The organism is Streptomyces rimosus subsp. rimosus (assembly GCF_000720725.1).
Classification (GTDB): domain Bacteria; phylum Actinomycetota; class Actinomycetes; order Streptomycetales; family Streptomycetaceae; genus Streptomyces; species Streptomyces rimosus_A.
Genome location: NZ_JOCQ01000074.1, coordinates 1 through 42008 on the forward strand (window position 1 = coordinate 1; position 42008 = coordinate 42008).

Consider the following 42008-nt stretch of genomic DNA (forward strand, 5'->3'; position numbering starts at 1 on the left):
CCGCGACGACGACCGCGGCGGCTACCGCCGCGACGACCGCGGCCCGCGCCGGGACGACGACCGTGGCGGTTTCCGCCGCGATGACCGCCGTGACGACCGTGGCGGTTTCCGTCGCGACGACCGCGGCCCCCGCCAGGGCGACGACCGCGGCGGCCGACGCCCGTACGGTGCCGGGCGCGGCCGTGACGACCGCGGTGAGCGCGGCGGGTTCCGGCAGGACGACCGCCGTGACGACCGCCGTGACCGGGAGCCGATCAAGCGGCTGCCGATCCCGGAGGACGTCACGGGCGACGAGATCGACAAGGATGTGCGGCAGGAGCTGCTGAGCCTGCCCAAGACGCTCGCCGACGACGTCGCCAGGAACCTGGTCATGGTGGCCAAGCTGCTGGACGAGGACCCGGAGCAGGCGTACGGCTACTCGCGGGTGGCGCTGCGGCTGGCGTCGCGCGTCCCCTCCGTGCGCGAGGCGGCCGGCTTCGCCGCGTACGCCGTCGGGAAGTACGGCGAGGCGCTGGCCGAGTTCCGTGCGGCGCGGCGGATGACCGGCAGCGTGGAGCTGTGGCCCGTGATGGCCGACTGCGAGCGCGGCCTCGGCCGGCCCGAGAAGGCCCTGGCCATGGCCGGTGAGCCCGAGGTGCAGAAGCTGGACCGCGCGGGCCAGGTCGAGATGCGGCTGGTCGCGGCCGGCGCCCGCCGGGACATGGGCCAGACGGACGCGGCCGTGGTGACGCTGCAGAGCCCCGAGCTGGCGTCGAACTCCGTACAGCCGTGGACCGCCCGGCTGCGCTACGCGTACGCCGACGCGCTGCTGGAGGCCGGCCGCGAGGACGAGGCGCGCGAGTGGTTCGCCAAGGCGCTGGAGGCCGACCAGGGCGGCACCACGAACGCCTCGGACCGGCTCGCCGAGCTGGACGGCGTGGAGTTCACGGACGCACTGGACGACGCGGACGAGGATGAGGACGCGGGCCCGGACGCCGAGGCGGACGAGGCCGAGCGTAAGGACGAGACCGAGCGCAAGGACGAGGCCGCAACCGCCGCCCCGGCCGAGACCGCCGCCCCGGCCGCCCCGGCCGAAGCGGACGCCGCCCCCTCCGAGGCGCCGCGCGCGGACACGCCGCGCGACGACCGCCCCGAGCAGGGCTGACGCCACCCCACGGCTGACGCCACAGCAGGGCTGACCGGCACATAGCAGAAGGGCGGGACCCCACCGGGGTCCCGCCCTTCACTCATACGGACGCGAGAATCACGCCTCTTCGCCCGGCGCGTACCGGGCGATCGGGTTCTCCAGCGTGCCGATCAGCTGGAGGGCGCCCGCCGGGTCCTGGAGGTCCACCATCTCCTTGTTGTTCCGCAGCTGGAGACGGTTCAGGCAGGAGAGCGCGAACTCGTCGGCGAACATGTCGTACTGCCGGAACTTGTCCGCGAGCTGCGGATTCGCCTCCTGGTAGGCGGTCACGCAGTCGGCGACCGTACGCCAGAAGGTCTCCTCGTCCAGCACCCCGTCCGTGACCAGGATGCCGTTCAGGAAGCGGAAGAAGCAGTCGAAGACGTCCGTGAAGAGGGAGAGGAGCTTCTTGTCCTCGGGGACGTCGGCGCGGATGCGCTCGACCGCCGGCGGCAGCACCGCGTCCGGGTCCATCACCGCGATCTCCTCGGCGATGTCCTTGAAGATCGCGCGCTGTACGGTGCCGTCCTCGATGACGAGGATGACGTTCTCGCCGTGCGGCATGAAGACCAGGTCGTAGGCGTAGAACGCGTGCAGGACGGGCGTGAGGTAGGCGTCCGCGTAGCGGCGCAGCCAGTCCGCGGGTTCGAGGCCGGACTCCTCGATGAGGGCCGCGGCCAGCGAACCGCCCTCGGGATCGGTGTGCAGCAGTGAGGCCATGGTGGCGACCCGCTGGCCCGGTTCGAGGGTGGGCACCGGGCTCTCGCGCCACAGGGCGGCGAGCATCTTCAGGTACGGGGAGCCCTTGGCGGTGGCGGCCTCGTACTGACGGTGGTGGTAGCCGATGGCGGCGCGCTCGCGGATGATCGAGAAACGGGCCGCCCGGAAGGTCTCGTCGCTCGCGATCAGGCCCGCCAGCCAGTCGTTGATGGCGGGGGTGGCCTCCATGTAGGCGGCGGACAGGCCGCGCATGAAGCCCATGTTGAGGACCGACAGCGCGGTCTTGACGTAGTGCTTGGCCGGGTCGCTGGTGTTGAAGAACGTACGGATGGACTGCTGCGCCAGATAGGCGTCGTCACCGGGCCCCAGGCAGACCAGGTGCTGCTGGGCGACTTCGGCCGCGAAGGTGACGGAGAGCTTGTTCCACCACTGCCACGGGTGGACGGGGATCAGGTAGTAGTCGGCCGGGTCCAGGTCCAGGTCGCGCAGGGCGGTGCGGAACCGGTCCAGGGTCGGGCCGCCCAGCTCACCCTCGATCAGCCGGTCGTAGTCCAGGCCCTCGCCCGCGGTGAACGTGGCGCGGTCGCGGCGCGCGGCCAGCCAGATCAGCCGGACGGGGTTCGCGGCTTCGGGGGCATAGGAGTGGTATTCGTGTACGCCGAAGCCCAGGCGGCCGTTGTTGGCAACGAAGCAGGGGTGGCCCTCGGACATGCCGGTTTCGATGGTCTGGAAGTCGGCCTTCGCCAGCTCGGCGGCGGCCGCGGGCCCGGCGGCCAGCTTGTACGCCGTACCGGAGAGGGTGGAGCTGATCTCCTCCAGGTACACCGGGAGGATGTCGTCGCCGAGGGCGAGCGTGCGGCGCAGCTCGATGAAGAAGTCCAGCGCGTCGAGGGGCACCTCGGCGCCGTCGCGGTGGCGGGTGATGGCGTCGGCGTCGATGTGCCAGTGGTCCAGGCTCAGCCGGCGGGCGGTGAAGCGGTACTCCACGCGGTCGTCGTCGCTGCGTACGACGTAGCGGCCGTCGTCGGCCTCCGCCCCGGGCAGCCGCTGCGGCGTCAGCAGGCGCTCGTGCGCGAACTCGGCGAGGGCCTTGCGCACCAGGAGGCGGTTGGCGCGCGCCCACAGCTCGGGGGTGAGGTGGCGGACGGCGTCGCGCGCCGCGGCGCCGGAGGTGTCCGCGGTGGGGTTCAGCATGGGTTTTCTCCTCGGGCGGCCAGGAACTGGCCGCGGGTGCAGGTGCTCAGGTACGCCTCGCCCTTGGGCAGCGTGACGGTGCGGACGATCTCGAAGCCGACGGCCTTGTTCAGTGCGTGTACCGCGGTGTTGCCGGTGGCCGGTTCGACGACGACGCGCTGGTTGCCCGGCTCGGCGAACAGCATGTCCATGACGGTGGTGATCACGGCGAGGGTGAAGCCGTGTACCGGGGTGTCGGTGGGGGCGGTCAGGAAGTGCATCCCGACGTCGCCCGGCGCGGCCTCGTGGACCTCGGTGACCTCGCGGTGCGCCGGGTCGTAGCGCTCCATGAGGAACGCCGGGACGCCGTTGTGCAGGCCGAGGAAGGCGTCGTGGTACGGGTCGGCGTCGATGCGCGCGAACTCCGCCTCCACGGCTGCCAGGTCGGCGTCCTGCATCATCCAGTAGACGGCTTTGGGATGGGTGACCCAGCCGTGCAGCAGCTCCGCGTCGCCGGCCGGGTCGACCGGGCGCAGCGCGAATTCGCCCAGCGAGGCGTGGGTGCGGGTGAAGACGGGCGCGGTCATACGGGGGAGACCTCCACGGGGTGGTGCGGTCCGGCCGGGGCGGCGAACTCCTGGAAGGCGATGGACTTCTCGACCGGGTAGTACTCGCGGCCGAGCAGCTCGCGGATGATGCAGGAGTTGCGGTACGCGGCCATGCCCAGGTCGGGGGTGACGAAGCCGTGGGTGTGCAGCTCGGCGTTCTGCACGAAGATGTCGCGGCCCGCGGTGTCGATGCTGTAGTTGCGGGCGACCGCGTAGCGGCCGGCGTCGTCCCAGGCGATGCGGTCGGTGAGCGGCGCGAGGAACTCCGGTGTGGCGTAGCGGTATCCGGTGGCCAGCACCAGGCCCTGGGTGGCGAGGGTGAAGTCCTGGCCCTGCTCCTCCTGGCGCAGCTGAAGGGTGTACGTGCCGGAGGCCGCGTCGTAACCGGCCCCGTCGAGCGCGGTGTTGGTCAGCAGCCGGGTGGGGCAGGGGCCGTGCAGGTTCTTCTGGTAGAGCAGGTCGAAGATCTCGTTGATCAGCTCGGAGTCGATGCCCTTGTAGAGGTTCTTGTGCGAGGCGTTGAGCCGGTCGCGGGTGGCGGCGGGCAGCGCGTGGAAGTAGTCCACGTATTCCGGAGAGGTCATCTCCAGCGTGAGCTTGGTGTATTCGAGGGGGAAGAACCGGGGGGAGCGGGTGGCCCAGGTCAGGTGGTAGCCGTGGCTGTCGATGTCCTGGAGGAGGTCGTGGTAGATCTCCGCCGCGCTCTGGCCGCTGCCGACGATGGTGATGGAGTCCTTGGCCTGGAGGGCGGCCTTGTTGTCCAGGTAGTCGGCGTTGTGCAGGAAGTCGCCGCCCAGGCCCTGGCAGGCCTCGGGGATGTGCGGCGGGGTGCCGGTGCCGAGGACCAGCTTGCGGGCGCGGTAGGTTTTCCGCTCCCCGGTGGGCAGGTGGTCGGCGTGTACGACGTAGACCTGCTCGGCCTCGTCGTACTCGACGGTGGTGACCCGGTGGCCGAAGCGTACGGTCTCCAGCTTGGCGGCGGCCCAGCGGCAGTAGTCGTTGTACTCGGCGCGCAGCGGGTAGAAGCTCTCGCGGATGTAGAAGGAGTACATCCGTCCCGATTCCTTGAGGTAGTTCAGGAACGAGAACGGTGAGGTCGGGTCGGCGAGGGTGACCAGGTCGGCCATGAACGGCACCTGGAGGGTGCTGGTCTCCAGCATCATGCCGGGGTGCCAGTCGAAGGACGGCTTGTCGTCCAGGAACAGGCCGTCGAGTTCGTCGATGGGTTCGGTCAGGCAGGCGAGGCCGAGGTTGAAGGGCCCGAGGCCGATGGCGAGGAAATCGTGAGGGGCGGACACGTGGGGTCTCCGTATACGGGGTGTCAGTCGGCCGTGTCGGCCGTGTCGGCCGTGCCGGTTGTGGGGGCCGGTCGGCGGGGCGGTCAGCTCGCGGCGCTGAGGGCCGGTTCGGGGCGCGCGGCGAGGTACGCGCCGGCGTGCTCGGCGATCAGGTCGAGGACCGTGGCGATGTCGTCCAGTGTCGTCTCGGGGTTGAGCAGGGTGAACTTCAGGTAGTGGCGGCCGTCCACGACGGTGCCCGCGACGATGGCGTCGCCGGAGGCGAACAGCGCTTCCCGGGCGTGCAGGTTGACCTCGTCGCTCAGCACCGGGTCCCGGTCGTCGGCGTACGGCAGGTAGCGGAAGACCAGGGTGCTCAGCTGCGGCTCGACGACGACCTCGAAGCGCGGGTCGTCGTCGAGGAGTTTCCAGGCGTCGGCGGTGCGGTCGATCACCTCGTCGAAGAGCTCGCCGATGGCGTCGGCGCCCATGGTGCGCAGCGTGAGCCACAGTTTGAGCGCGTCGAAACGCCGGGTGGTCTGGATCGATTTGTCGACCTGGTTGGGGATGCGCCGCTCGGCCATCCGCGCCGGGTTGAGGTAGTCCGCGTGGTACGTGACGTGCCGCAGGGTGGCGCGGTCGCGGACGAGCACGGCGCTGGAGCTGACCGGCTGGAAGAAGGACTTGTGGTAGTCCACCGTCACCGAGTCGGCGCGCTCGATGCCGTCCAGGAGGGCGCGGCGGCGGGAGACCAGCAGCCCGCAGCCGTACGCCGCGTCCACGTGCATCCAGGCCCCGTACTGCGTGCACAGGTCGGCGATCTCGGGCAGCGGGTCGATGCTGCCGAAGTCGGTGGTGCCCGCGGTGGCCACGACCGCCATCGGGATCAGGCCCTCGGCCGCGCAGCGCGCCAGCTCGTCGGCGAGCGCGTCGGCCCGCATCCGCTTGTCCGGGCCGCACGGCACCGCGATCACGGCCTCCGCGCCGAGGCCGAGCAGGGTGGCTGCCTTCTCGATGCTGAAGTGGCCGACCTGGGAGGCGAGGATGCGCAGGCGGGGCAGGATGTCGGTGCGGCGTACCGGAGTTGTGACGTCCTGGTGGTTTTCGTCCGGGTTGTTCTCGCGGGCGAGGGCCGTGCGGCAGGCCTCGTCGCGGGCCAGCAGCATGGCCTGGAGGTTGGACTGCGTGCCGCCGCTGGTGAAGATGCCGTCAGCGCGTTCGCCGAGGCCGATGCGGCGGGCGGTCCAGTCGATCAGACGCCGCTCGATGAGGGTGCCGCCGGCGCTCTGGTCCCAGGTGTCCAGCGAGGAGTTGACCGCGGAGAGCACCGCCTCGCCGACCAGGGCGGGGATGACCACCGGGCAGTTGAGGTGCGCGAGGTAGCGCGGGTGGTGGAAGTAGACGGCGTCGCGGAGGTAGACCTCTTCGAGTTCGTCCAGCGCGGCGGCGGGGTCGTGCAGTGGCTGTTCGAGGTCGATACCGGCCACGGTGGGGGTCAGGCCGTCGACCGTGACGCCGGTGAAAGGGCGTTCGGTACGGGATATTTTGTCGGCTATGCGGGCAACGCCTTCGGCGACGGAGCGGCGGTAGTGCTCGGCGGTGCTGTTGTTGAGCAGCTGGGACCGGCTGTCCGGCGTCCCGGTGCCGGTGGCGGGTGACGGGTCCTCGGCGGGGCGCGCGAGGGGGCTCATGAACGTGTCCTCCCTGATGCGGACTTGCTCACGTGGGGGGATGCGCATGGAACGCCCTCGCCTGGGCAGGAGACCCGTCGGCGCAGGGGGGGACGGCTCCATCCGCTTACGTGATGAGGTAAGCCTAACCTAACTTGTGTGGCGCCAGGGAAAGGGGTGCCGAGGCGCCGGCGCGGGACACGCGCGCCGGGCAGTCATCGGGCATGCATGGTCGTACGGCCGGAAATCGGACTCCGGCGTGGCGTGAAGTGCGGCCGGAAATCAGCCCCCGGCGTGGCGTGAAGTCAGGCGGAAATCAATCTCCGGCGTGGCGTGAACCGGGCTTCGATACAGCCCGGTTCACCCCTCTTCGTCCAGGACGCGCAGCACCAGACCGGTGGCCGGCTTGGGGCCGAACGACGTCGACTTGCGCGGCATCGTCACCCCGTCCAGCGCGAGCTGACGCACCGTCCGTTCCAGGACCGGGCGCAGCAGGACGGCCGTACCGCCGTGCTTCGCCGCCTGCTCGACGGCGTCCCCGGCACTGTGCAGATAGCTGATCTCGGACGGGTGGTCGCGCACCCGCCACACCGCGTCCAGCAGGACCGAGTGCAGCACGGTGGCGTCCAGCTCGCGCCACGCCGCGGGGCGGTCGTGGCGGACCGTACGGTCGAGCAGGTCCGGATCGGGCCGGTCCAGCAGACAGAACCGCTCCGGACCCGAGGCCAGCAGGAAGGCGCTGCCGGGGGTCGCCTCCAGTTCTGTCAGGGCCGCGTCGAGCGGGCCGTCCACCGGCCGGGCGCGGAACGCGCCGCCCAGCCCGGCCAGCGCGTCGTCCAGCGGCAGGTGCGGCAGGACGCGGTGGATGGCCCGTACCTGGAGCGGGTGGCGGGCAGAGTCCACGAGCAGCACCAGGCCGCTCGCCCAGGGGCCGGCCGCGCCGTTGCCGGAGTGCTCCTCGTGCAGGCGCTGGTAGGTGGCCCAGCGGTGGTGACCGTCGGCGATCAGGGCGTGCCGCAGGGCCAGGTCCTCGTTCACCGCGGCCAGCTCGCCGGGGTCGGTCACCGCCCACAGCCGGTGGGAGAAGCCGTCCTCGGTGGTGGTGGCGAGCAGCGGGGTGGTCAGGACGGTGCGTTCGATGACGCCGGTGGCGCCGTTGCCGGTGCCCTGGCCGACGTAGGACAGCAGCAGCGGCTCGAAGTTGGCGGCGGCCTCGCGCATCAGGGCGGCGCGGTCCTCGACGACCTCGGGGATCACGTCCTCGTGCGGCAGGACCGGTCCGTTCAGTTCGAGGGCGCCGATCAGGCCGCGCTGGAGGAGGCCGCCCTTGCTCTGCTCGTAGACGTAGAGCGCGGGCCGGTCGTCCGTGGCCAGGACGCCCTGCGCGCGCCAGCGGCGCAGCGTCTCGGCGGCCTGGAGGTGCCGGGTGGCGGGGTCGGGTGCCTGCGGGAGGATGAGCCGCACGATGTTGTACGGGTCGGCGGTTTCCAGGTGGCGCACGCCGTCCGGCCGTACGACGACGTCGTACGGCGGCGAGGTGACGGCCGTGAGGCTGCTGACGCGGTCCGTGGCGTAGCGCAGTCCGCGGAAGGGGTGGAGGCGAAGGCCGTCGGTGGTCATTGGGGAATGCTATGCCGCCTTTCCGCGTGCGGGATGATCGGGGGGAAACCCTTGTCCTGCTGGATATATCGGTACGCGGGGTTCCGTTTCGCGTACCGCTGTCACCCACTTTTTGTACCTGCGTGAATAGGGAGCGAAACGGCATGAGCGAGCGGGTGCTGCGCAAGCGGCCCGGACGGTGCGAGCGGGCACTGCGCGAGGCGTACGACACGGCGCTGCTGGACCTGGACGGAGTCGTGTACGCCGGCGGCTCGGCGATCGAGCACGCCGTCGCGTCGCTCAGCACGGCCCGCGACGCCGGTATGCATCTGGCGTATGTGACCAACAACGCGTCCCGGACGCCGGACGCGGTCGCGGACCAGCTCACCGGGTTCGGGCTGCCGACCGCGCCGACGGACGTGATCACCTCGGCGCAGGCGGTCGCCCGGCTGATCGCCGGGCAGGTGCCCGACGGCGCGCGGGTGCTGGCGATCGGCGGCGAGGGGCTGCGGGTGGCGCTGCGCGAGCGCGGGCTGGTGCCGGTGGAGTCCGCGGACGACGATCCCGCAGCGGTGGTGCAGGGATTCGACCCGAAACTGAACTGGGAACGGCTGGCGGAGGCCGCCTACGCCGTCCAGCGCGGCGTCCCCTGGTTCGCCTCCAACACCGACCTGACCATCCCCAAGGAGCGCGGCATCGCGCCGGGCAACGGCGCGCTGGTGGAGGTCGTACGGACCGCCACCGGCGGCGGCAGGCCCCAGGTGGCCGGTAAGCCGGAGACGCCGATGCACCGGGAGACGGTCCTGCGCACCGGCGCGCAGCGGCCGCTGGTGGTGGGCGACCGGCTCGACACGGATATCGAGGGCGCCTACAACGGCGGCGTGGACTCGCTGCTGGTCCTGACCGGCGTGACCACCGCCGCCGAGCTGCTGGCAGCGCCGCCGCAGCACCGCCCGACGTACGTGGACGCGGACCTGCGCGGCGTGCTCGGCCCGCAGCCGGAGGTTGCCGGGGATGCGGACAGTGGTTTCCGGTGCGGCGGCTGGACGGCGTCCGTAAGTGACGACGTGCTGGCGCTGGACGGCGAGGGCTCCGCACTGGACGGCCTGCGGGCGCTGTGCGCGGCGGCCTGGACTGCGGCGGGCGACGGCACGTGCGGCGCGGACGCGGGCAAGGCGCTGGCGCGGCTGGGACTGTGAGGCGAAGCTTCTGAGGAGACGGGAGGGGCCCCGCTCGGTGACGAGCGGGGCCCCTCCTCGGGTGCGCGTACGGACCGTCGTACGCGCACGGTACGGGGGACCGGAGCCGGGGCCCTCAGCCCTCGTCGTTGGCGGCCGTGCCCGCGATGTACTCCGCGAGCAGGTCCTCCTCGCTGGCGCCGCGCCGCCAGTAGCCGGTGAACTTCACGGCCCGGCGGTCGAAGGCGCGCTCCCGTACGAGGTGGCGGCGCAGCATCTTCACGTTGCCCGCCTCGCCCGCGATCCAGGCGTACGGCGTGCCCTCGGGCAGTTCCGCGGCGCGCACCGCTTCGAGGAGGGCGTCCGCCCCGTCCGCGGGCCGCTCGTCGGCGGCGAGCCAGGTGATGTCGGCGTCGGCGAACGTGGGCAGCTCCTGGCGGTCGGCCGCGTGGGCGACGGACAGGAAGACCTTGGCCTGGGTGCCGGGGGAGAGCCAGGCGAGGATGCCGGCCACCGCGGGCAGCGCCGTCTCGTCGCCGGTCAGCAGGATCCAGTCAGTGCCGGGCGGCGGGCGGAAGTCGACACCGCCGTTGTCCTCGACGGCCGGGCCGAGGATCGAGACCCGGTCGCCGGGACCGGCCGCCGCCGCCCAGCGCGAGGCCGGGCCGCCGGCCGCGCCGCCCGGGGCGTCCGCGCCGTGCAGCGCGAAGTCCACGTCGACCTCGGCCGGTTCGTGACGTTGCTCGCGGATCGTGTACGAGCGCATCAGCGGCCGCTCGGCCGGGTCCTGGGCGCGCCAGGCCGGGTACCAGTTCTCGCCCTGGTCGGCGAAGACCGGCGCGGTCTGGTGGGCCTGCGGGAGGAACAGTTTGAACCGCTGGTCACGGCCGCCGGAGGCCAGCTCGCCGAGCCGTTCGCCGCCGAAGGTGATCCGGACCATGGAGGGCCCGAGCCGGCGGGTGCGCACGACGTGCACGTCGAAGAAGCGGAACGGGGTGGTGGCGGGTGCGGCGGTCGTGGTCATGCGGAGGAACCTCCCGGAACCGTGACTCGGTGACTGCGGTGGGGGCGGGGTGCTCGGCCGGGCCGGCCGGTGCGGCGGCCGGCCCGGCGTCGCGTCAGGCGACCTTCTTGGCGTTCTGGATGGCCTTGGTGAGCTCTTCGATCAGCGGCGCGGCGCCCGCGTAGGAGAAGCGCGGCTCGCTCGACCAGCCGGTGACCTGGCCGGCCTTGACGGCGGGCAGCTTGTTCCAGGCGGGCTTGGCGGCCAGGTCCTTGGGCTGGAGCGCGGAGGTGCGGTTGTCCAGCATGAGGATGTCGGCCGGGTACTTGTCGGCGTTCTCCCAGCTCAGGTTCTCGAAGTAGCCGCCCTTGTCCAGGTTGTCCGGCACGATGATGTCCACGCCCAGGGACTTGTAGTACATGATGTCGGAGTTGATGCCCGGGTTGGACGCGTAGAACAGGTCGGCGCTGCCGGAGCAGGCGAGTACCCGCACCGGGTTGGACTTGGCGGCCTTGCGCAGCTCGGCCGCGGCCTTCTCGAAGCGGGCCTTGGCGTCGGTGACCTTCTTGGCCTTCAGGTCGGCGCCGAGGGACTGCGCCAGCTCGGCGTACCGCTCGATGATCTTCACCAGCGGGACCCGGGCCGAGGTGATGGCCACCTGCTCGGCCAGCTTGGTGATCTTGTCCTTGCTCTCGTCCGGCACGAACCACAGGGCGCCCGGCTCGTACATGTTGGTGATCAGCAGGTCGGGGTTGAGGGCCGCGTACTTCTCGACCGCGAACTGGTTGTACGCGTTGCCGATGATGGTGACCCGGTCCACGTCGATGTCCCCGGCCTGCGGGTCCGGCTTGCCGTCCTTGAGCTTGGTGGGGCCGAAGACGCCCACCACCTGCTTGTCGACGCCGAAGTCGTACAGGGCCGCGGCGGTGCCGGTGAAGGCGACGATGCGCTGCGGCGTGTGGTCGAGGGAGACCTTCTTCTTGCGGTCGTCGGTGAAGGACCAGGCGCCGCCCTTGACGCCGCCCTGCGAACCCGAGTCCTTGCCGCCTCCGCAGGCGGCCAGCAGGGCGCCGATGCCGACGGCGCCACCGGCGGCGAGGACGCCGCGTCGGGTCAGGGATACGCTTCGGGAGGTGCTCATGGCTGCTGTGCTTCTCTCTGGGCTGGGCCTCGGCACGGCCGGCAAGGCTTGACGGGACTTCAGCCGGTCGTTCACGGTCTTCAGTACGGTTTCGGTCGGACGTCAGCACGTACGGCAAAGGGCCGGTAAAAGGCCCTGCGGAACGACTTGATGTCTGATCGTGAGGGTAGGCTAACCTAACTCCCGTGTTGGTTGACAGTCCCCCCGAAGCAACAGACGCCCCCGTGGCACCGCAACGGCGGCAGCTCACTCGCTCGGCGGGGCTCGTCGCCGCCGTCGGCGCGCTCGCCGTCGTCACCGTCCTGGGCATCGCCGTCGGCGCGAAACAGGTACCCCTGGACCAGGTGTGGCACGCCCTCTTCCACTACACGGGCAATGACGCCGACGTGGTCGTACGGGACGTCCGCCTGCCGCGCACCCTCCTCGGCCTGCTGGCCGGCGCGGCCCTCGGCCTGGCCGGCACCGTGATGCAGGCGCTCACCCGCAACCCGCTCGCCGACCCCGGCGTGCTCGGCATCAACGCGGGCGCCTCGGCGGCCGTCGTCTCCGCCATCAGCTTCCTGGGAATCACCTCACTGACCGGGTACGTCTGGTTCGCCTTCCTCGGCGCCGCGGTCGTCTCGGTCGCCGTGTACGTGCTCGGCGGCGTCCGCAGCGCCGCACCCGTACGGCTCGCGCTCGCCGGAACCGCCCTGTCCGCCGCGCTGATCGGCTACATCAACGCCGTCAACATCATGGACACCGCGGCGCTGGACAAGATGCGCTTCTGGACGGTCGGCTCGCTGGCCTCCGCCACCACGACCACCGTGCAGGAGGTCGCGCCCTTCCTCGCGGTCGGCGCGGTCATCGCGCTCGCCGTCGGACGGCCCCTGAACGCCATCGCGCTCGGCGACGACCAGGCCCGGGCGCTCGGCGCGCGGCTGACCCGCACCCGGGTGCTGGCCATGATCGCCGTGACCCTGCTGTGCGGCGGCGCGACCGCCGCCTGCGGCCCGATCGTCTACGTCGGCCTGATGGTCCCGCACATCGTCCGCGCCGTCACCGGCCCCGACCTGCGCTGGATCCTGCCGTACTCCGCGGTGCTCTCGCCGGTCCTGCTGCTCGGCGCGGACGTCCTGGGGCGCGTCGTGGCGCGGCCCGGGGAGATCCAGGTCGGCATCGTGACGGCCGTCGTCGGCGGCCCGGTCTTCATCTATCTCGTACGGCGCCGGAGGATGGCCCAGCTGTGAGTTCCACCGTCAAGACCGACACCGGCGCGGCATCCGGCGCGGCAGCCGCGCGGACCGGCGGGCCCGTACGGGCGGTACGCACCGCCGGCGGCCTGTCCCTGCGCCTGGACGCGCGCACCCTCCTCGTCTCCGTGCTGCTGGCCGTGGTGGCGCTGGCCGCGAGTGTGCTGCTGATCGGCACCGGCGACTTTCCGATGGGCCCCGGCGACGTCCTCGCCACCCTCACCGGCTCCGGTACCACCGCCCAGGAGTTCATCGTCAACGACCTGCGGCTGCCACGGGTCCTGGTCGGGCTGCTGGTCGGCGCCGCCTTCGGGGTGGCCGGCGCGATCTTCCAGGCCGTCTCCCGCAACCCGCTGGGAAGCCCCGATGTCCTCGGCTTCTCCCAGGGCTCGACGGTCGGCGCGCTGCTGATCGTCGTCTTCTTCCAGGGTGGCACCTTCGCCGTCGCGGCCGGTTCGGTCGTCGGCGGCGTCGTCACCGGGCTGGCGATCTTCCTGCTGGCCTGGAAGGGCGGTATCCACGGCTACCGCTTCGTGCTCGTCGGCATCGGTGCCGCCGCGATGCTCTACGCGATCGTCCTCTACCTGATGACCAAAGCGAACATCGTCGAGGCGTCCCAGGCCACCACCTGGATGGTCGGCACCCTCAGCGGCCGGGACTGGGACCAGGTCTGGCCGCTGGCGCTCGTGTGCGCCGTGCTGATCCCGCCGGCCCTGGTGTACGGGCGGCCGCTGCGCATGCTGGAGATGGGCGACGACGCCGCGTACGCACTGGGCGTCCCGGTCCAGCGGGTGCGCATGGTGCTGCTGACGGCGGCCGTGGTGCTGGTCGCCGCGGCGACCGCGGCGGCCGGGCCGATCGCCTTCCTCGCGCTGACCGCGCCGCAGCTCGCACGCCGCCTGACCCGCGCGCCCGGCCCCAACCTGCTGCCCGCCGCCCTCATGGGCGCCGCCCTCCTGGTGAGCGCCGACTGGATCTCGCAGCAGGTCTTCGGCGCCGACCAGCTGCCGGTCGGCGTGCTGACCGGCGTACTCGGCGGCTGCTACCTGCTGTGGCTGCTGGCCTCCGAGCGCAAGTCGGGCCGGATATGAACGCGCGGGACACGGACCGTACCGCCACCGGACACCGCGCGCCGCCGAGCGCGCCGCACCGGGCCCCCACGGCACCGGCCCCCACGGCACCGGCCCCCACGGCACCGGCCCCCACGACCCAGACCCGACAAGGAGCAACGCAGTGAGCCGTCTCACGGCCGAGAACGTGACCCTCGCCTACGACCAGCGGGTCATCGCCGAGGACCTCTCGGTGGCCATACCGGACCAGTCCTTCACGGTGATCGTCGGGCCGAACGCCTGCGGCAAGTCCACGCTGCTGCGCGCGCTGTCGCGGATGCTCAAGCCGGCCGCCGGCTCGGTGCTGCTGGACGGCGCCGCCATCTCCTCGCTCCCCGCCAAGAAGGTCGCCCGCACCCTCGGGCTGCTGCCGCAGTCCTCCATCGCGCCCGACGGGATCACCGTCGCCGACCTCGTGGCTCGCGGCCGCTACCCGCACCAGGGGCTGCTGCGCCAGTGGTCGGGCGAGGACGAGCGGATCGTACGGGAGTCGATGGACGCGACCGGCGTCGGCGAGCTGGCCGAGCGCTACGTGGACGAACTCTCCGGCGGCCAGCGGCAGCGCGTGTGGATCGCCATGGCGCTCGCCCAGCAGACACCGCTGCTGCTCCTGGACGAGCCGACCACGTACCTGGACATCCAGCACCAGATAGAGGTGCTGGACCTGTGCGCCGAACTGCACGAGGAGCAGGGCCGCACGCTCGTCGCCGTCCTGCACGACCTCAACCACGCCGCGCGCTACGCCACGCACCTGATCGCCATGCGCAGCGGCGAGATCGTCGCCGAGGGGGCGCCGCAGGAGGTCGTCACCGCCGACCTCGTCGAGCGGGTCTTCGGCCTGAAGTGCCAGGTCATCGACGATCCGGAGACGGGCACTCCGCTGGTGGTCCCGGCGGCGCGCAAGGCGCGTGCGGCAGCGGAGGCCGTGGCGGCCTCCTGAGGCCGGTGGCGGGCCCGGCCGTGGTACGCGGCCGGGCCGCCGTTACAGCAGCGTCCGCAGGCGCAGCAGGTCGCGGAAGCCCGCCTCCAGCTTGACCCGGCCGCTGCCCCACGCCTTGGCGAAGTGCAGCTCGCCGTCGACCAGGGCCACCAGGTCGTCGCCGCGCATGGACAGGCGGATCTGGGCCCGCTCGGGCGGCGGGCCGGAGACGTGGGTGACGTCCGTCAGGGCGCCGTTCGCGAGCCGCCCGACGAAGGTCACGTCCAGATCGGTGATCCAGCAGCTCAGCGACCGGTCGAGCGCGGCGGCACCGCGCACGTCGCCATCGGCGGTGGAGAGGTTCTGTGCGAGCCGGCCGAGGGCGGCGCGGCACTCTTCGAGGGTTGCCATCGCGATCGACGATACGCCGCTGCGGGGCGGGCGTCCGGTGGCCCGGACGGCAGCCGGTTCGAGGTAGCGTCAAGGCATGGAAGAGCCGAGAGAGCCGGTGGCGGACGCGGTGGCGGACGGTACGGGCGCGGTGCCGGACGGTACGGACGCCGGCCGTACGGGGCCGGCGGACCCCGCCGGGCCGCAGCCGCTCGGTGTCGTGGTCACGCCCACCGGGAACGCCGGGGTCGACGCCCAGCTGCGGCGCCTCGCCGATGCCGACCACCTCGCCGCGAGCGGGCACCTGGAGGTGTACGAGGATGTGCACCGGGGACTGCGCGACGCGCTGGCCGCTCTCGACCAGCGCCCCGGGCCCGCCGGCCCGTCCGGCGCGCCCCGGTCCCCGCAGCCGTCCGCAACGTACGACAACAGGAGCTGAACCACAGGTGGCAGGTGTGGCACGACGCCGACTCGACGCGGAGCTGGTGCGCCGCAAGCTGGCCCGTTCGCGGGAGCACGCGAGCCAGCTGATCGCCGCGGGGCGGGTGACCGTCGCCGGGGCGACGGCGACCAAGTCCGCCACCCAGGTGGAGACCAGCGCGGCCCTGGTCGTACGCGCCGACGAGAGCGACCCCGACTACGTCTCGCGCGGCGGCCACAAGCTGGCCGGGGCGCTGGAGGCGTTCACCCCCCTCGGCCTGAAGGTGGCGGGCCGCCGCGCGCTCGACGCGGGCGCCTCCACCGGCGGCTTCACGGACGTGCTGCTGCGCGCCGGAGCCGGGCACGTCGTCGCCGTGGACGTCGGGTACGGACAGCTCGCCTGGTCGCTCCAGAGCGACGACCGGGTCACCGTCAAGGACCGTACGAACGTCCGCGAGATGACGCTGGAGCAGATCGACGGCGAGCCCGTCGACCTCGTCGTCGGCGACCTGTCCTTCATCCCGCTGGGCCTGGTGCTGCCCGCGCTCGTACGCTGCGCGGCGCCGGACGCCGACCTGGTGCTGATGGTCAAGCCGCAGTTCGAGGTCGGCAAGGAGCGCCTCGGCAGTGGTGGCGTGGTGCGCAGCGCCGAGCTGCGGGCCGAGGCGGTGCGCGGCGTCGCGGAGCGGGCCGCCGCACTGGGACTGGGCGTGGCCGGTGTGACCGCGAGCCCGCTGCCCGGACCCTCCGGCAATGTCGAGTACTTTCTGTGGCTGCGTGCCGGGGCGGCTGCACTGGACCCGGCGGATGTCGACCGAGCAGTGGCGGAGGGGCCCCGTTGACCAGTTCTGAAACATCCGGAGTGGCCGGGACGGCCGGCTCGGCCGGCGCGCGTACCGCGGCGTCGGCCCATGACACCGGCCGGGCCGCGGCGGCCGGACAGCGCACCGTCTTCCTGCTCGCGCACACCGGCCGTCCCGCGGCCGTGCGCAGCGCCGAACTCGTCGTTCAGGGGCTGCTGCGCAGCGGCATCGGCGTACGGGTGCTGGCCGAGGAGGCGGCCGACCTGCCACTGCCGGCGTCGGTGGAACGCGTTGAGTCCGAGCAGTGCGCGGCCGAGGGCTGCGAACTGCTGGTGGTCCTCGGCGGGGACGGCACGCTGCTGCGCGGCGCGGACTTCGCCCGGACGTCCGGGGTGCCGATGCTCGGCGTCAACCTCGGCCGGGTCGGCTTCCTCGCGGAGGCCGAACGCGACGACCTGGACAAGGTCGTCGACCGGGTCGTCACCCGTTCCTACGAGGTCGAGGAGCGGATGACCCTCGATGTGCTGGTCCGCAACAACGGCAGCATCGCGCACACCGACTGGGCGCTGAACGAGGCGTCGGTGGAGAAGGCGGCGCGCGAACGGATGCTGGAGGTCGTCACCGAGGTCGACGGGCGGCCCGTCTCGCGCTTCGGCGGCGACGGCGTGGTGTGCGCGACACCGACCGGCTCCACCGCCTACGCCTTCTCGGCGGGCGGCCCGGTGGTCTGGCCCGAGGTCGAGGCGCTGCTGATGGTGCCGATCAGCGCCCACGCGCTGTTCGCCAAGCCGCTGGTCACCTCGCCGGACTCGGTGCTGGCGGTGGAGGTGCAGCCCAAGACGCCGCACGGCGTGCTGTGGTGCGACGGCCGCCGCAGCGTCGAACTGCCCGCCGGTGCCCGCGTCGAGGTCCGCCGCGGCGCGGTCCCCGTACGGCTCGCCCGGCTGCACCACGCCTCCTTCACGGACCGCCTGGTCGCCAAGTTCGCCCTGCCGGTGGCGGGGTGGCGGGGGGCGCCGCAGTAGGGGGCTCATGGGCTTCGTACGGTCATGCGTACGGTCAGGGGCCCGGGCTTCACAGCGGTTTCGTACGGGTCAGGGTCCTGGGCCCCACGCCCAGGACCACGGCCGCGGCCGTGAGCGCCGCCAGCAGGCCGTAGACCAGCGCGGGCGCGGCCTGTTCCGGGTAGCCGGGGAACAGCGACTGGGCGAGGTTGATCGTGGTGTGCACGACGACCGCGATGAGCACAGCGCCGCCGGTGTTGGCGACCAGCCAGACCATGAGGACCCGCACCGCGACCGACGCGAGCACCTGGCCGACGATCCACGGGACCGAGCGGCCCGCCTGGACGTACGCGACCAGGTGCCAGGCCGCCCATATCAGCCCGATCACCAGCCCGGCCCCGAGCGCCCCGTACCGCTCCCGCACGGGCCGCAGGAGGTAGCCCGTCCAACCCGCCTCCTCGGCCAGTGCGGCGAAAAAGTACAGGATGAGCAGCAGCGGTATGGACGCGAGCGGGGAATGCGGTCCGCTGGGCGGCTCCCCGGCCAGGGCCATCAGCCCGTACGTCATGAGCAGCAGGGCCGGGACCAGGAGAACGGCGATGACCCACCAGGTCCGTCGCGCGGCTCCGCCCCCGGAGACGGTCCGCTTCATCAGCCGCCGCACCCCGCCCCCGCCCTCCTCCCGGAAGACGAGGAACGCGGCCACCGCGGCCGGCAGGACGAACTGGAACGCGGCCACCGGCATGCCCATCGGCAGCGACCCGGTCCGGTCGAAGACGGCCCCGGCCAGCCAGAACGGGACGGAGAGGACGGTCAGCAGGGTGACGAACGCCAGCGGTGATCTGCCGGTCGCCGGGGTACGGGTGATGGCGCCTGCGCGGGTCATGGCTTCTCCGGGTGATCGGCCGACAGCAGGGCGCGGGCCCGGGTGAGGGCGGGGTCGCGCCGGGACGCAAGGTCCTCAGGGGCGAAGACCGGCGTGCGGACGGTCGGAGGTATGCCGGTGCCGTCGAAGGTGCGGCCGTCGGCGGTCAGGAACTCCTCGTTCGGCAGGGCGAACTTCCAGCCGTTCGGCAGTGTGCGGTCCAGGGTGTCGGAGAAGACGCCCTGGGTGTTCTCGCCGATGCGGACCGGTGCGGGCGTGCGGCCCAGCAGGGACTGGGTGAAGGTCTCGCCCGCGCTGATCGTCAGTGGCCCGGTCAGCAGCGCCAGCGGACCCGTGTAGCGCGGGCCGTCGTGCGGGCGCACCTGCGCGGGCTGGTCGGGGGTGAACTTCCGGGCGTCGTCCGGGTCGTTGCGGGCGTGCTTGCGGTAGGCGAGGTACGGGCGGCCGGTCAGCCGGGAGGCGACGCGCAGCCCGAGTCGGTCCGAACCGCCGCCGTTCAGCCGCAGATCGACGACGAGGCCGCGCAGCGCCTTCGGGCCGGAGGTACGGGACTTGGTGAACACCGCGTCCAACGCGCGGTCCAGCTCCGCCACATCGCTGTCGTGGTCCGCACGGTCCGTGTAGCCGTGGAAGGACGTGATGCGCAGGTAGCCGAGCCGGCCGGGGAGGTCGGCGTACGAGAGGGCGCCGTCGGCCCATTGCTGCCGGGTGACACCCGGGCCGAGACCGGCGGTGATCGCCGCGTCCACCTGCTTGAGGAACGCCGGGGTGGGAACGGTCGTCCCGGGCCGCGAGCCCGCGTACACCCGGCCGGGGCCCGCGGACAGGCTGGTGTGCCCGTCGCGCAGCGGCTCGATCATGCCGCGCAGGATCGCGAAGAGTTCGTCGTCCGTGGTCCGCGGCGTGACGCGCGGCCGGTAGCGGTCGCGGACCGCGGCCCAGTCGGTCTTCTTGGCGGCGAAGAACGGATAGTTCTCGGCGTAGGTGCGCCAGAAGACGTCGAAGACCGTACGCGGGTCCTTCGCCGGGTGCTGGCGGCAGCGGGCGGGCAGCCCGGCGACCCGGCGCAGGGTGCGGTGGCCGACGTTGTCCTGGATGCTCAGGCGGGCCACGTCGCCGCTGCGCGGGACGACCGTGATCCGCGCGCCGTCCCGTACGGCGAAGTCGGCCCGGCCCCCGGCATCCGGCGGGCCCGTACGGACGCCGCTCACCGAGCCGGGGAGGCAGCTGACGGCCGTGGTCTCGTACGTACGCAGCTGACGCCCGTGGATCGTGACGAGGGTGCCGTACCCGTCCGTCCGCCATACGCCCTCCAGGGAGGCCGCTGCGGGCCGGGTCGGGCGGTCCGCGCGCGCCGAGGCGGGCGCCCCGCAGGCGGCGGTCAGGGCGGTCATGGTCGTCAGGACGGCGAGGGCGGCCCCGGCGGCTCGCGGGCGGGCGGGGCGGCGGCTGGTCGCCGGCGCCGGCACCGACGTCGGTTCGGGCTGGTGCGGGTGCTTGGTCATGGTGGAGTCCCCCGATGGTGGTGCGTGACGTTCGATGGTGAGGCGCCGGGCCGTTCAGGCCGCCGCGAGCGTCTCCGTCGCGCGGCGGCGCAGCGTCGCGTGGACCGGAAGGCCGGTGGCGAGCAGGGTCAGCAGGAGCACGCCGCCGGATATGCCGAGAGCCGCCGACCAGGGGAGGTACGGCAGCGCGCTGCCGTACGCGGACCGCAGGAGCGGGGCGAGGGTGCAGAGCGCGATGGCGGTGCCCAGGAGCAGGGCCGTGGCCGCGACGACGGCCGACTCCCAGGCGGCCATGGACCGCAGCCGGAGCGGGTGGGTACCGATCAGGCGCAGCAGTGCCAGGTCGCGGCGGCGCTCGGCGGTGATCATGGCGAGGGTGTTGGCGGCGGCGATGGCGGCGAAGCCCGCGTACAGACCGGTGCCCGCGAAGTCCATCCAGACCGACTGCGCCGGGCCCGCGGAGCCGGTGCGGTGCAGGGCGGTGGTGTGCATCGCGACCTTCGTCATGCCGAACGCGACGACCAGCACCAGCGGGACCACGGCGGCGGAGAAGCGGCGCGACTGGGTCGTCACGTTGAGCATGGCCAGTTCGGCGGCGCTGCCGAGGCGGCCCGCCGACCGGGCGACCAGCCAGGCCACCGGGCCGACGATGCGGGGCCCGAGCAGGCCGACACCGAAGCAGAACAGCAGCAGCACGAGGAACGAGCCCTGGCCCGCCTTCTCCGGCTGCCCGGCCAGGACCGAGGAGACGACCACGCCGCCCGCCACCGCGGCCAGGCCGAGCGGCAGCCGCAGCAGCCCCAGCTCGCGGCGGCCCGCCGCGGCCTCCTCCAGGGCGCGCGCGGGGCGCAGCCCGGCGAAACGGCTCGCGGCGAGCACGCCCGCGAGGGCCGAGGTGACCGTCGCCACCGCCAGGCACACGGGCAGCGCCACCCAGCTGAACGAGAAGCCGACGCCCGGCGGGATCAGGCCGTGGTCCGCCATGCCCGTGAACCACCAGCGCGCCAGCACCCCGCCGAGCGCGAACCCGGCCACCGCCGACGGCACCGCCGCCGCCACGGCCTGCACCGCGACCGCGCGCCGGATCTGCCACGGCCGGGCGCCGATCGCGCGGAGCATTGCGAACTCGCGGTGCTGCTGGGTGACGGCCGTGCCCATGGTCGAGGCGATCACGAACACGGACAGATAGACCGAGACGATCAGGAAACCGGCGGCCATGATGCCGACCTCGGAGGCGGCCATGGCGCGCCGGGCGTCGGCCGGGACGTCTGCCGCGCCGGTCGCGGCCAGCAGCATCGTCGACGCGCTGACCACGGTGGCCGCGAACAGGGCGGCGAGCACCGTGCCGGTGAAGGACGCCCGGTGCCCGCGCAGCGCCGCTCGTGCCAGCCCGCTGGTCGCCCGGCCCTTGGGCGGCGGGCCGGCCATAACGGCTCCGGCCATGACGGCTCCGGCCATACCGGCTCCATCCTCCGTCCCGGCCTCGGTTCCGGTTCCCGCGCGGGCCCCCGCACCCGCACGGAGCCCCGCCTCCGCCCTGCTTCCCCCGGACATCCGCACACCCTTCCGATCGTGTTCTCCTTCCAGCGTGACGGGCGGGGCGGGGGCTGCACCATGAGGAATCCACCCGTTCCCGGGGTGGGGTTTTCCGCAGTACGGAGGGCCTGGGCGAGGGGCGGCCGTCGCGGGGCGGGCCCGGGACCTCGTAAGGTCGTATCCGTGTTGGAGGAGATGCGGATCAGGTCCCTGGGCGTCATTGACGATGCCGTCGTCGAGCTGTCGCCGGGTTTCACGGCGGTGACCGGCGAGACGGGCGCGGGCAAGACCATGGTCGTCACCAGCCTCGGGCTGCTGCTCGGCGGGCGCGCCGACCCCGCCCTGGTGCGGATCGGCGCCAAGTCGGCGGTCGTGGAGGGCCGTATAGCGGTCGGCCCGGCCGCACCGGCCGCGGTGCGCGCCGAGGAGGCGGGCGCCGAGCTGGACGACGGGACGCTGCTGATCAGCCGCACGGTATCGGCCGAGGGCCGCTCGCGCGCCCACGTCGGCGGGCGTTCCGTACCGGTCGGACTGCTGGGCGAGTTGGCGGACGACCTGGTCGCCGTGCACGGCCAGACCGACCAGCAGGGGCTGCTGCGCCCGGCCCGCCAGCGGCAGGCCCTGGACCGTTACGCGGGCGACGCGGTGTCCGTACCGCTCGCCGAGTACACCACCGCCTACCGCCGCCTGCGCGCCGTCGCCGCCGAGCTGGACGAGCTGACCACCCGGGCCCGCGAGCGCGCGCAGGAGGCCGACCTGCTGCGCTTCGGCCTGGAGGAGATCGCCGCGGCCGAACCGCAGCCCGGCGAGGACACCGAGCTGGCCGCCGAGGCCGAACGGCTCGGCCATGCCGAGGCCCTGGCCTCCGCCGCCGCGGCCGCGCACGCCGCGCTGGCCGGCAACCCCGAGGACCTGGAGGCCGTGGACGCCGCCACCCTGGTCGCGGGCGCGCACCGGGCGCTGGACGCCGTACGCAGCCACGACCCGGCGCTGTCCGCGCTCACCGAGCGGCTGGGCGAGATCGGCATCCTGATGGCCGACGTGGCGGGCGAACTGGCCAGCTACGCGGACGGGCTGGACGCGGACCCGCTGCGGCTGTCCGCCGTGGAGGAGCGGCGTGCCGCCCTCACGCAGCTGACGCGCAAGTACGGCGAGGACATCGCCGCCGTACTGGCCTGGGCCGAGGAGGGCGCCGACCGCCTCGCCGAACTGGACGGCGACGACGACCGGATCGGCGAGCTGACCGCCGAGCGGGACGAATTGCGCGCGGAACTGGGCCGTCTGGCGCAGGCATTGACCGATGCCCGCGAGGCGTCGGCGAAGCGATTCGCCGACGCGGTGACGGCCGAGCTGGCCGAGCTGGCCATGCCGCACGCCCGGGTGAGCGTACGGATCACCCAGACCGAGACCGCCGACGAGCACGACGGCATCGAGGTCGGCGGCCGTACGGTCGCCTTCGGCCCCACCGGCGCCGACGAGGTGGAACTCCTCCTCGCGCCGCACCCCGGCACCCCGCCCCGGCCGATCGCCAAGGGCGCCTCGGGCGGTGAACTCTCCCGCGTGATGCTCGCGGTGGAGGTCGTCTTCGCCGGTTCCGACCCCGTACCGACGTATCTGTTCGACGAGGTGGACGCGGGCGTCGGCGGCAAGGCGGCCGTGGAGGTCGGCCGCCGGCTGGCCCGCCTGGCCCGGTCGGCGCAGGTCGTGGTCGTCACCCACCTCCCGCAGGTCGCCGCGTTCGCCGACCGCCAGCTGCTCGTGGAGAAGACCCACGACGGCTCGGTGACGCGCAGCGGCGTCACGGTCCTGGAGGGCGAGGAGCGGGTCCGCGAACTGTCCCGCATGCTCGCGGGGCAGGAGGACTCCGAGACGGCCCGGGCCCATGCGGAGGAACTCCTCGAAACCGCCCGCGCCGGGCGCTGAACCGGTAGGCGAAACCATCCCCCTGCCGGGCCCCGGGCCCCGTCCCCTAACCTGCCGGTCATGATCACAACGCTGCCCAAGGTTCTCCCCGCCGGTGCCGCCGCGGTCGTCACCCGTGCCGCGTACGGCCTGCTCCGGCGCCGGGCGCCCGGCGGGCGCGGACGCTGGGAGCGGACGAACTACGCAGGCCGCACGGTGGACCTGTACAGCGGCCCGGCCGTTGTGCTGGGCACCGCCGCCGCTGCCGTGACCGCGCCGGGCCTGCCGGCCCGTACGCGCGGCGCGGCGGCCCTGGCCCTTCTGGCGGCGGGCGGCTGCGGCGCGTACGACGACCTCGCCGGGGCGGGCGACCCGCGGCGCGGCTTCCGGGCGCACCTGGCGGCCCTGCGTGACGGGGAGTTGACCAGCGGCGCGGTGAAGCTGTTCGGCATCGGCGCGGCCGGGCTGGCCGCCGGAGCGCTGCTGAAGGACCGGCCGCTGGACAAGGTGCTGGCGGGAGTGGTGATCGCGGGCGCGGCGCACGTCGTGAACCTGGTGGACGTACGGCCGGGCCGGGCGCCCGTCGCCGCCCTCGCCGCCGCGGCGCCCGGGCTGCTGCGGAGCGGACCGGCCGGGGCCCTGTCCGCCGCTCCGGCAGGGGCCGCGGCGGCGGTCCTCGCGGACGACCTGGGGGAGCGCACCATGATCGGCGATGCGGGCGCGCACGCCCTGGGCGCGGGCCTCGGCCTCGCCGTCGCCACCGGATACGGCCGTACGGGGCTGGCCGTGCACGCCGCCGCCCTGGTCGCGGCCGCCGCGGCCGGCGACCGGATCAGCCGGGCGGCCGGCGCCGTCGGCGCGTAACGGCCGGACCCCGCGCCAGGTCACTGCCGCTGGGCCAGAGGAGTGGCCGGTTTGTCGTCCATATGGGTGGTCACATGAGTGTATGGGCGATGTGCGCCTTTGGAATGGCCCGTCGGCGGTGCCGGATCCACAGTCGGGGCTGGCATCCTGGGCCCAGCGCGCGCGGCGCGCACGGCCACGCCGTCCCACGGGCCCAGCCTCGGGCGGCGGCGGGCCCCGCGGCGCCCCCCCGACCTGCCACCGACCATGGAGCACCACCCACGTGACCAGCACCCCGGCCCCGCCGCACGGACAGTCGCCGCTGCGCACGGTCCAGGTGCTGGGCCGCGGCAGCGCGGGCAGCGCCGCCCACGTCCGTTCGCTGGCCGCCGGACTGGTGGCCCGCGGGGTCAGGGTGACGGTGTGCGCCCCGCCCGATACGGAAGGCACGTACGACTACACGGACGCGGGCGCCCGGTTCGTACCCGTACCGCCGCGTGCCGACCCGGCGAGCGTCACCTCGCTCCGCGCCGCCTGCGGGGACGCCGACCTGGTGCACGCGCACGGCCTCCGGGCGGGCCTGCACGCCTCGTTGGCCCTCCAGGGCACGCGGGGCCGCCACGTGCCCCTCGTGGTCACCTGGCACACCAAGGCGCCCACGGACGGGCCGGGCGCCCGCCTCGTGCACCTGCTGGAACGGCGCGTGGCGCGGGCCGCCGCGGTCGTCCTGGGCGCCTGCTCGGACCTCGTGGACCGGGCGCGCGAGCGCGGCGCCCGGGACGCGCGCCTGGCGCCCGTCGCCATCCCGGCGCCCCGGTCGGGCCGCCGCCCGCTCACCGCCGAAGACCGTCCGGCCCACAAGCTGCGCGCCGAACTGGGCGCCGTCGACCGCCCCTTGATCCTCGTCGTCGGCCGGCTGGAGACCCACCAGGGGCACGACCTGCTGCTGGACGCGGCGCACGCCTGGTGCGCCCTGGACCCGCAGCCGATGGTCGTGGTCGCGGGGGAGGGCGGGCTGCGGGCGGCGCTCCAGCGGCGCATGGACATCGAGGGGCTGCCGGTACGGCTGCTCGGCCGACGCGACGACGTGCCCGAACTCCTCGCCGCCGCCGACCTCCTGGTGCTGCCCAGCCGCTGGGAGGCCCGCTCGCTGATCGCCCAGGAGGCGCTGCGGGCCGGGGTCCCCCTGGTCGCCACCGACGTCGGCGGCACCCGCGAACTGGTCGGCCGCGCCGCCGAACTGGTCCCGTACGGAGACGCCGCGGCCCTGGCCCGTACGGTCCTCGGCCTGCTCGCCGACCCCGCCCGCCGGGACGCGCTCGCCGCGGCCGGCCGCGCGCAGGCCGCGGGCTGGCCGACCGAGGACGCCACGGTCGCGCAGGTGCTGAGCGTGTACGACGAGCTGATGCAGCGGCGGGAGGGCTGAGCGGCCGGGAAAACAGGGCGCTCCGACAGGGCGGCGGTGGGTAGAGTCGCCCGGCACCCCGATCGATCATCACGTCCCCGTACGACAGGAGGCCGCCGTGACCGCCGCGCTTCTCGGCTTCGCGCTCTTCGCCCTGCTGGTATCGATGGCCCCCGGGCCGGACACCCTGCTGGTGCTGCGCAACTGCCTGCGCGGCGGCAGACGGGCCGGTGCCGCCTCCGCGTTCGGTTCCGCGGCGGGCTCGCTGGTCTGGGCCGTCGCCGCCGCGGCCGGACTGGCGGCCGCGCTCCAGCGCTGGGACGCGGCCTTCATGACCGTACGGCTGGTGGGCGCGGCCTACCTGGTCTTCCTGGGCGCGCAGGCGCTGTGGACGTACCGGAAGGCCGCCACGGGCGCCACGGAGGCGATGCGGGAGCCCGCCGATGAGGACGCGGCGGCGGTCCGCCCGTCCCGCGCGTTCCGTCAGGGGCTCTACAGCTGCCTGCTCAACCCCAAGGTCGGCATCTTCTTCGTGGCCGTGGTCCCCCAGTTCCTGCCGGAAGGGCACTCGGTGCTCGGTGTGACGCTGCTCTTCGGCGTCATCGACGCGGTGATCGCGGCGGGCTGGCTGCTGCTGGTGGCCGTGTGCGCCGGACAGCTCCTCCAGTGGCTGCGGCGGCCCAAGGTGCACCGCAACCTGGAGCGCGGGACCGGCGGCGTCCTGCTGGCGCTGGGCATCGGCACGGCGGCCGAGACGCTGCGGGCCTGAGCGGGCACCGTACGGGGGACGGACGCCCTCACGCCCGGTCCGTGTGCCGCCGCGCCCGCAGCGCCAGCCGCAGCCCGAGGACCGTCTGCGGATCGTCCAGGTCCGTGCCCAGCAGCTGGGCGATCCGGGCCAGCCGGTCGTACAGCGTCTGCCGGTTGACGTTGAGGTCGCGTGCCGTCTCCGCCTTGCGCCCGGCGCTGGCCAGGTACGCCTCCAGCGTCGGCAGCAGCGGCTGGCGGGCGGACCGGTCGTGGAGCAGCAGCGGACCGATGGCACGGTCCACGAAGTCCGTCAGGACGCCCTGTTCGCCGTGCTCGCGCATCCGCCAGAGCAGCAGCTCGATGTCCAGCCGGCGTGCGTCGTGCCAGGGCTGCTCCGGCAGGCCCTGCGCGGCGGCCGCCGCCTCCGTCGCGTGCGCGAGCCCGGGCCCCGCCGCCGCCCAGTCGCCCGCCGCGCCGACCACGACCACCGGGCGCCGCGCCGCCGGGCGGTCGGCTCCGGCCCGTACGACACCCGCGCGCAGCGCCTCGGCCACCCGGTCGGCGACGGCCGTACGGTCCTGGCCCGCGCGCGGCGCCACGAGCAGCGGCACCCGGCCCTCCACCGGCCGCACCCCGAGCAGGACGGGCACGCCCAAAGCGGACAGCTCCTCGCGCAGGGCGCGGGCCAGTACCGCCCAACTGCCCGGCGCGGGCAGCTGGGAGGGCAGCCGCATGACCACGGGCACGATCGGTTCACCGCCCGGCCGGAAGCCCAGCAGGCGGGCCTGCGCCGGGGCCTCGCCCGCGGTGATCCGGCCCTCCGCCAGATCGGCCAGGAAGTCACCGCGCCCGCGCGCCGCCAGCACCTCCTCCTGCCGGGACTGGAGCATCACGACGGCGAGCAGGTCGGCCAGGCGCTCGGCGGCGATCCGGTGCACCGGCGCCACGGGCCCGTTGACGGGCAGCAGGACCAGTCGGGCCCGTACGGCATCCGGGCCGGGCCCGCCGCCGGGCACGTCCACCCGCAGGCCGGTCTCGCGCAGCCCCTCCCACGCCTGGAGGGGATCGGCGTCCGCGGCTCCGCCGCCGTCCGGGCCCGCCGCGTACAGGGGACTGCCGTCGGGGGCCTCAAGGCAGAGCGGGTTGCCCGTGAAGGCGGCCAGCCGCCGCAGCACCTCCGGGGCGCCACCGCCGCGCAGCAGGACGTCCGTACAACTGCGCAGCAACTCGTCGGCCTGCCGCAGCAGCAGGTAGTGGCTGTTGACCAGCTCGGTGTGGATCTCCTCGGTGACGGCGACGTACGGGACCTCACGGTGCAGCTGCACCAGCGGCAGGCCGCAGGCCCGCGCGCTGTCGACGACGGCGGACGGCAGCGCGTCGAAGCGGGAGCCCAGCTCCACCACGAGGGCGGCGATCTCGCGGTCGGCCAGTTCGCGGACGAAGGCGCGCTGCTCGGAGGGGCGGGCGCCCAGGCCGAGGCCGGTGGTCAGCAGCAGCTCGCCGCCCTTGAGCAGCGAGGCGATGTGCGGCACCTCGCCCGCGTGCACCCAGCGCACGGCGCGGTCCAGGCGGTCCTCGCCGGCCACCACCTCGGGCAGCCCGCGCCGCAGCGCGGGCAGCTCCAGTGCCCTGCGTACCGTGATCACCGCTTCGATCTTCGCTTCCGGCCCCATGGCGTCGAACGGTACCCGCAGTCCGCTATCCGGACGTACCGGGCCGCGGGCGGCCCGGGCTCCGCCCCCGGCCCCCGGTTCACCCCGACTCCCGCACCACCAGCGTCGCCGGTGTGACCACCGGGGCCGGCTCGTCCCGCGCGGCCCCCGGGCCCGCCGCCAGGCGCCGCAGCAGCAGCCGCGCCATCAAGCGGCCCATCTCCTCCACGTCCTGGCGCACGGTGGTCAGCGGCGGGTCCGTCCACGCCGCCGGGTCCAGGTCGTCGTACCCCACCACGCCCACGTCCTCCGGCACCCGCCGCCCGTGCGCCCGCAGCGTGCGCAGCGCGCCGGAGGCCATCAGGTCGGAGCACACGAAGACGCCGTCCAGATCCGGGGCCGCGGCGAGCAGTTCGGCCATGGCGCGCTCGCCGCCCTGGGCGGTGAAGCCGCCGTCCGCGATCAGCCGGGGATCGGCCGTCGCGGGGTCCAGGGCGTCGCGGTAGCCGTCCAGGCGGTCCTGGGCGGAGGTCTGGTCGAGCGGCCCGGTGATCACGGCGATCCGGCGGCGGCCGCGGGCGCGCAGATGGCGTACGGCCTGCCGGGCGCCGTCCCGGTTGTCGGTGTCCACGTACAGCGCGCGCTCGGCGCCCGCCCAGCCGGGGCGGCCGCCGTAGACCGTGGGCAGGCCGGACGCCTCGGCCATCGCGGGCAGCGGGTCGTCGCGGTGCAGCGAGAACATCAGCACGCCGTCGGCGTGCCCGGCGGACAGGTAGCGGCCGATGCGCTCGTGGCCGGCGCGGGTCTCCTGCAGGAGGAGCAGCAGCTGGGTGTCGGCGGCGGACAGTTCCCGGCTGATGCCGCGCAGTTGGCGGCCGAAAAACGGGTCGGCGAAGACCCGGGTCTCCGGTTCGGCGATCACCACGGCGACCGCGCCGGTGCGCCGGGTCACCAGTGAGCGGGCCGCGCTGTTCGGTACGTATCCCAGGTCGGTGACCGCGCGCCGGACGCGTTCGCGCACTTCACCGCGTACGCCGGCACCGCCGTTGACCACGCGTGAGACCGTGGCGCGCGAGACGCCGGCCCGGGCGGCGACGGCCTCCAGCGTCGGACGCCGCTCATTTGATGCATGCACCATTCAACCCCCGAAGTCGAAATCGGGCCAACTCCTGTGACGATGCCAAGCCTTGACGGCCCGCCGGGAAGTCGGCACTGTGTGCCCCTACGCGGCATGAGAGCGCTCTCAATCCTTTCAGGCCGCGCGCGTGTACGGAACTCCTCATTACCCCCACCCCGTCGAGGAGCACATGTCATGAACACGAAAATACCGATACGGAGGCCGCTGCGGGCGAGAACCGCGGCAGTGCTCGGTTCGCTCGGCGCCGCCCTCGCCCTCGTCGTCGCCTGGCCGGCCGCCCAGCCCACCGCCGCGGCCGGCACACCGGCGGCCAAATTCGCGGAGGTCTGGCGCGCCGACTTCAACGGCCCCGCCGGCTCCCGCCCGTCCGCCAGCGACTGGATCACCGACACCGGCACCGGCTACCCGGGCGGCCCCGCCAACTGGGGCACCGGTGAGCGCCAGACCTACACCGACCGCCCCGAGAACCTGCAGCTCGACGGCGCCGGGCACCTGAAGATCACCGCCCTGAAGAACGGCGGCAAGTGGACCTCGGGCCGCATCGAGACCCGCCGCACCGACTTCGCCGCCCCGGCCCGCGGCAAGCTGCGCATCGAGGCACGCATCAAGATGCCGAACGTCTCCGGCGACGCCGCGCTCGGCTACTGGCCGGCGTTCTGGACGCTGGGCGCCCAGTTCCGCGGCAACTACTGGAACTGGCCGGGCATCGGCGAGTACGACATCATGGAGAACGTCAACGGGCACAACCGCGTCTGGGGCGTGCTGCACTGCGGCGTCAACCCCGGCGGCCCCTGCAACGAGTCGCAGGGCCGCGGCAATTCACGCGTCTGCCCGGGCGCCTCCTGCCAGGCCGGCTTCCATACGTACGCCCTGGAGCTGGACCGCACCGGCGCCACCGAATACCTGCACTGGTCCGTGGACGGGCAGCGCTTCCACACCGTCAGCTCCGCCGACATGGACGCCGCCACCTGGGCGAAGACCACCCACCACGGCCACTTCATCCTGCTCAACCTCGCGATGGGCGGCGCCTTCCCGGACGGCGTCGCGGGCCGCGCCACCCCCACCGACGCGACACGCCCCGGCGGCTCCCTGCTCGTCGACCACGTGTCCGTCTCCGTACAGCAAGGAGCCACCGCATGATCTCCCGTCGTACCCTGCTCGGCGGTCTCGCCGCGAGTGCCGCCGCCGGAGCGGGCGCAAGCGTCCTCCTGAACAGCACCGCCGGGGCCACCCCGGTCGTCGGCGCAGCGGCGGCCGGACTGCCGCTGCACATCGTCAACCGGACCGGCAAGTACGCCAACAACGCCATCTGGATCTACATCGTCGGCAACACCGGAGGCCAGCAGGTACGGGTCACCGCCAACGGCGACATCAAGCCCATCGCCCTCTCCGACAACCGCCCGGACGGCTTCACCGACTACGGCATACCGCTCGCCGCGAACGGAAACACCACCCTGCGCATCCCGCGGATGTCCGGGCGCATCTACGCGTCGCTCGGCAGCAAGCTCAAGTTCAAGGCCGTCAAGGACGGCAACGGCAGGCCCGCGCTGGCCTACCCGGCGGGCTGGGTGTCCGGCGACCCCAACTACCAGATCGTGCACGACTGCGCGGAGTTCACGTACGACCAGGCCGGGATGCACTGCAACACCACGGCCGTCGACATGTTCAGCGTCCCGATGTCCATCCGCCTCGTCGGCGCCCGGGACCAGACGGCCGGGGCGCTCAAGGCCGGTGCCCGCTCGCGCATCTTCTCCGAGATCGGCCGTACGCCGGGCTTCGGCAAGCTCGTCGTGGGCGACAAGCGCGTCATCGCGCCCAGCCACGGCCTGGACGCCGGGCTGTTCGACCGGAACTACTTCGCGCCGTACATCGACCGCTCCTGGAACGCGTACACCTCCAAGGACCTCAAGGTCACCACCAACAGGGGCACCTTCACCGGCCGGGTCAGCGGTGGCCAGTTCAATTTCCGCGGCCCCGCCCAGTTCTCCGTCGCCAAGCCGTCCACCCGCGACGTGCTCTTCTGCCACGGCACCCTGCAAGCCCCCAACGACGGGCTGCGCGGCCCGGTCGCCGCGGTGCTCGGCGCCGCCCTCAACCGCGCCACCCTCGCCGACCACGCGGCCCAGCCCACCACCAACCCGGGCACCTTCTACAAGGGCCAGCTCGCCAACCACTACGCGCGGGTGCTGCACGAACAGTCCGCCGACGGCAAGTCGTACGGCTTCGCCTTCGACGACGTCGGCAACTTCGCCTCGTACATCGAGGACGGCGCGCCGCGCGAGATGACGCTGACGCTGACGGCGTTCTGACCGGCGCGGACGCGGAAACGAGAAGAGGGGTCACGGCCGGTGCCGTGACCCCTCACCCGTGCGCCGGCTACCCGCCGTACGCCCCGCTCGCCGTCAGCCGCAGCGCCGTGTCGATCAGCGGAACGTGGCTGAACGCCTGCGGGAAGTTGCCCACCTGCCGCTGGAGCTTGGAATCCCACTCCTCGGCCAGCAGGCCCAGGTCGTTGCGGAGCGCGAGCAGCTTCTCGAACAGGATGCGGGCCTCCTCGACCCGGCCGATCATCGCCAGGTCGTCGGCCAGCCAGAACGAGCACGCCAGGAAGGCGCCCTCGTCGCCCTCCAGACCGTCCACGCCCGCGTCCTCGCCCGAGGTCGGGTAGCGCAGGATGAAGCCGTCCTCGGTGCCCAGCTCCCGTTGGATGGCCTCGATGGTGCCGATCACCCGCTTGTCGTCCGGCGGCAGGAAGCCCATCTGCGGGATCAGCAGCAGCGAGGCGTCCAGCTCCTTGGAGCCGTAGGACTGCGTGAAGGTGTTGCGCTCCTTGTCGTAACCCTTCTCGCACACCTCCCGGTGGATCGTCTCGCGCAGCTGCCGCCAGCGGTCCAGCGGGCCGTCCACGTCACCGGACTCGATCAGCTTGATCGTGCGGTCCACCGCGACCCAGGTCATCACCTTGGAGTGCACGAAGTGCCGGCGCGGCCCGCGCACCTCCCAGATGCCCTCGTCCGGCTCGTCCCAGTGCTTCTCCACCCACTGGATCAGCTTCAGCTGGAGCAGCGAGGCGTAGTCGTTGCGGGCCAGCCCCGTGTTGTGGGCCAGGTGCAGCGCCTCGGTGACCTCGCCGTACACGTCCAGCTGGAGCTGCCCGGCGGCGCCGTTGCCGACCCGGACCGGCTGCGAGTTCTCGTACCCGGTCAGCCAGGTCAGCTCGTTCTCGCCCAGCTCCCGCTCGCCCGCGATCCCGTACATGATCTGCAGGTTCTCCGGGTCGCCGGCCACCGCGCGCAGCAGCCACTCGCGCCAGGCGCGGGCCTCTTCCCGGTAGCCGGTGCGCAGCAGCGAGGACAGGGTGATCGCCGCGTCGCGCAGCCAGGTGAAGCGGTAGTCCCAGTTGCGTGAGCCGCCGATGTCCTCGGGCAGCGAGGTGGTGGGCGCGGCGACGATGCCGCCGGTCGGCGCGTACGTGAGCGCCTTCAGCGTGATCAGCGAGCGCACCACCGCGTCCCGGTACGGGCCGTGGTACGTGCAGTGGTCGACCCACTCGCGCCAGAAGTCCTCGGTCGCCTCCAGCGCCGCCTCCGGCTCCGGCACGTGCGGCGGGCGGCTGTGCGAGGGCTGCCAGCTGATCGTGAAGGCGATCCGTTCGCCCGGGCCGACGGTGAAGTCGGCGTACGTCGTCAGGTCCTTGCCGTACGTCTCGGCGTCCGTGTCCAGCCACACCGAGTCGGGCCCGGCGACCGCCACGGTGCGCTCGTCCACCTTGTGCACCCACGGCACCACCCAGCCGTAGGAGAACCGCATGCGCAGCGCCGAACGCATCGGCACCCGCCCGCTGACGCCCTCGACGATGCGGATCAGCTGCGGTGTCGCGTCCTCGCGCGGCGGCATGAAGTCGATCACCCGCACCGTGCCGCGCGGGGTGTCCCACTCGGACTCCAGGACGAGCGAGTCGCCCCGGTAGCGGCGGCGGTCCGCGGGCACCGGCGCGCCGTCGGGCCCGTGTGCGGGCCCCAGCCGCCAGAAACCGTTCTCTTCCGTGCCCAGCAGTCCTGCGAAGACCGCGGGTGAGTCGAAGCGGGGCAGGCACAGCCAATCCACCGTGCCGTCCCGGCACACAAGAGCGGCGGTCTGCATATCGCCGATGAGTGCGTAGTCCTCGATGCGCCCGGCCACGTGCATCTCCCGTCGAACTGGAGTGACGCCCCCCATGGGACGTGTGATCTTGTCCGTCCTGCCCATGAAACTCCGCCGAGCAGCGAGTCCGGAAATCGGGCGGGGGTGGTGCCTTGCCGGACGGCCCTAGCGAGTGTCCGAGCAGGATACGACGGAGGACAGTGATCCGCTTGCCGCTGCGGGAGAACGGCACTGCGCCGAACGGGTGGCCTCCATCACGTGGAGGGCCACGTGGGGCGCCGTGAACCCCGCGGTGAGCGGCGCGGCCGGTGCGCCGCGAGCGTCGCCGGGCGCGACCATGCCCGGTCGCTGATAGCCTGGTACCCCGTGGACCGGTGGGCCCGGCGCAAGTCACACGGCACCCCCGACCGCAGCGAAGGCACCCCTGACCAGCGCAGGGCGCGGCCGACTCGCACCTCTTCACCACGCGACCACGGGAGCCCCCTCTTGGCCATGCCGCCCAAATCCACGACGACCAAGCACCTCTTCGTCACCGGGGGCGTCGCCTCCTCGCTCGGCAAGGGCCTCACCGCCTCCAGCCTGGGCGCGCTGCTCAAGGCGCGGGGCCTTCGGGTCACGATGCAGAAGCTCGACCCGTACCTGAACGTCGACCCCGGCACGATGAACCCGTTCCAGCACGGTGAGGTGTTCGTCACCAACGACGGCGCCGAGACCGACCTGGACATCGGCCACTACGAGCGCTTCCTGGACGTCGACCTCGACGGCTCCGCGAACGTCACCACCGGCCAGGTCTACAACACCGTGATCGCCAAGGAGCGGCGCGGCGAGTACCTGGGCGACACCGTGCAGGTCATCCCGCACATCACCAACGAGATCAAGCACCGCATCCGCCGGCTGGCGCACGAGGACGTCGACGTCGTCATCACCGAGGTCGGCGGCACGGTCGGCGACATCGAGTCGCTGCCGTTCCTGGAGACCGTCCGCCAGGTCCGCCACGAGGTCGGCCGGGACAACGTCTTCGTCGTGCACATCTCGCTGCTGCCCTACATCGGCCCCTCCGGCGAGCTGAAGACCAAGCCGACCCAGCACTCGGTCGCGGCGCTGCGCAACATCGGCATCCAGCCGGACGCCATCGTGCTGCGCGCCGACCGCGAGGTGCCCACCGCCATCAAGCGCAAGATCTCGCTGATGTGCGACGTGGACGAGGCCGCCGTCATCGCCTGCCCGGACGCCCCCTCCATCTACGACATCCCCAAGGTCGTGCACGCCGAGGGCCTGGACGCCTACGTCGTGCGCAAGCTGGACCTGCCGTTCCGCGACGTGGACTGGACGGTGTGGGCGGACCTGCTGGACCGCGTCCACAACCCCGACCACGAGGTGAAGGTCGCCCTGGTCGGCAAGTACATCGACCTGCCCGACGCCTACCTGTCGGTCACCGAGGCGCTGCGCGCCGGCGGCTTCGCCAACAAGGCCCGCGTGAAGATCAAGTGGGTCACCTCCGACGACTGCAAGACCCCGGCCGGCGCCAAGCAGCAGCTCGCCGACTGCGACGCGGTCTGCATCCCCGGCGGCTTCGGCGACCGCGGCGTGGACGGCAAGGTCGGCGCCATCACCTACGCCCGCGAGAACAAGCTGCCGCTGCTCGGCCTGTGCCTGGGCCTGCAGTGCGTGGTCATCGAGGCGGCCCGCAACCTGGCCGGCATCGAGGGCGCCAACTCCACCGAGTTCGACCCGGCCGCCGCCGACCCGGTCATCTCCACCATGGCCGAGCAGATGGACATCGTCGCCGGCGAGGGCGACATGGGCGGCACCATGCGGCTGGGCATGTACCCGGCCAAGCTGGCCGAGGGCTCGATCGTGCGCGAGGTCTACGGCGACCAGCCGTACGTCGAGGAGCGCCACCGCCACCGCTACGAGGTCAACAACGCCTACCGCGGCGAGCTGGAGAAGAAGGCCGGCCTGCTGTTCTCCGGCACCTCCCCGGACAACAAGCTGGTGGAGTACGTCGAGTACCCGCGCGAGGTGCACCCCTACCTGGTCGCCACCCAGGCGCACCCGGAGCTGCGCTCCCGCCCGACCCGCCCGCACCCGCTGTTCGCCGGTCTGGTGAAGGCGGCCGTCGAGCGCAAGACCGGCGCGGACGCCGGCAAGAAGGGCGCCGCCAAGGCGTGACCCCGTAGGCGACCGGTCCTCCCACCTGCGGACGGGCACGGATGAGCCGATCGCCGACGGGTACCGTTGACCGGGGTACTTGGTCCGTCACGGACCGGGTGCCCCGGTCGACTGCTTTGCGGAAGGACGTACACGTACATGGCCATGGGCATTCAGGACACCCCGGAAGCGTGGCGGGTCACCGCGACCGCGACGCCCTTCACCGGCAAGAAGACCAGCATGCGCACGGACCAGGTCGTCATGCCGGACGGCTCCACCGTCTCCCGCGACTACCAGGTCCACCCGGGCTCGGTGGCCGTCGTCGCGCTCGACGAGGAGGACCGGGTGCTGGTGCTGCGCCAGTACCGCCACCCCGTCCGCCACAAGCTCTGGGAGATCCCGGCCGGGCTGCTGGACATCCCCGGCGAGAACCCGCTGCGCGCGGTCCAGCGCGAGCTGTACGAGGAAGCACACGTCAAGGCCGAGGACTGGCGGGTGCTGACCGACGTCTACACCACCCCCGGCGGCTGCGACGAAGCCGTACGGATCTTCCTGGCCCGCGACCTGTCCGAGGTGGAGGGCGAGCGCTTCGAGGCGTCCGAGGAAGAGGCCGACATGGAGCTGGCCCGGGTGCCGGTCGCCGACCTGGTGCGCGGCGCGCTCGCCGGCGAACTGCACAACAACTGCCTGGTGGTCGGCGTGCTCGCGCTGGCCGCCGCCCGCGCGGGAGAGGGCCTGGACGCGCTGCGCCCGGCCGACGCGCCGTGGCCGGCGCGGCCGTTCGAGGCCTGACGCACGGAGCCGGCGCACGCCCCGGGCCCACCGCGTTCACCCGTCCGTACCCCCGTGGTCCGATGATGATCTGATCCGGACGGGTGACCCCGCCGTCGTGCTCCACCGGGCAGGTGACGGGTCGTGAACTACGCTCGACAGCGTTCCCGTTGGCGACCGCGGCGGGCTCGTACGTGCAGGTGGACGGGAGTGACCCGTGACGGATCAGGCGGTGGGCGGGGGACACGTCCCGCCGGGGAAGGCGGGCGGGCCCGCGACGGCGGCACGGCAGCGGCCGGGGCCGGACGCGGACGGCGCGGACGCGGCACGGTCGGGCCGGGCGGCACCGCGCCGCTGTGTGCCGGGGAGACGGGCGCTCCAGCGCGTGAAGTTCACGGAGGTGTACCTCTTACTTCGCGTCGTCGCGCGGGATCGGGCCGTCGTTTCGGGGGGACCGTCCGCGGCCGCGCCGGTGGGAACCCCACCCGGCGGACGCGGGGAGCGGTGTCGGCTGGGGGCACCCGCGGCGCCCTCTGGCGGATTGCAGCAAACGTCCAGAATCCTCGTGATTGTCACTCTTCGCGAATACGAGCCCACCCATGGTCACACGTCCAGTGTGGCCGACCGGACTGACATCCGTCAGACGCCGGAGGTGCCAGGTGGAGTTCCTGGCTCCGGGTGCCGGGCGGTGCCGGACCCGGCCGTCCCCGCGCCGCCGCCCCGTACGACCGGGGGTCCGGCGGGTGGCACCGGCGTCGGCGCGTAGGGCGTTGACCGGGCCGGGAGGTGGTACGACCGGGTGATCCGGCTTCGGCGCGTCGTACGAGCGGGAAATGCGAACGGCGGGTCGTAGGACCGGGGGCCGGGCGGCCCGTACGGCCCGTACGGAGGCCGGCGCGCCCGGCCGTCCGACGGCGTGCGCGCGACCCGGCGCGCCGGGCGGACGCCTCCGACGCGCCGTCAGCCCGCTTCGTGGTGACGTCCGGTGCCAGCGGCGAGCTCGAACTCGGCGCGCGGGTGTTCCAGCGAGCCCAGAGAAACGATTTCCCGCTTGAACAGCCCGGCGAGCGTCCACTCGGCGAGCACCCGCGCCTTCCGGTTGAAGGTCGGCACCCGGCTCAGGTGGTAGACACGGTGCATCAACCACGCCGGATAGCCCTTCAGCTGGCGCCCGTAGACATGCGCGACCCCTTTGTGCAGCCCGAGCGAGGCGACCGATCCGGCGTACTTGTGCGCGTAGTCCACGACGGGCTCACCGCGCAGCGCCGCCGCCACGTTGTCGGCCAGCACCCGCGCCTGGCGCACAGCGTGCTGGGCATTGGGCGCACACTCCACGCGCGGCTCGTCCGGCTTGGCCGGCCCCTCCGCCGTCAAGTCCGGCACCGCCGCCGCGTCGCCCGCCGACCAGGCATGTCCGACGCCCTCGATGCGGAGCGCCGCGGTGCACCTGAGCCGACCGCGACCGGTGCGCGGCAGGCCGGACGCGGCGATGATCGGGTGCGGTTTGACGCCCGCGGTCCACACGAGCGTGCGGGCCGGGAAGCGCGCCCCGTCACTCAGGACGGCGACGCGCCTCTCGTACGACTCCAGCCGCGTCTCCAGCCGTACGTCGATGTTGCGGGCGCGCAGCTCCCGTACCGCGTACTGCCCCATCACCGGGCCCACCTCGGGCAGGATGCGGCCGGTCGCCTCGACCAGGACCCACTTCATGTCCGCGGGCTCGACATTGTGGTAGTACCGGGCGGCATAGCGCGCCATGTCCTCCAGTTCCGCGAGGGCTTCCACACCCGCGTATCCGCCGCCCACGAAGACGAAGGTCAGGGCGGCGTCTCGGATCGCCGGGTCGCGGGTGGAGGAGGCGATGTCCAGCTGCTCCAGGACGTGGTTGCGCAGCCCGATGGCCTCTTCGACGGTCTTGAACCCGATGCCGCCCTCGGCGAGCCCCGGCACCGGGAGCGTTCGGGACACCGAGCCGGGTGCCAGCACCAGTTCCTCGTAGGGCAGTTGCAGACCGCCCGTGCCGTCCTCCTTGGTGGCAGGCGTCTCGACCGTGGCACAGCGCGCGCTGTGGTCGATCGCGGTCACCTCGCCGACGACGACCCTGCAGTGCGGCAGCACGCGGCGCAGGGGTACGACGACGTGCCGGGGCGAGATGGAGCCGGCCGCCGCCTCCGGCAGGAACGGCTGATAGGTCATGTACGGGTCGGGATCCACCACGACCACCTCGACGGCGGCCCGCCGCAGTTCCTGCCTCAGTTTCCGCTGGAGGCGCAGGGCCGTGTACATCCCCACGTAGCCACCGCCGACAACGAGAATGCGCGCCGGTTCCTTCACAGAGGTTCTCCTCGCGACATCGAAAGGCCGGCCGCGCGGGTTGCCTTCCGCCGGCCGACCGGCTTGCCACCACCAGACACTGTGTTCCCCCGAAGAACACAGCACTGTTCCATGACGCACCGGCGGCCGGTCCTTTGTCCACAGCCTCTGCGAAATGTATGACCGGTTCCGTGCGGTGGCCCGGAGGCCCGGCTTCCGCGCCGAACCCCGCAGGAGCGCAGGTCAGGTGGCGGGTGGCGGACGGTGCGAGGGTGCGGAATCGGGGCGGATCGGGTCCGTACTCCGATCGGTGCACGGACTGTGCGGAACTGCCCCCTTCATTCTTGACCTGGGCTCAACTATGTTCGTACCTCGTTGGGGTGCAACCTCTCGTCGTCACGTCGTTCCACCCCAGCAGTCAGGGCGGGGAGTCTCCGGGGGGAGACGTCATTACCGGGGGATCATCTATGCACATTCAGGGCTCTCAATGGCCGACTGCCGTATCTGCTGCCGCGCCCCCTTCCGAGGGCAGGGGTAACGGCTCCACGCACTCCGCAGCCGGCGGCCGGAGCACACCGCTGCGCGTCGACGCACAGCGCAATCTCGAACACGTCCTGCGCGCCGCGCGCGAGGTCTTCGGCGAGCTGGGGTACGGCGCACCCATGGAGGACGTGGCGCGGCGCGCCCGCGTCGGAGTGGGGACGGTCTACCGGCGCTTTCCGAGCAAGGACGTGCTGGTCAGGCGAATAGCCGAGGAGGAGACCGCCCGGCTGACCGAACAGGCGCGGACGGCCCTCGGCCAGGAGGACGACCCGTGGTCGGCGCTCTCGCGCTTCCTGCGGACGTCCGTCGCCTCCGGCGCGGGCCGGCTGCTGCCGCCGAGCATATTGCGGGTGAGCACGGACGCGTCCGGTGCGTCCGGCAGGTCCGGGGCCGGTGAGCCGCGGGTGCCGCAGCAGCGCTCGGCGTACGGGGCGGACGGCGGCCGGCCGGGTGTCCACGCCGACGGCGGTTCCGGCGCGGCGGTCCCGGGCGACGCGGCAGCGGTGCCGGCGGACCTTCCGCCGGGCGCGTCCGCCGAGTTCCGCGTGATCGCGCAGCGCGGCGCGCCCGAGGCCGAGTCCTCGGACGCCTCGGCCGCGATCCCCAACGGGATCACGAGCGCCGCGGCGAACGGGGTGTCCGCGCGCGGTGCGGCCGCCACCGGCACGCTGGAGGCACCGGCCGCTCCGTCCGGCGAGACCGCGGCGGACGGCGGCGCCCAGGCGCTGCTGGAGGTCGTCGGACAGCTCGTCGAGCGGGCCCGCGCGGCGGGCGAGCTGCGGGCGGACGTGACGGTCGCCGACGTGCTGCTCGTCATCGCCACGGGCGCGCCGTCCCTGCCGGACCCGGCCCAGCAGCAGGCCGCCTCGGCCCGCCTGCTGGAGATCCTTCTGGAGGGTCTGCGGTCGCGGCCCGCCGGGTGAGGCGAGACGTTCAACCGGGTGAAAACGGTCCGGTCGGCCGCTTGAGGTGGCTGGCTGGGCCGTCCGGTCGGGCGCGCTGATCAACCATTCGCCGGGTGCGGGCCGGATCCGTCGGGCACGGGCCGAAGAAGGATTCCCCGTACGGGTGACCTCTAGTGCTCGCGGCCGGGAACTCGCCCCGGACGAGTGGTTGGTGTGCTCGCCGGACGAGCCCGGGGCCGCCGTATGGCACGCTGACGCGGTACTACCGCAGTGACGGCGTGTTCGGGGGCCTCGGCGATGGGTGTGGACGGGCGGAACGAACGGCGTGACGGCGAGGCCGGACCGGCCGGCGCCGGCGGATCACGTGCCCCTCAAGTCCCCGGGCAGAAACGCCCGTACGGGGCGAACGCTCCGGGCAGTGAAAGCGTCGGGGGCGGGGCGGACGCGTCGGCCCGGGCCCCGGGCAGCGGCGCTCCGCTCGACCCGTACGACGAGCACGACCGCCACGACCGGGCCGCGGACGACCACCGCCCCGGACCGGCCGAACGAAGCGTTCCCGCACAGCGTGAGCGGGCGGATGGCGGCTCGGGACCAGGAGGCACCGGCGCGGTCCCGGGAGGCAGCGGGCGGGGCAGCGCGGCAGGCGGTACGTACGGCCGTACCGAAGCGGGCCCGGAGAGCGCGCGGGGCGCCAAGCGCCGGGGCACCCACCGTAAGCCGCACGGCAGGCAGGCTCCGCGACCTGCCGAAACGGCCGCGCCTCCCCCGCCGTCCCCACCGAACGCTTCCGCCGAACCGCCCGGCCCGCCGCCCTCGGACGGAGAGTTGGTCGCCCTCATGCGGGGCGGCGACGACAGCGCGTACGAGGATCTGTACCGCCGCCACGCCCCCGCGGTCCGGCGCTACGCGCGCACCTGCTGCCGCGACGCGCACACCGCCGACGACCTGACCGGCGAGGTCTTCGCCCGCACCCTCCAGGCGGTGCGCGGCGGCGCGGGCCCGGACACGGCCGTACGCGCCTATCTGCTGACCACCGTCCGCCGGGTCGCCGCCACCTGGGGGAAGACCGCGAAGCGCGAGCAACTGGTCGAGGACTTCGCGGTGTTCGCGGTGTCGGCGGCCGGTTCGTCGCTGGACGACGACACGCTCGACCTCGGCGCGGACGTGCGCGCCATGCACGAGGCCGAGCAGTCCATGGCCGTACGGGCGTTCCGGAGCCTGCCGGAGCACTATCAGACCGTGCTGTGGCACACCACGATCGAGGACGAGTCACCGAGCGAGGTCGCGCCGCTGCTCGGGCTGTCGGCGAACGCCACCGCCGTACTGGCCCACCGCGCCCGCGAGGGCCTCAAGCAGGCGTATCTCCAGGCGCACGTCAACCGTGCGCTGACCGCCGAGGGCGACTGCGCTCGGTACGCCGACCGGCTCGGCGCGTACGCCCGCGGCGGGCTGCGGACGCGTGCCGAGCGCGGGCTGCGCAAGCACCTGGAGGACTGTGCCCGTTGCCGCACGGCGGCCCTGGAGGTCGCGGACGTCAACGCGCACATCCGCCTCGTGCTGCCCGTCGCGGTCATCGGCTGGTTCGCCGCCGGATACGCGGTCAAGGGGGCCGCGGCGGTGGTGGGGCTCGGCGGGGCAGGTGCGGTGGCGGGGGCCGGTGCGGCTGCGGCAGCTGGTGGGGTGGGGGCGACTGCTGGGGCTGGTGGGGCCGGTGTTGCTGCAGGGGCCGGCGGAGCTGCGGGAGCGGGTGGAGCGGCAGGGGCGGGTGGAGCCGCGGGTGCTGGTGTCGGCGGAGCCGGTGGTGCAGGTGTCGGCGGGGCCGGTGGTTCGGGTGGGATCGGTGCCGCGGTGGGTGAGGGGCTCGGGGCGCCCGCGAAGGTGGCGATCGGCGCGGGGGTGGTGATCGTGGCGGGCGCCGCGCTCGCGCTGGCGCTGATCGGCGACTCGCAGCCCGGGCCGCGTACGCAGGCCAGGCAGCCGGGAGCGGCCTCGGCCGCTCCGCAACCGTCCGCGTCCCGGCCACCGGAGCGCACGCCGGAGCAGCCGTCCCCGACGCCCGCCCCCACGTCCTCGAAACCGGCCCCCGGCCCCTCCTCCGCGCCTCGCCCGACGCCCACCCCGCCCCCGTCTCCGCCCCCCTCCAGCGGCGCGGCC

At 73.3% G+C, this 42008-nt stretch carries 33 protein-coding genes; 18 read left to right on the forward strand and 15 right to left on the reverse strand.

Annotated elements, in window-relative coordinates; translation table 11 throughout:
• Positions 1-307 precede the first annotated feature (307 nt).
• Complete coding sequence (locus tag IH45_RS01000000144255; RefSeq protein ID WP_078897845.1) at positions 308-1144, forward strand: tetratricopeptide repeat protein; 837 nt, start codon at positions 308-310, stop codon at positions 1142-1144.
• 99 nt (positions 1145-1243) lie between these two features.
• Here IH45_RS01000000144255 and IH45_RS0130015 read toward each other — a convergent pair whose 3' ends face one another.
• The 5 genes from IH45_RS0130015 to IH45_RS0130035 all read right to left on the reverse strand — a co-directional run bounded on the left by IH45_RS0130015 (position 1244) and on the right by IH45_RS0130035 (position 8233).
• Positions 1244-3079 carry an IucA/IucC family protein gene (locus IH45_RS0130015; RefSeq protein WP_030675479.1) on the reverse strand — a complete coding sequence of 612 codons (1836 nt, stop codon included), beginning with the start codon at positions 3077-3079 and terminating at the stop codon, positions 1244-1246.
• Positions 3073-3645 carry a GNAT family N-acetyltransferase gene (locus tag IH45_RS0130020; protein WP_030675482.1) on the reverse strand — a complete coding sequence of 191 codons (573 nt, stop codon included), beginning with the start codon at positions 3643-3645 and terminating at the stop codon, positions 3073-3075. Before IH45_RS0130020 ends, IH45_RS0130015 begins: the two co-directional genes overlap by 7 nt.
• Positions 3642-4964 carry a lysine N(6)-hydroxylase/L-ornithine N(5)-oxygenase family protein gene (locus tag IH45_RS0130025; protein WP_030675485.1) on the reverse strand — a complete coding sequence of 441 codons (1323 nt, stop codon included), beginning with the start codon at positions 4962-4964 and terminating at the stop codon, positions 3642-3644. Before IH45_RS0130025 ends, IH45_RS0130020 begins: the two co-directional genes overlap by 4 nt.
• An 83-nt stretch (positions 4965-5047) precedes the next feature.
• Positions 5048-6634, reverse strand: coding sequence for a pyridoxal phosphate-dependent decarboxylase family protein (locus IH45_RS0130030; protein WP_030675488.1), 1587 nt, complete (start codon positions 6632-6634; stop codon positions 5048-5050).
• Positions 6635-6973: 339 nt separating this feature from the next.
• The gene (locus IH45_RS0130035) at positions 6974-8233 is read right to left on the reverse strand and encodes a DUF1015 family protein (RefSeq protein ID WP_030675490.1); all 1260 of its coding nucleotides are present in this window, start codon (positions 8231-8233) and stop codon (positions 6974-6976) included.
• Between the two features lie 143 nt (positions 8234-8376).
• Between IH45_RS0130035 and IH45_RS0130040 the strand changes: the two genes are divergently transcribed.
• Positions 8377-9411 carry an HAD-IIA family hydrolase gene (locus IH45_RS0130040; protein WP_030675493.1) on the forward strand — a complete coding sequence of 345 codons (1035 nt, stop codon included), beginning with the start codon at positions 8377-8379 and terminating at the stop codon, positions 9409-9411.
• Positions 9412-9526: 115 nt separating this feature from the next.
• Here IH45_RS0130040 and IH45_RS0130045 read toward each other — a convergent pair whose 3' ends face one another.
• Both IH45_RS0130045 and IH45_RS0130050 read right to left on the reverse strand, forming a co-directional pair.
• Entirely contained in the window at positions 9527-10414 is an 888-nt protein-coding gene (locus IH45_RS0130045) for a siderophore-interacting protein (protein WP_030675495.1), read from the reverse strand.
• Between the two features lie 94 nt (positions 10415-10508).
• The gene (locus IH45_RS0130050) at positions 10509-11534 is read right to left on the reverse strand and encodes an ABC transporter substrate-binding protein (RefSeq protein ID WP_030675503.1); all 1026 of its coding nucleotides are present in this window, start codon (positions 11532-11534) and stop codon (positions 10509-10511) included.
• A 185-nt stretch (positions 11535-11719) separates the two neighbouring features.
• On the opposite strand from IH45_RS0130050, the gene IH45_RS0130055 reads away from it, so the two are divergent.
• The 3 genes from IH45_RS0130055 to IH45_RS0130065 all read left to right on the forward strand — a co-directional run bounded on the left by IH45_RS0130055 (position 11720) and on the right by IH45_RS0130065 (position 14815).
• Positions 11720-12763 (forward strand): FecCD family ABC transporter permease, encoded by a 1044-nt coding sequence (locus tag IH45_RS0130055; RefSeq protein ID WP_030675505.1) that lies wholly within the window; start codon positions 11720-11722, stop codon positions 12761-12763.
• The gene (locus tag IH45_RS0130060) at positions 12760-13857 is read left to right on the forward strand and encodes a FecCD family ABC transporter permease (protein WP_030675508.1); all 1098 of its coding nucleotides are present in this window, start codon (positions 12760-12762) and stop codon (positions 13855-13857) included. The genes IH45_RS0130055 and IH45_RS0130060 overlap by 4 nt, the downstream gene beginning before the upstream one ends.
• 142 nt (positions 13858-13999) lie before the next feature.
• Positions 14000-14815, forward strand: coding sequence for an ABC transporter ATP-binding protein (locus IH45_RS0130065; protein WP_030675511.1), 816 nt, complete (start codon positions 14000-14002; stop codon positions 14813-14815).
• A gap of 42 nt (positions 14816-14857) precedes the next feature.
• Here IH45_RS0130065 and IH45_RS0130070 read toward each other — a convergent pair whose 3' ends face one another.
• A complete protein-coding gene (locus IH45_RS0130070) occupies positions 14858-15205 on the reverse strand; it encodes a sterol-binding protein (protein WP_030675514.1) in 348 nt (115 codons plus the stop codon).
• A gap of 76 nt (positions 15206-15281) precedes the next feature.
• On the opposite strand from IH45_RS0130070, the gene IH45_RS0130075 reads away from it, so the two are divergent.
• From IH45_RS0130075 to IH45_RS0130085, 3 genes are read left to right on the forward strand one after another with little or no spacing between them, the layout of a single operon-like run.
• On the forward strand, positions 15282-15623 hold the full coding sequence (locus tag IH45_RS0130075) for a hypothetical protein (protein ID WP_032918673.1): 342 nt from the start codon (positions 15282-15284) through the stop codon (positions 15621-15623).
• Between the two features lie 7 nt (positions 15624-15630).
• Positions 15631-16446 carry a TlyA family RNA methyltransferase gene (locus IH45_RS0130080; RefSeq protein ID WP_030675520.1) on the forward strand — a complete coding sequence of 272 codons (816 nt, stop codon included), beginning with the start codon at positions 15631-15633 and terminating at the stop codon, positions 16444-16446.
• Positions 16443-17432 (forward strand): NAD kinase, encoded by a 990-nt coding sequence (locus tag IH45_RS0130085; protein ID WP_107058747.1) that lies wholly within the window; start codon positions 16443-16445, stop codon positions 17430-17432. The genes IH45_RS0130080 and IH45_RS0130085 overlap by 4 nt, the downstream gene beginning before the upstream one ends.
• Positions 17433-17481: 49 nt before the next feature.
• On the opposite strand, the gene IH45_RS0130090 is transcribed toward IH45_RS0130085, so the two are convergent.
• From IH45_RS0130090 to IH45_RS0130100, 3 genes are read right to left on the reverse strand one after another with little or no spacing between them, the layout of a single operon-like run.
• Entirely contained in the window at positions 17482-18297 is an 816-nt protein-coding gene (locus tag IH45_RS0130090) for a CPBP family intramembrane glutamic endopeptidase (RefSeq protein WP_050515288.1), read from the reverse strand.
• Positions 18294-19802, reverse strand: coding sequence for a S41 family peptidase (locus tag IH45_RS0130095; RefSeq protein ID WP_063763068.1), 1509 nt, complete (start codon positions 19800-19802; stop codon positions 18294-18296). Before IH45_RS0130095 ends, IH45_RS0130090 begins: the two co-directional genes overlap by 4 nt.
• Positions 19803-19856: 54 nt before the next feature.
• Complete coding sequence (locus tag IH45_RS0130100) at positions 19857-21260, reverse strand: ABC transporter permease (RefSeq protein ID WP_234440730.1); 1404 nt, start codon at positions 21258-21260, stop codon at positions 19857-19859.
• A gap of 273 nt (positions 21261-21533) precedes the next feature.
• On the opposite strand from IH45_RS0130100, the gene recN reads away from it, so the two are divergent.
• The 4 genes from recN to IH45_RS0130120 all read left to right on the forward strand — a co-directional run bounded on the left by recN (position 21534) and on the right by IH45_RS0130120 (position 26257).
• On the forward strand, positions 21534-23261 hold the full coding sequence (recN, locus tag IH45_RS0130105) for a DNA repair protein RecN (protein ID WP_030675533.1): 1728 nt from the start codon (positions 21534-21536) through the stop codon (positions 23259-23261).
• 60 nt (positions 23262-23321) lie between these two features.
• Positions 23322-24104, forward strand: a complete 783-nt coding sequence (locus tag IH45_RS0130110; protein ID WP_030675537.1) for a hypothetical protein — start codon at positions 23322-23324, stop codon at positions 24102-24104.
• A gap of 262 nt (positions 24105-24366) precedes the next feature.
• Positions 24367-25509: a glycosyltransferase family 4 protein gene (locus tag IH45_RS0130115; protein ID WP_030675540.1), complete on the forward strand. Its 1143-nt coding sequence runs from the start codon at positions 24367-24369 to the stop codon at positions 25507-25509.
• Positions 25510-25606: 97 nt separating this feature from the next.
• Positions 25607-26257 (forward strand): LysE family translocator, encoded by a 651-nt coding sequence (locus IH45_RS0130120; protein ID WP_030675541.1) that lies wholly within the window; start codon positions 25607-25609, stop codon positions 26255-26257.
• Between the two features lie 28 nt (positions 26258-26285).
• Here IH45_RS0130120 and IH45_RS0130125 read toward each other — a convergent pair whose 3' ends face one another.
• Complete coding sequence (locus IH45_RS0130125; RefSeq protein ID WP_030675544.1) at positions 26286-27911, reverse strand: PucR family transcriptional regulator; 1626 nt, start codon at positions 27909-27911, stop codon at positions 26286-26288.
• A 79-nt stretch (positions 27912-27990) separates the two neighbouring features.
• Positions 27991-29028 (reverse strand): LacI family DNA-binding transcriptional regulator, encoded by a 1038-nt coding sequence (locus tag IH45_RS0130130; protein ID WP_030675547.1) that lies wholly within the window; start codon positions 29026-29028, stop codon positions 27991-27993.
• 174 nt (positions 29029-29202) lie between these two features.
• Between IH45_RS0130130 and IH45_RS0130135 the strand changes: the two genes are divergently transcribed.
• Together IH45_RS0130135 and IH45_RS0130140 are read left to right on the forward strand one after the other, a co-directional pair.
• Entirely contained in the window at positions 29203-30168 is a 966-nt protein-coding gene (locus tag IH45_RS0130135) for a glycoside hydrolase family 16 protein (protein ID WP_030675549.1), read from the forward strand.
• Positions 30165-31337, forward strand: a complete 1173-nt coding sequence (locus IH45_RS0130140; RefSeq protein ID WP_030675552.1) for a beta-1,3-glucanase family protein — start codon at positions 30165-30167, stop codon at positions 31335-31337. The genes IH45_RS0130135 and IH45_RS0130140 overlap by 4 nt, the downstream gene beginning before the upstream one ends.
• A 67-nt stretch (positions 31338-31404) precedes the next feature.
• On the opposite strand, the gene IH45_RS0130145 is transcribed toward IH45_RS0130140, so the two are convergent.
• The gene (locus tag IH45_RS0130145) at positions 31405-33216 is read right to left on the reverse strand and encodes a glycoside hydrolase family 15 protein (RefSeq protein WP_030675554.1); all 1812 of its coding nucleotides are present in this window, start codon (positions 33214-33216) and stop codon (positions 31405-31407) included.
• 447 nt (positions 33217-33663) lie between these two features.
• On the opposite strand from IH45_RS0130145, the gene IH45_RS0130150 reads away from it, so the two are divergent.
• Positions 33664-35343 (forward strand): CTP synthase, encoded by a 1680-nt coding sequence (locus tag IH45_RS0130150; RefSeq protein ID WP_030675556.1) that lies wholly within the window; start codon positions 33664-33666, stop codon positions 35341-35343.
• Positions 35344-35487: 144 nt separating this feature from the next.
• Entirely contained in the window at positions 35488-36114 is a 627-nt protein-coding gene (locus IH45_RS0130155) for an NUDIX domain-containing protein (protein WP_030675558.1), read from the forward strand.
• Positions 36115-37053: 939 nt separating this feature from the next.
• On the opposite strand, the gene IH45_RS0130160 is transcribed toward IH45_RS0130155, so the two are convergent.
• Complete coding sequence (locus IH45_RS0130160; protein WP_234440731.1) at positions 37054-38379, reverse strand: NAD(P)/FAD-dependent oxidoreductase; 1326 nt, start codon at positions 38377-38379, stop codon at positions 37054-37056.
• A gap of 494 nt (positions 38380-38873) precedes the next feature.
• Here IH45_RS0130160 and IH45_RS0130165 point away from each other — a divergent pair, with 494 nt between their 5' ends.
• Positions 38874-39872 carry a TetR/AcrR family transcriptional regulator gene (locus IH45_RS0130165; RefSeq protein ID WP_030675564.1) on the forward strand — a complete coding sequence of 333 codons (999 nt, stop codon included), beginning with the start codon at positions 38874-38876 and terminating at the stop codon, positions 39870-39872.
• 819 nt (positions 39873-40691) lie between these two features.
• A partial coding sequence (locus IH45_RS0130170) for a sigma-70 family RNA polymerase sigma factor (RefSeq protein ID WP_463607458.1) occupies positions 40692-42008 on the forward strand: 1317 nt, incomplete at its 3' end.

What these genes read in the sequence shown, in the direction of transcription:
- IH45_RS0130015 (WP_030675479.1), bottom strand. Translation starts at nt 3,079, where the DNA reads ATGCTGAACCCCACCGCGGACACCTCCGGCGCCGCGGCGCGCGACGCC.
- IH45_RS0130020 (WP_030675482.1), bottom strand. Translation starts at nt 3,645, where the DNA reads ATGACCGCGCCCGTCTTCACCCGCACCCACGCCTCGCTGGGCGAATTC.
- IH45_RS0130030 (WP_030675488.1), bottom strand. Translation starts at nt 6,634, where the DNA reads ATGAGCCCCCTCGCGCGCCCCGCCGAGGACCCGTCACCCGCCACCGGC.
- IH45_RS0130035 (WP_030675490.1), bottom strand. Translation starts at nt 8,233, where the DNA reads ATGACCACCGACGGCCTTCGCCTCCACCCCTTCCGCGGACTGCGCTAC.
- IH45_RS0130040 (WP_030675493.1), top strand. Translation starts at nt 8,377, where the DNA reads ATGAGCGAGCGGGTGCTGCGCAAGCGGCCCGGACGGTGCGAGCGGGCA.
- IH45_RS0130045 (WP_030675495.1), bottom strand. Translation starts at nt 10,414, where the DNA reads ATGACCACGACCGCCGCACCCGCCACCACCCCGTTCCGCTTCTTCGAC.
- IH45_RS0130050 (WP_030675503.1), bottom strand. Translation starts at nt 11,534, where the DNA reads ATGAGCACCTCCCGAAGCGTATCCCTGACCCGACGCGGCGTCCTCGCC.
- IH45_RS0130070 (WP_030675514.1), bottom strand. Translation starts at nt 15,205, where the DNA reads ATGGCAACCCTCGAAGAGTGCCGCGCCGCCCTCGGCCGGCTCGCACAG.
- IH45_RS0130075 (WP_032918673.1), top strand. Translation starts at nt 15,282, where the DNA reads ATGGAAGAGCCGAGAGAGCCGGTGGCGGACGCGGTGGCGGACGGTACG.
- IH45_RS0130090 (WP_050515288.1), bottom strand. Translation starts at nt 18,297, where the DNA reads ATGACCCGCGCAGGCGCCATCACCCGTACCCCGGCGACCGGCAGATCA.
- IH45_RS0130095 (WP_063763068.1), bottom strand. Translation starts at nt 19,802, where the DNA reads ATGACCAAGCACCCGCACCAGCCCGAACCGACGTCGGTGCCGGCGCCG.
- IH45_RS0130100 (WP_234440730.1), bottom strand. Translation starts at nt 21,260, where the DNA reads ATGGCCGGAGCCGTCATGGCCGGAGCCGTTATGGCCGGCCCGCCGCCC.
- recN (WP_030675533.1), top strand. Translation starts at nt 21,534, where the DNA reads ATGCGGATCAGGTCCCTGGGCGTCATTGACGATGCCGTCGTCGAGCTG.
- IH45_RS0130110 (WP_030675537.1), top strand. Translation starts at nt 23,322, where the DNA reads ATGATCACAACGCTGCCCAAGGTTCTCCCCGCCGGTGCCGCCGCGGTC.
- IH45_RS0130125 (WP_030675544.1), bottom strand. Translation starts at nt 27,911, where the DNA reads ATGGGGCCGGAAGCGAAGATCGAAGCGGTGATCACGGTACGCAGGGCA.
- IH45_RS0130130 (WP_030675547.1), bottom strand. Translation starts at nt 29,028, where the DNA reads ATGGTGCATGCATCAAATGAGCGGCGTCCGACGCTGGAGGCCGTCGCC.
- IH45_RS0130135 (WP_030675549.1), top strand. Translation starts at nt 29,203, where the DNA reads ATGAACACGAAAATACCGATACGGAGGCCGCTGCGGGCGAGAACCGCG.
- IH45_RS0130140 (WP_030675552.1), top strand. Translation starts at nt 30,165, where the DNA reads ATGATCTCCCGTCGTACCCTGCTCGGCGGTCTCGCCGCGAGTGCCGCC.
- IH45_RS0130145 (WP_030675554.1), bottom strand. Translation starts at nt 33,216, where the DNA reads ATGCACGTGGCCGGGCGCATCGAGGACTACGCACTCATCGGCGATATG.
- IH45_RS0130150 (WP_030675556.1), top strand. Translation starts at nt 33,664, where the DNA reads ATGCCGCCCAAATCCACGACGACCAAGCACCTCTTCGTCACCGGGGGC.
- IH45_RS0130155 (WP_030675558.1), top strand. Translation starts at nt 35,488, where the DNA reads ATGGGCATTCAGGACACCCCGGAAGCGTGGCGGGTCACCGCGACCGCG.
- IH45_RS0130160 (WP_234440731.1), bottom strand. Translation starts at nt 38,379, where the DNA reads ATGTACACGGCCCTGCGCCTCCAGCGGAAACTGAGGCAGGAACTGCGG.
- IH45_RS0130165 (WP_030675564.1), top strand. Translation starts at nt 38,874, where the DNA reads ATGCACATTCAGGGCTCTCAATGGCCGACTGCCGTATCTGCTGCCGCG.